Below are 49,299 nucleotides of genomic sequence, written 5' to 3' on the forward strand. Positions count from 1 at the left end.
TGTCTGGGGGACCTGGTGCGTGGCCTGCCGCGTCGAACATCCCGTGCTCAACACGCTGGCCGAGCAGGGCGTGCTGATCTACGGCATCAACTACAAAGATGACAACGTGGCAGCACGGCGCTGGCTGGCCGATTATCACAATCCCTACACGCTGGACATCAACGACAAGGACGGCAGCCTGGGCTTGAACCTGGGTGTGTACGGCGCACCGGAGACCTTCCTTATCGACGCCAGGGGCGTGATTCGCCACAAGTGGGTCGGGGTCATCGACCAGACCGTTTGGCGCGAGCAACTGGCGCCGTTGTACCAGGCGCTGCTCGACGAGGCCCGGCCATGAAGCGCTGGCTGATGCTGTTAATACTGCTGTTGAGCCTGTCCGGCGTGGCACGGGCTGCCATCGATACCTATCAGTTCGCCAACGACCAGATGCGCGAGCGCTTTCACCAATTGACCCAGCAACTGCGCTGCCCCAAGTGCCAGAACCAGGACATCGCCGATTCCAATGCGCCCATCGCCAGTGACCTGCGCCGCGAGATCCATCGGCTGTTGACCGAGGGCAAGGATGACGGGCAGATCATCGACTTCATGGTCGATCGCTACGGTGAGTTCGTCCGTTACAAGCCAGCGCTGACCGCGCGTACCGGATTGCTCTGGTTCGGCCCGGCAGTTTTGTTGGTGGTCGGCGTGGGCGTGATCGCGCTGACCTTGCGACGTCGGCGCAGGCAACCCGCCACCAGCCCGCGGGATCTCGACCCCGCCGAACGCGCCCGTTTGGCCACGTTGCTCGCTCAAAAACCGTTGGATGAAGACCGCCCATGATCGATTTCTGGCTCGCTGCCGGCCTGTTGCTGCTGCTCGCCCTGGGTTTCCTGCTGATACCGTTGCTGCGTGCCCGTGGCAGCCAGCCCGAGCAGGACCGCACCGCCCTCAACGTGGCGCTGTACCAAGAGCGCCTGGCCGAACTGAATACGCAACAGGCTGCAGGCGTATTGACAGCCGCTCAGTTGGAAAGCGGCCAGGCCGAGGCCGCCCGCGAGTTGCTGGCCGATACCGAGGGCGGGGAAGTGGTCGCTGACACCCGTCTGGGCCGCTCGATACCGCTGGTGGCTGCGGTTCTGGTGCCGGTGCTGGGGCTCGTGTTGTACCTGCACTATGGCGCCAGCGACCAGGTCGAGTTGAGCCGCGAGTTCGCCGTACCGCCGACCTCCATGGCGCAAATGACGGCGCGCCTGGAACAGGCTGTGCAGATGCAGCCGGAAGCTGTGGAGGGGGTGTACATCTTGGGTCGGACCTACATGGCGCAGAACCGGCCGGCGCAGGCAGCCGAATTGTTCGAGCGCGCCGCAAAACTCAGCGGTCGTCAGCCAGAGGTACTGGGGCAGTGGGCGCAAGCGCTGTATTTCGCTGCAGGCAAGAAATGGTCCGAGCAGATCCAGGCACTCACTGACGAAGCCCTGCTGGGTGATCCGAAGGAAGCCACCAGTTTGGGCTTGGTCGGCATTGCCGCGTTCGAAGGGCGCGATTTCGACAAGGCCATCGCTTACTGGGAGCGCCTGCAGGCCACCCTCCCGGACAAGGACCCCGCGCGCACGGCATTGCAGGGCGGAATCGAACGGGCTCGTGGCCAACTGGCCGCCGCTGGCAGGTCACCGGTCTCCCAGCCCGCTTCGGCACGCACCGGATTGAAGGTGCAGGTGGCCCTGGCACCCGCCGTGGCGGCCAGGGTCCAGCCGGGCGACAGCGTGTTCGTCTTTGCCCGCGCGGTGTCCGGGCCGCCCATGCCACTGGCGGTCAAGCGCCTGACGGTCGCCGACCTGCCGGCCCAGGTCGAACTGGCGGACAGCGATGCGATGATGCCGCAGCTGAAACTGTCGAACTTTCCCGAAGTCCAACTGATCGCCCGGATATCCAGGGCCGGCCAGCCCACGCAGGGCGAATGGCTGGCGCGAGGTGCGCCGATCGCCAGCGACAGCGCCGCCGTGCAGCAATTGATGATCGACAGCCCTGACCTGTAGAGAGATGCCATGAACCGTTTAGCTCGAATGGCCGTCATCGGCCTGGCCCTGGGCATGAGTGCCTGCGCCGTGCAGCGCCCGTCCGAACCTGCGCCGCAGCCACCGGTGCAGACCCTGCCACCGACAGGACCGAGCACCGCGCCCACTCCAGCCCCACCTGCGACGCCCACGCCACCCGCGCCCAAGCCGATGCCGCGGACCTCGGCCAGCTTCGCCCCGCCTCCGGGCGGTGCCAGTCATTGGGACCCGAGCCTGGGCGTCTACGTGCTCGAAGACCAGCCTGACACCTACTATCGCCAGCGCACTTACTACCGCTGGAACGACGGCTGGAGCTGGGCCACCAGCCCCAAAGGCCCATGGGAAGCCACCGACACCACCGGCGTGCCGGCTGGCTTGGGGCGCAAGCATCCCTGAGGTTTGAACGCGGCGGTTATTGGCCGGTATAGATCTGGTCGAACACGCCGCCGTCGTTGAAGTGGGTCTTCTGCACGCTGCGCCAGTCGCCGAAGGTTTTCTCCACCGAAAGGAATTCGACTTTCGGGAAGCGATCGGTGAATTTGGCCAGCACCGCTGGATCACGCGGACGCAGGTAGTTGTTGGCGGCGATTTCCTGACCTTCCGGCGACCACAGGTACTTCAGGTATTCGTCGGCCGCGGCACGCGTGCCCTTTCTGTCGACGACCTTGTCGACCACGCTGACGGGTGGCTCGGCCTCGGCTGAAACGCTGGGGTACACCACTTCGAACTGATCGCGGCCGAACTCGCGGGCGATCATTTCGGCTTCGTTCTCGAAGGTGATCAGCACATCGCCGATCTGGTTGGTCATGAACGTGGTGGTCGCGCCGCGTCCACCGGTGTCCAGGACCGGTGCCTGCTTGAACAGCTTGCCGACGAAGTCGCGGGCCTTGTTTTCATCGCCACCGTTCTTGAGCACATAGCCCCAGGCCGACAGGTAGGTGTAGCGCCCGTTGCCGGAGGTCTTGGGATTGGGGACGATGACCTGCACGCCGTCCTTGAGCAGGTCGGGCCAGTCCTTCAGCGCCTTGGGGTTGCCCTTGCGCACGATGAACACGGTCGCCGAGGTGAACGGTGCGCTGTTGTTCGGCAGGCGCGTGACCCAGTCGTCGGGCACCAACTTGCCGTTATCGGCCAAGGCATTGATGTCGGTGGCCATGTTCATGGTGATGACGTCCGCCGGCAGACCGTCGATGACCGAACGCGCCTGCTTGCTCGAACCGCCGAAGGACATCTGCACGGTGATGGCTTCGTTGTGTTCGGCTTGCCAGTGCTTCTGGAACGCACTGTTTGTAGTCCTTGTAGAAGTCGCGCATCACGTCGTACGAGACGTTGAGCAGGCTGGGCGCGGCCTGGGCCAGGCTGGTCAGGCCCAAGCCTGCCGCCAACAGCGAGGCACCGATCAATTTTTTCACTGCAGTTCCCTCTTCGAGCGTTCTTGGAAATAGGCGGCATTATGCCTGCGCCCCGCGGCCAGGCGTTATGGGGGCGATTAGATCAAAAAGGGCGGTGCTTATAGCGCTTTCTTGAACAGCGCGTTGCCACACTGGGAGCAGAACGAGGCAGTCTGTTCGTGGCTGCGTTTGTGGCACACCCCGCACTCGTGCTGCAGGCCTTCGCTGCGCATGGCGTTGGCCAGTTCGGCAGTGAAGATGCCGGTGGGCACGGCGATGATCGAATAACCGGTGATCATCACCATCGCCGAGAGCACCTGGCCGATCGGCGTGATCGGTACGATATCGCCGTACCCTACCGTGGTCAGCGTGACGATGGCCCAGTAGATGCCCGTGGGAATGTTGGCGAAACCGTTCTGTGGGCCCTCGACCACGTACATCAGCGTGCCGAACACCGTGACCAGGGTGCTGACACTGACCAGGAAGACGATGATCTTCTGCCGACTGCCACGCAGGGCCGCCAGCAGGTAGTTGGCCTGCTTCAGGTACGGGCTGAGCTTGAGCACGCGGAAGATCCGCAGCATGCGCACCACGCGCACGATCATCAGGTACTGGGCGTCGCTGTAGTAGATGGCCAGGATGCCGGGGACGATCGCCAGCAGGTCGATCAGGCCGTAGAAGCTGAACGCATAGCGCAGCGGCTTGGGCGAGCAGTACAGGCGCAGCAGGTACTCCACGGCAAAAATGAACGTGAAGCCCCATTCGATCCAGGCGAACAGGTCGGCGTATTGGCTGTGCACCGTCTCGACGCTGTCGATGATCACCACCAGCAGGCTGGCGAGGATGATCAGCAACAAGGTCTTGTCGAAGCGGCGTCCGGCAGGGGTGTCGCTCTGGAAGACGACGACGTACAGGCGATCACGCAGAGTGGTCATGGCAAAGGGGTTCCCAAGAAGGCGCACAGCGTAGGAGCTTTGCCGCGTCGGTGCAAGGCTGTGCGCCGACGTCGTCGCCGGTGTTGCGAGGAGGTTCTATTCCGGCGCGCAGCCCTTGAGCACCAGGCGCGTGATGGTGTCGATGGCTGCTTCGTAATCGCTGTCGTCGAGCTTGGCCTTGCCGGTGATCGAAGCGATCTGCCAGTCGAAGTCGGCGTAGGTCTGCGTCGCGGCCCAGATGCTGAACATCAGATGATGAGGGTCCACTGGGGCAATCTGCCCACGATCGATCCAGGTCTGCAGACACTGGATGTTGTGCAATGCCTGGGCGTTGAGCTGCTCGACCTGATCGGCGCTCAGGTGCGGCGCGCCGTGCATGATTTCGCTGGCGAACACTTTCGAGGCGAAGGGCAGGGCGCGGGAGATGTGGATCTTGGAGCGGATATAGGCGCGCAGCACCGCCTGCGGCTCGCCGGCCGTATCGAACGGCGTGGAGGCCTGCAGGATTGGCGTGATGATGCTTTCCAGCACCTCGCGGTAGAGGTTTTCCTTGGACTTGAAGTAGTAGTAGACGTTGGGCTTGGGCACGCCGGCCTTGCTGGCGATGTCCTGGGTCTTGGCGGCGGCGAAACCCTTGTCGGCGAATTCTTCGCTCGCCGCACGCAGGATGAGGGCCTTGTTGCGCTCGCGAATACTGCTCATGGTGGGCAAAGATCCTTGTTTCTGCGCAGTGGCATCCGGCCGCGCCGGAGGGTCTGCGATGGTAGCACCGGCCTTGCCGAGCGCTCAACAACGGCCCGCCGGGGAACTAAGCCGGGGTCCCATGCGTCAGCCACCTAACTCACCCATAAGGATGCTCCCCGTGGCCGCAGGCAATTTGCTGACGCTTCTCGACGATATCGCGACCCTGCTCGACGACGTTTCCCTGGCCGCGAAGAAAACCGCTGGGGTGCTGGGGGACGATCTGGCGCTCAACGCCCAACAGGTCACCGGGGTCAAGGCGGATCGCGAACTGCCGGTGGTCTGGGCAGTGGCGAAGGGCTCCTTGCTGAACAAGGCGATCCTGGTGCCGGCGGCGCTGTTGATCAGCGCGTTCGCGCCGTGGCTGATCACGCCGCTGTTGATGATCGGCGGTGCCTATCTGTGTTTCGAAGGTTTCGAAAAGGTGGTGCACAAGTTCCTGCACAAGGACTCGGCTGCTGACCTTGAGCAGCGCAAGGCTGCCATGGCCGATGCCAAGGTCGATATGGTCGCGTTCGAGAAGGACAAGATCAAAGGCGCGGTGCGCACCGATTTCATCCTTTCGGCGGAAATCATCGTGCTGGCCTTGGGGGTGGTGTCCACGCGGCCCTTCCTGGACCAGGTCGGCGTGCTGGTGATCACGGCGGTGCTGATTACCGTCGGTGTCTATGGGCTGGTGGCCGGCATCGTCAAGCTGGACGATGTGGGGCTGTACCTCAAGCAGAAAACCGGATCGGCCAGCCAGGCGTTGGGCAATGGTCTGCTGTGGCTGGCGCCGGTGTTGATGAAGGTGTTATCGATTCTGGGCACCATCGCCATGTTTCTGGTGGGTGGCGGCATCATCGCCCACGGCCTGCCATTCGTGCATCACGTCAGCGAAGCAGCGGTGGCATTGGCCGGTGGTGGCGTGATGGGCACGGTGGCCAGCACCTTGGTGGACGCGCTGACCGGTATCCTTACCGGCGCCGTGGTCCTGGCCGTTGTCACCCTTGGCAAGAAGCTCTTCGGCAAATCCTAGCCCCTGTAGCAGCGGAGCAAGCCGCGTCCGGTCACGACGCGGTCCGACAGTTACATCGTATATACCGCCGACGCGGCTCGCGCCGCTGCTACAGGCACTGCAAGCCGCGTCCGGCCACGACGCGGTCCGACTGTTACACCGTATCCACCGCCGACGCGGCTCGCGCCGCTGCTACAGGTGCCGCGTCAGGGTTTGCCTGGTGTTCTGCCGGGTTCAGGGCTTCATGCCCAGCCCTGAGGACAGGTCCGTACCCTGGCTCGCCATGGCAGGCGTGACAGGGGACGGTGCGGCGGACGGTTCGGGTGCCTTGTCGGTCGCCTGCTTCACCGTATCCTTGGCAACCGCATAGGCTTCCTGCCCCTTGGACTTGAGCGTATCGGCCAGGTCATCTCGCGTCTGTCCCATCAACTCATTTTCCTTGCGCGTCGAGGGCAATGCCGCGCCCAACGCCGCTCCCAGAGCAATGCCGATGGCCGCAAGCACCAACGGCTGCTCTTTGAGCAGTTGCTCGAACTGACCTTTCACCTCGCTGGCCTGCTCCTGCACGCGTTGACCGACGTCATGAGCCTTGTCGGTGAGCTGGCTTGCCGTAGCGTCCAGAGAATCAGTGGCCCGGTCAGACAGGTCACCCGCCTTGGAGCGCAGGCTTTGTCCGTGGTCACGCGCCGTATCGGCCGCGCCATTCAGGCGATCACCCGCACCCGAGAACGCCTGGCTGACCTGATCCACCACTTGACTGACCTTCCCGCCCAACCCCGACCCACTCGACATCGAACCGGGCTGAAATGGCTTGTTCTGATTCATCGCCAACCAGGCCAGACCGACCCCGGTGAGCACCGTGGGCACCGGATTGTTCTTCAAGGTCGTGCCCAGGTTCTGGAAGAACTCACCGCCGTTGCCCTTGGTGTACGACAGGGCCTGGTCGAACAACTGGCCCGGCGTGAACCGGCTTTCCAGGGAATCGACCAGATTGCTGATGCTGGCACGCTTGGCGTCGATCTCGCGTTCCAGGTCTTCCGGGCTTTTGTCCAGATCGCTATTCAATGAGCTGCTCATGAGACTTTCCTCTTCAATGCTTCCTTGTCCTGTTGCATGGCGTGCAGGGTCCGGTCCGGCGTGAAGTGCGACGCTTCGAACTGCTTCTTGCCCGACTGCAACATGATGAAACCGACGATCACGGTGATACCGCCCACGATCAGCGCGGCGAGCCACAGTTGCATCACGTTACCCAGGCCATACACGGCCGCCATCAGCAGGATGATGAAACCGGCCAATAGCACGATCGCACCGCCCGCCACGGCGGCGATGCCCGCCTTCAGCGTGGTCAGGCTCTGCTGCATTTCGGCCTTGGCCAGTGCCAGCTCTTTGGTGAACAGCTCCGGCACCTCGCGCGTCAACTGCCGCAGCAGGCCGCCGATGGAGGCATCGTCCTGGCGGACCGAGTCCATACGTTCCTGGGGTGTGTCGAACGGATCGTTGCTCATCACAGAGCCTCCCGTGGCGGCGTGGGCGTCGAGTACAGCGTGGTCCCGCCCAGCGGCGGACTGACGGCGGCCTGGGTGGCCGGTTCCGGGGCGCTGGCCGCGGCAGGATCGGCCGACAATGGCGGCACGGAGGTCTGGTATTGCGGTAGGTCGGAAGGCGCAGGCGAGCTCGAACCTGGCGTGGACGGCGCGCTGGCGCTGGCGCGCAGGAACCGCGACAGCGCGAAGCCTATCGCCACGCTGCCGGCCAGGAACACGGCCGGATTGTCCCGTGCCAACTGCGCGCCCTTGTGCAGAAGCTCTTCGGCGCTCTTGTCGCGAACCTGGTCGGCAAAGGTGCCAAGCCCTGATGCCAGTTGACCTAGGTATTGCGACAAACCCAGGGTGTCCTTGCTCTCCAGCGCAGAAGCAGCCGATTGCGCGCTGTCCACCAGGGAATCGATCTGATCGGTGGCCAGGTCGCGCAGGTGTTCGTACTGTTCGGCGCCCTGCTGCTTGGCGTCGCTCAATGCAGCGCCAGCCTCGTCGGCCAGCACCTGCAGGTGCTCTTGCGGCGTGCTGCCTGCGGACGTATTGGCGTCAGCCTCGTCGCTGGCAGGTCGTTGCGTCGTATCCATTGCTTTTCTCCCATCATTGGAATGAGCACAGGGCACAAAGCACAGCTTGCCGAGCACAGGTTTACCGCGACACTCAAGCGGATGACGTCCGCTACTTCTCAATAGTTCACGCCGGTGGATGAATGCCTGATTTAAAGGGTTCGATAAATACGTGTGCGCCTGGCTGAATAACTATCATTGCGCACTTATTGAAACGATAAACCCATGCTAATGTGCCAGCAGTCATTCTTTTATAAATAACCTTTCGTCCGGCTGGCCAATATAAATGGCATTAACTCGGCGAACTATCTTCCTACTTAGGACGGCGTTGTTTCAGTGGCTCTCGTTTATCGGGAGTTGCCGTGTGCCGATCCATGACCCGATAGCATAATTAGATAGCCTGAGGATTTGACAATGTTCTTGCACAACAAGCGTTTGCAATACACCGTGCGCGTTGCCGCACCCAATCCCGGACTGGCTAACCTGTTGCTGGAACAATTCGGTGGCGCACAGGGCGAACTGGCTGCTGCGGCGCGCTACTTCACCCAGGCTCTGGCCGAGGATGATCCGGGCCGCAAGGACCTGCTGATGTCCATCGCCACCGAAGAACTGAGCCACCTGGAAATCGTCGGTTCGATCATCGTCATGCTCAACAAGGGCGCCAAAGGCCAACTGGCCGAAGGCGTGCAGGAAGAGGGCGAGTTGTACCGTGCCATTAACGGTGCTGGCAATGACTCTCATATCACCAGCCTGCTTTATGGTGCCGGTGCGCCCTTGGTCAACTCGGCCGGTGTGCCGTGGACGGCCGCCTATATCGATACCATTGGTGAACCCACTGCCGATATGCGCTCCAATATCGCCGCCGAGTCGCGGGCGAAGATTGTCTACGAGCGGTTGATGAATGTGACCGATGATCCAGGCGTGAAAGAAGCGCTGGGCTTTTTGATGACGCGTGAAATAGCGCATCAATTGTCATTCGAGAAAGCCTTGCACTCCATTCAGCCCAACTTTCCCCAGGGCAAGTTGCCGGGCATGCCGGAATTCACCAACAAGTATTTCAATATGTCGGGTGAGCCGAACGTACGTGGGCCGTGGAATCAGGGTGAAGAGTGGGAGTTCGTCGAATCACCCGAGCCTGCGGTCGACGGCGGTGATGGCAGCGCTTCGGTAACCTTGTCTGCAGACGATGCGGATGTACTGGAAGCCATGAAGCTGCGCACCGAGTCCGATCCGGATGCGGACCCAGTCACCGGGGCCGATCTGGGCTCGGGCAAGGCGTAAGGCACTATGCTCTGAGCGCTGTACGGATCAGGCGCAAAAAAAGCCCCCCGCAGCCAGGCTGCAGGGGGCTTTTTCGTGCTGCACTATCTGCGCATACCCCAGCTGTCGCCGACGCGGCCCGCGCCGCTGCTACAGCGTTCAAGGAATCAGGCGTTCGCTGCGCAGCTTCTCGAACACGTCGAAGAACGCCTGATCGCTGGCCTGAAATTCCGTGAAGCCCAGTCGACGGCTCTTGGACACATCAGTGACCACCTCGATCGGACGGCCCAGATCGGCATCGGTGTGCCAAGGTGAAACCAGCCGATCGATATCCGCTTCGCGCAGGCCATGCTTCTGGGCCAACTGTTGCCATACTTCGGCGTCGTCGGTCATTTGCTCTGCCAGGGGCGTGATCTGCTGCGGATAGGGCGCTGCCTCGACACCGAACCAGTCGGCGATCTGCTGCCACATCCAGCTCCAACGGAATACGTCACCGTTGGTCACGTTGAAAGCCTGATTGGCCGCCGCGGGAGTCGTACTGGCCCAGAGCAACTGTTTGGCCAGCAAACGGGCGTCGGTCATGTCGGTCAGGCTGTCCCACTGCACGCGCGAGCCGGGGAACACGAACGGGCGGCCGGTGGCTTTGCAGATGGCGGCATACACCGCCAAGGTGGTCGCCATGTTCATGGCGTTGCCTACAGCCACACCGGTAATGGTGTGAGGGCGATGCACGCTCCAGGTGAAACCATCGCGCTCGGCGGCGGCGAACACTTCATCTTCCTGGGCGTAATAGAAGTTCTCGACGTCCAGGCGACCCTGCTCCTCACGAAACGGGGTCTGCGGCAGGCTGCCCTTGCCGTAGTTTTCGAACGGGCCCAGGTAGTGCTTGAGACCGGTAACCAGGGCCACGTGCTTGACGCTTCCAGCCGCGCGCAAGGCGTCGAGCACATTGCGCACCATGGCGGCGTTGACGCGGATGTTCTCCGCTTCGGTGTCCTGGCGGGCCCAGGTGGTCAAAAAGACGTGGGTGGGCTTGAGCCCGGCCAGCGCCGTGGCCAGTGAAGCCGGGTCCATCAGGTCAGCCTGGACAGGGGTGACACCCTCGGCCACGGCTGGCTTGCGCGCCAATCCGGCAACCTGCCAACCCTGGTCGAGCAGCAGCCGCGAAGTCGCGCTGCCAACGATGCCGCTGGCGCCTACCACCAATGCAGAATGAGTCATGTTGTCTCCCGTTTTGAATGGATGCTGTGGCGTTGGACCGCAACATCCCGCAGGGGACTGCATCGAATTACGTGTGGTGGGACGTCGCAGCGCGGCTGCGCAGAGCGCCTAGCGCTCGTCGAGGGCGAAGCGGGTCAGGCAGAAGGTACCGACTCCGGCGTCCCGAAGACGCTGCGAGCCTTGCAGTTCGGGCAGGTCGATGATGGCCGCCGCCTCGAACACCTCCGCGCCCATCCGCCGAACCAGATTGGCCGCCGCGATCAGTGTGCCGCCGGTAGCGATCAGGTCATCGAACAGCACCAGCGAGTCCCCTTCGCAGAGGCTGTCGGCGTGCACTTCCAGAAACGCTTCGCCGTATTCGGTCTGATAACCCTCGCACAGCACGTCCGCCGGCAGCTTGCCTTGCTTGCGGAACAGGATCAGCGGCTTGTTCAGCTCATGGGCGACGATGGAGCCGATCAGAAAACCACGCGCATCCATCGCGCCGATGTGGCTGAACTGAGCGTCGATGTAGCGGTGCACGAAACTGTCGATTACCAGGCGCAGGGCCTTGGGTGATTGAAACAACGGGGTGATGTCGCGAAACACCACGCCGGGCTTGGGGAAATCCGGTACGGGGCGGATCAGGGACTTGAAGCTGTGTTCGTCGAAAACCATCGGTCTTAGCTCTGGAAGGGCAGGGATGGCGCAGTATAACCTTCACCGCTGGCCAGTACTGCCCCGCCGGCTGCGGTCATTTGACTAGGCTGTGTGTGAAAAGCCTTGATACTCGGTGATGCTGCGTTGAAAACAGCCTCGGAATGCTCATTTACAACCCGTAAACTCCGCTTCCTCGGCTGTTTTCGCCTTGCCTGACCTTCGTCTCAAGACTTTTCACACAGACCCTAGGGTGCCACCGGCCACCGCGCATAGTTGCTGCGCATCCAGGATGCGCACTTCCTTTCCGTGGGCTTCAAGCAGGCCGTTCTGCTGGAAACGGGTGAACACCCGCGACACTGTTTCCACCGCCAGGCCGAGAAAGTTGCCGATTTCGTTGCGCGACATGCTCAGGCGAAACTGCACGGCCGAGTAGCCGCGGGCGGTATGCCGAGCCGACAGGTTGACCAGAAAGGTGGCGATGCGCTCGTCGGCGGTCTTCTTCGACAGCAGCAGCATCATCTGTTGGTCGTCGCGGATCTCGCGGCTCATCACCCGCATCAGTTGGCGACGCAACTGCGGCAGTTGCACCGACAGCTCGTCCAGACGCTCGAAGGGAATCTCGCACACCGAAGTGGTTTCCTGGGCCTGCGCGGTCACCGGGTACGTCTGGCTGTCCACCCCGGACAGTCCCAGCAGTTCGCTGGGCAGATGAAAACCGGTGATCTGCTCTTCACCGTTGTCACTCAGGCTGAACGTCTTCAACGCACCTGAACGCACCGCGTACACGGCATCGAAGGCTTCGCCCTGGCGAAACAGGAACTCGCCTTTCTTCAGCGGGCGGCCGCGCTTGACGATATCGTCCAGCGCATCCATGTCGGCCAGTTCCAGCGACAGGGGCAGGCACAGGGGCGCCAGGCTGCAGTCCTTGCAATGGGTCTGATGAGTGGCGCGGTTTTTCGCCGGCTCGGACATTGTTCGATCCTTGTGGAAACATCTTGATAAGTACGTGTGACGGGACAAGGGTAACCCAGCCAGCCGCTCTCAGGCCAACAACCGCCATCGGGCTTGGGGAACTACGGATGAGCCACGGGCTCAGCTACAACAGGAAAGCCACCGCGTCACAGCCAAAGGTAGATACCCATGAACACGCTTTTTCGTGCCCTGAAATACAGCGGGGTGATCGGCATGCTCTTGTCGGCCTCATGCGGCGTCGGTGCCGCAACCGGGCTCAGCGCCTCGAGTCCTGCGTCGGGTGGCGGGGGCGGTTCGACCGTGAATACGGCCCCGGCAGCCAACACTGCGCAGCCCCAGGCCAATACCACACGCAACCCGTCCAGCAGCATGAATCGCGCCCCGGCCACCCGAAGTTCGAGTACGATCCAAGAGCCCACGTCCTCCTCACCGTCGGACACGACCGACACCTTGCAACAGCAGCGCCAGCAGAGCGGTGCGCAGATGATCGAAGAACGCAAGGGGCGGGCGGCGGACAGCAACTGACCCCAAACCAGAGGAACAAGCATGTCGAAGAGAATAGCGTTGGTGACGGGCGCCGGCAGCGGCATCGGCCGGGCGACCGCCCTGGGGCTGGCAGCCGATGGTTTCTGTGTGGTGCTGGCGGGCAGACGCCTGGACGCCGTGCAGGCGGTGGCGCAGCAGATCGCAGAGCAGGGCGGTGAAGCCCTGGCAGTGGCGGCAGACGTCCGCGACAGCGGCAGCGTCGACGCTCTGTTCGCCAAGGTCGAGCAGACGTACGGGCGCCTCGATGTGATTTTCAACAATGCGGGCATTGGCGCCCCTGCGGTGCCGATCGACGAGCTGGACGTGGTCAAGTGGGCCGACGTTCTGCAGACCAATGTCACCGGCGTGTTTCTATGCTGCCGCGCCGCGTTCGGGCTGATGCGCCGCCAGCAACCGCAAGGCGGACGGATCATCAACAACGGTTCGATTTCGGCGCACACGCCACGCAGTTTCAGCATGCCCTATACCGCCAGCAAGCACGCCGTGCTCGGCATCACCAAAAGCCTGGCGCTCGATGGCCGCGAGTTCAACATCGCCTGCAGCCAGATCGATATCGGCAATGCCCTGACCGAACTGTCGGCACGCATGACCAAGGGTGTACGCCAGGCCAATGGCGACATCGCCGTCGAACCCATGGTCGACATGGAGCATGTGGTCGATGCAGTTCGTTACATCGCCAAGCTGCCGCTGTCGGCGAACGTGTTGAACATGACCGTGATGGCCACCAATATGCCGTTCGTGGGGCGAGGCTGAAACGCCTCCTCGCGATTCGGGCGGTCTCGCTGCGCTGTCGATCGGCGCGGATCAGGGTTTATCATGGCGCTCTTTCACTTGCGAGCATCCTGCCGGAGCCCTGCCACCGATGTCACTGATCCACCATTCCCGTTCCGCGCCGTCCGAGGACATCAAAAGTCAGCTGCTGCAGATGGTCGTCGACTATCTCACCGACATCAGCAGTCTGGGCATCACCCCGAGCAATCCGCTCTATCAGCTCTACCAGTACGGTGTCGGCTACGAAGTGCATCAGTATCTGGAGGCGATGTCGGGCGGTCGTGAGGCGCGACCGGAACTGGTCCTGGCATTCGACGAAGCGCAGCCGGAAACGCTGGACGGGTTCGCCTTGTTCCTGCGCGCCGAGCACGACCCTTCGGTGTGTACCGTGGCCTACATGGCAGTACGCGCATCGAAACGTCGCAGGGGCGTGGCGAGGGCCTTGCTCGATGTGATCAAGCAGCGTCATGCCCATGTGGAATTGGCCTGCGTGGTGAGCAAGGTGTCGTGGTTCGAAAACATGGGGTTTCAGGTGATCGGCGCGCAAGGACCGCAGGTCAAGCTGAGCAGTGACGGTGAAACGACCGATCAGCCCATTGCGGTACTGGACGTGGCGCCCATCTATGCGTCACTGGAAGTACGGCAGATTCACGCCTATCTGCTCAATCAGCACGGCCGCAAGGCCATGCTCGAAGCCGAAAAAAAGCGTGACCGGCAACTCGACCACATGACCCGCCAGGCCGCCACATTCGCCAGGGACTCACAAATCTGACCGGTTGCCCCATCCCCCTGTAGCAGCGGCGCAAGCCGCGTCATCAACCCCCGCGGTGCCACTGATCGGTCACCGTTTCGAATCCAAGACGCTCGCGCACCGCTCACATCAATGAATATGCAGCGATTTGTTGACCTTGTTCAGCAACCGCTCGCTCGTCCAGGGCTTGGGCAAGAACTCGACGTTCGGCCCCAACACCAGGTCGCGACCGGAGAAACCGGAAGTGAGCAGGATCGGCAGGGCAGGCCAGCGCTCGGCGGCCAACATGCTCAGATCGTAGCCGTCCATTTTTCCGGGCATGCGAATGTCGCTGACCACCATGTTGACCTCGCCTGGATGGGTTTCCAGAAAGTCGCAACCTTGGTCGGCCGTCTGAAATGCCGTGACCTTGAAGCCTGCATCTTCAAGTACCGTCGTCAGCAGATCACGGATAAGATCTTCGTCTTCGAGGACCAGAATGGAGGCGGTGGGCATGGGGCGTACCTTCAAAGATGCATAAGCGGCTACACAGTCGACTGATACAACTTGAAAGGGTTCTGTGCCAAGAAAAAAAGACTGACGAAAGGGCATAAACTGTTGCGTACAAGTAACGGATATGCAAAGAGATTCAGCCCAAATCGACGATGTCGAATAAAGTCACCGGCGGTATCCTTTGCCTTCGCAGCGCTCACCTCGCTGGCTGGCTGATCACCAAGCGCAGGTGCTAACCTCATGCCGAGCGCGCCACTGTCTTGCGCCAGAGCCCCGTTGGCTCGGCACCCTTTCGAACGAGTCTGATCATGAACAAAGCAACAGGCATCCTCGCTGGCATCATAGTCGTGGCCGCAGCCGCCACCGTGGGTGGGGCCTGGTACACCGGCACTCAGCTGGAGCCGGTCCTGAGCACTGCCATCACGCAAGCCAACCGGGAATTGGCGGCGTCCTTCAACGTCGACGGCCAACCCGGCATGCAGATCGAACTGCTGTCGCTGGACCGACGTTTCTTCACCAGCACGGCGCACTACCGCATCAGACTCAACAACCTGCAGGGCGACAGTGGACCTGAAAGCCGCGAGCTGTTGCTGGTCGATCACATCGAACACGGGCCACTGCCATGGTCGCACCTCAAGGCCTTCAGGCTCATGCCGGTGATGGCGGCCAGCAACTTCGAGCTCGAGCGTAACGCCGATACCCAGGCCTGGTTCGCCATGAGCCGGAATCAGTCGCCGTTGCGCGGTCAGGTCAGCCTTGGCTACGACGGTGCCAGCGATACCCGCCTGCAACTGTTGCCGCTCGACGCCCGCGAAGGCAATGACACCGTCCGGTTTTCCGGCTTGAATGCACACCTGACGCTGAACGCCGACGCCAGCCGCTACAGCCTGACCGGTCAGAGCGATGAACTGCTCGCCGATATCGAAGGCCAGGCCGGACGCCTCCAGGCGCAGTTCAAAGGCCTGAGTTTCGACACCGGTGGCACCCTGGGCGCCTCCGGCCTGTACCTGGGGCACTCCGATCTCAAGCTGGCTCAGGCCAGCCTGCAAGGCGCCGATGTTGCGCCCGTACGCGTGGAAAATCTTTCCGCTTCCGGCCTGATGCAGGAAGTCGAAGGCAACCTGGATGTCCAGGCCAGCTACAGCGTCGGCGCCTTGAACTATGCCAGCCGCCCGGTCGGCGCGCTGCAGATGAGCGTCAAGCTGGCCAACCTCGACATCGCCGCCAGCCGCGAATTCGGCGATCTGTACCAAACCGTCATCGCCCCGCAGTGGCAGACACCTCTGTCTGATGGCACCTTACCGCCCCTGCGCTTGACCCAGGTACAGCGCCAACAACTGGACGCGGTCATCGGCAGGCTGCTCGATGCCAAGCCCCGCTTGCAACTGGAGCGGTTGAGCCTGACCACCGAACACGGTGAGAGCCATTTGAGCATGACGGCGCAACTGGCCAATCCGGCGCCGACGCAACCAGGCTCTCCTGCCTATTGGCCTGCGCTGATCGCCAGTCTGCAGGCCGATCTGCAAGTGTCCAAGCCGATGCTGGCCGACGTGGGCAGTCTGCAAGCCAGCTTGCAAGGGCAGAGCGACCCGGCACGGGTGGCCCAGGCCGGACGTGATCTGACTGCAACCATTGCCGGCTTGGGGCAGATGCTGGGCCTGGTCAAGGATGAAGGCGAACACTTGCGCGCTACCCTGCGCTACAGCGATGCCGTGGTGGATTTCAACGGTCAGAAGATGCCGCTGCAGCAATTCGCCCAGATGCTCGGCCAGGTCGGCGTCATGGGGCAGCGCTGAGGGCAGGGGTGCCGCAAGCGTCAGTCGCGCTGCGGCGGCAGCATGCGTTCGAGCATGCCGTCGCGCCGCACCGCCACGTGCCATACCGTGGCGGCCACGTGCATGACGATCAGGCCGTACACCGCAAACTGGCCCCACACATGGACGGTGTTGGCCAGTTTGCCCAGGTCCTCGTTCTTGGCGAATCCAGGCAACGATACCAGGCCGAAGAACGGCACGTCCTGGCCATTACCCGCCATCAGGTAGCCAGTCACCGGCATGGCCAGCAGTACGGCGTACAACAGGCCATGGTTCAAGTGGGCGAGCATCCTGGTGCACGCGCCGATGTCCGAACGATAGGCCGGAGCTGGGTGCCGCCAGCGCCAGGTCAGCCGGATCAGCACCAACAGGCCGACGCTGATGCCCATGGATTCATGGGCCAGGTACCAGAGCACCCGCACCGGGCCGGGTGGGAAGTTCTCCGCGACCCAGACACAGGGCAGTACCAGGCACAGCGCGGCGACCGTCAGCCAGTGCAATGCCTGGGCGAAGCCGTTGTAGCGTTCGATCACCATCCTCTCACTTCCTCAAGCGCCGCACCTGGCGGACGTATCTCGACGTCGGCGTGCCGACCGGCTGCACCCACTGGGTCATAGTATGTCCGTTAATACCGTGGTGCGAACGGCGTACCGGTCAGGCGGGCATTGTCCGATGACCCTATAACCGCCAGTCGGAAAAGATGAATCGATTTACGTTTCTGTTTCATTTCATTCAATAGCGGCAAGTCGGTGCCGATAGCCCCTGCAACTACACAGCGGACCTATCGGCCATGCACAAAACCCTGAAATTCAGCCACAAGATTCTCCTGGCCGCCTCGCTCATCGTGACTGCAGCCTTCGCGCTATTCACCTTGTACAACGATTATCTGCAGCGCAACGCCATTCGCGACGACTTGGAAAGCTACCTGCACGAAATGGGCAGCGCCACGTCCACCAACATCCAGCACTGGCTCTCGGGTCGTATTCTGCTGGCCGAAACCCTGGCCGAGAGCGTTGCCCTCAACCCCACTGCCGAGGCCGTGGGTGCGTTGCTCAAGCAGAAAACCCTGCTGGCCAACTTTGATTTCGCCTACCTGGGCGACGTCTCCGGCAACTACTTTCTGGAGCCACCGGACACCATGCCCGAAGGCTACGATGCGCGCACGCGGCCCTGGTACACCGATGCCATGAGTGCGCGTCGGACCGTTCTCACCGAGCCCTACATCGATGCCGCCAACGGCAAGACCATCCTCACCATCGCTACCCCCGCCATGAGCAGCAACGGCCAGCCGGTCGGCGTCGTGGGTGGCGACTTGAGCCTGGACACCCTGGTCAAGACCATCAACTCGCTGGATTTCGACGGCGGTGGCTACGCCTTTCTGGTCAGCGGCGATGGCAAGATCCTGGTTCATCCCGACAGCCAGCTGGTCATGAAATCTCTCAAGGACGTGTACCCGCAGCACACCCCGCGCATCGGCGATGACGTGACCGAGGTCGAACGCGATGGCCGCGTCTCCATCGTCACCTTCGCCAAGGTCGAGGGCCTGCCTTCGGTGGACTGGTACATCGGTCTGAGCATGGACAAGGCCAAAGCCTACGCCATGCTCAGCCAGTTCCGCAGCTCGGCGGTGATCGCCACGATCGTCGCCGTGGTCCTGATCATCGCCTTGCTGGGCATGCTGATTCGCCTGCTGATGCAGCCGCTTCATACCATGGGCCGGGCCATGCACGACATCGCCGAGGGCGAGGGTGATCTGACCCGTCGCCTGAGCATCCACAGCGCCGATGAATTCGGCACCCTGGCCCTGTCCTTCAACCGTTTCGTGGAGCGTATCCACGACTCGATCCGCGAAGTGTCCTCGGCCACCGGCCAGGTCAACGAAGTGGCCCAGCGGGTGGTCAGCGCCTCGAACTCTTCGATGCTCAACTCCGATCAGCAGGCCAATCGCACCAGCAGCGTGGCGGCGGCCATCAACGAACTGGGCGCCGCCGCGCAGGAAATCGCCCAGAACGCCGCCCTGGCTTCGCAGCACTCCAGTGCCGCGCGCAATCTGGCCGCCGATGGCCAGGCCGTGGTCGGCCAGACCATCAGCGCCATGAATCTGCTGTCGCAGAAAATCAGCGGCTCGTGCGGCAACATCGAAAGCCTCAATGCCAGCACGGTGAACATCGGTCAGATCCTGGAAGTGATCACCAGCATTTCCCAGCAGACCAACCTGCTCGCGCTCAATGCCGCCATCGAAGCAGCGCGGGCTGGCGAAGCAGGGCGCGGCTTCGCCGTGGTCGCCGACGAAGTGCGCAATCTGGCGCACCGTACCCAGGAATCGGCCCAGCAGGTGCAGGGCATGATCGAGCAGTTGCAGGTGGGAGCGCGCCAGGCCGTCATCCTGATGAACGAAAGCCAGGGCCAGAGCGAATCCAGTGTCACCATCGCCAACCAGGCCGGCGAACGTCTGGTCAGCGTGACCCAGCGCATCGGCGAGATCGACGGCATGAACCAGTCGGTGGCCGCAGCCACCGAAGAGCAGACCTCGGTGGTGGAATCGATCAACGTCGATATCACCGAGATCAACACCCTCAATCAGGAGGGTGTCGAGAACCTGCAATCCACTCTGCGCGCGTGCGCCGACCTCGAGCAGCAGGCGTTGCGCCTCAAGCAGCTGGTCGGCAGTTTCCGCATCTGACCACCCGGCCAGCGCCGGCACGACGGCTTCCAGGGAAGGAGCCGCGTCAGGCTACAGATCCATCGCCACGCTGAAGGTCAGATTGCGCGGTTCGCCCGGCATCGCCCAGTAGTTGCTGTAGGAACGCTCGAAGTACTTCTCGTCGAACAGGTTGTTCAGGTTGACGCCCAGGGTGACCTTGTCGCTGGCCTTGTAGTGCGCCAGCAGATCGACCGTGTGGTAGGCGGGCAGCTCGAAATTGCCCCCCGACTCCCCGGACCGGTCGCCCACGTAGGTGAACGCTGCACCGATATCGGAACCGCGCAGCCGGCCATCCTGAAACTCATAGACGCCCAGCAGGCTGGCGCTGTTGCGTGCCACACCGAGCAGGCGGCTGCCCTTGGGCACGCTGGCGTCGCCCTCGGTCACCTCGGCATCGATCCAGGCGTAGGCGCCGATAACACGCAGCGCGTCGCTCAGCTGGCCGCTGAACTGCAGGTCGACGCCCTGGCTACGGGCTTTGCCGATGGCCCGGTTGAGGTTGCTCGTCGGGTCCAGCGCCAGCACGTTCTCCTTGTCGATGTGGAAGGCTGCCAAGGTGGCGCTCAGGCGTTCGTCGAACAGTTCGGCCTTGAAACCGGCTTCGTAGCCGATGCCTTCTTCCGGGTCGAATGACCTGCCACTGGCATCCAGGCCGTTGTTGGGCTTGAACGAGGTGGACGCATTGGCGAACACACCCCATTGCGGCGTGAGCTGGTAGAGCAGGCCGGCACGCTGGGTGAAGGCGTCCTGGCGCTGGGTACTGCGGTTGCCAGTGGTGTAGTCGGCGATGCGCTGGTCGAAATGCTCGTAGCGAACCCCGAGCATGCCGCGCAGCTTTTCGCTGAAGACCAGTTGATCCTGCAGGTTCAGCGCGTGGCTGCGCACATGCTCGCGGAAGTCGGTGCCCGAACGCGCGCCGGTGGGTTTGGCCTGACCATACACCGGATTGAAGATGTCGATGGGATAGGCACCGGCTGTGTTGGTCACCCGTTCGTTCTTGCGGTAATCCTCGTACTCGGTGCCGATCAACAGTTCATGCTGCACGCTGGCGGTGTCGAGAAAGCCGCGCAGCTCGACCTGGCTGATGCTGTCGTGCCAATCCATGTCGCGCTCGCGATAGCGGCGGTTGACGGTGCGTCCGTCGGCGTTGAGCGCGCGGGCCTCGCTGGCATCGCCGCTCAGCTCGCCCTGTTTGTAGTGGCTGGCCACGCGCAGTTGCCAGTCGTCGCTGAGGCGGTGCTCCAGCGTGGCCTGGATACGGTTGTTGTCGTTGTCGATGAAACCGTCATTGGGCTCGCCGAGAAAGGTCCGCCGCGAGCCGCCACCCCAGCCGTTGCCAGGTGCCACCACACCGCGGTCGAACACCGACTGATGCCGCACCAGTTCGGTCTCCACCAGCAATGAAGTGTCCGGATCCAGTTGCCAGCTCAACGACGGCGCCACGTACAACCGCTTGCTCTGCACATGGTCACGAAAGCTGTGGTTGTCCTCCACCGCCAGGTTGACGCGGCTGAGCACCTGACCTTCGTCATCGAGCGGGGTGTTCAGGTCCAGGCTGGTGCGGTAGCGATCCCATGAGCCGGCACTGCCGTACAGGCGAGCGAAGGAGTCGGCCTGCGGTTTCTTGCTGACGATGTTGACCGTCCCACCGGGGTCGCCCCGCCCGTACAGGCTGGCGGCCGGCCCCTTGAGCACCTCGATGCGCTCGATGCTAGACACGTCCGGTGTAGCGGGGTAGCCACGGTTGGCGCTGAAACCGTCGCGGTAGAACTCCGAGGTGGTGAAGCCGCGCACGCTGTATTCGTACAGGGTCAGCCCGCCGAAGTTGTTCTGCTGGGACACCCCACCTGCGTATTGCAGGGCCCGCTCCACGTTGGTGCTGCCCAGGTCCTGAAGAACCTGTACCGGGACTACGCTCACGGCCTGGGGGATGTCCTTGATCGCAGCGTCGGTCTTGGTCGCGCTGCCCGAGCGCGTGGCGCGGTAGCCTGTGACCGGGCTATTGGCCGTCTCCATCTCGCCGCCAGCGGTCACGCTGATGGCTTCCAGTTCAAGGGTCTCGGGCGGGGTTTCGGCATAGGCGGGCAAGCCCAGCACGCTGAAGGCGAAGCCGGCCAGGGGGGCGAAGCGAGGTGAGCGCATGTGCAGCAGTCCATTGATGATTATAGTTATATTATAACGTCATGAATTGCGCCACTGCCTAGCTCTTTTCAACATCCTCTGGAAGCGGTGTTCCTTCCTGAGCCAACCGATGTGGCGCTTGGTCGCAGCTTGGCGCTCGAGAATCATTGATCTGGATCAATGGCCGTCTGGCGGTGCGGGCAGAAAATCCGCCCACCTACCGACCCGCCCGACACCGAGTGCCACCCATGTCCGGACACTTCGACTTCCTCAAGAAACCGCTCGCCCGGGAAATCGCCGTGATTGTGCTGATCAAGCTGGTCCTGCTGCTGGGCATTCGCAGCCTGTGGTTCGACGCGGGCGTAGACGTCAAGGATGACGGCACCACCGTCGGCCAGCATGTGCTCGGCTCCGCTTCCCCACCTCTCGAGAAGAACTTGAAATGATCTCCGAATCAGTCGTCGACCTCTCTCGGCTGCAGTTCGCCATGACCGCGCTCTATCACTTTCTGTTCGTGCCCCTGACCATCGGCATGGCGTTCCTGCTCGCCATCATGGAATCGGTCTACGTCATGACCGGCAAGCAGGTGTACAAGGACATGACCCAGTTCTGGGGCAAGCTGTTCGGCATCAACTTTGCCCTGGGCGTGACCACCGGGCTGACCATGGAATTCCAGTTCGGCACCAACTGGGCCTATTACAGCCACTACGTGGGCGATATCTTCGGTGCGCCGCTGGCCATCGAAGGGCTGATGGCGTTCTTCCTCGAATCGACCTTCATCGGCTTGTTCTTCTTCGGCTGGGACCGCCTCTCACGCAAGCAGCACTTGGCGGTGACCTGGCTGGTGGCGCTGGGCTCGAACCTTTCCGCGTTGTGGATCCTGATCGCCAACGGCTGGATGCAGAACCCGGTGGGCGCCGAGTTCAACTTCGTCACCATGCGCATGGAGCTGACCAGCTTCAGCGACCTGCTGTTCAACCCGGTGGCCCAGGTCAAGTTCGTCCACACCGTGGCCGCCGGCTACGTCACCGGCGCGGTCTTCATCCTGGCGATCTCCAGCTGGTACCTGCTCAAGGGCCGCGACATCGCTTTCGCCCGGCGCTCGTTCGCCATCGCCGCCGCGTTCGGCATGGCGTCGATCCTCTCGGTGATCGTGCTGGGCGATGAGTCCGGCTACGAGATCGGCGACGTGCAGAAAACCAAACTGGCCGCCATCGAAGCCGAATGGGAAACCGAACCGGCGCCAGCCGCCTTTACCTTGTTCGGCCTGCCCAACCAGGCTGAACAACGCACCGACTACGCGGTGAAGATCCCCTACGTCATGGGCATCATCGCCACCCGCTCGGTGGACAAGCAGGTCACCGGCATCAAGGACCTGGTGATCGAGCACCAGGCACGCATCCGCAATGGCATGCAGGCCTACGCACTGCTGGGGCAACTGCGTGGCGGCGACCTCAGCGAACAGACCCTGAGCGCCTTCAATCAGGTCAAGAAAGACCTGGGCTATGGCCTGCTGCTGAAGAAGTACACCGACACCGTGGTCGACGCCAGCGACGCGCAGATCGAGGCCGCCGCGCTGGACTCGATCCCCGGTGTGGCGTCGATCTTCTGGACCTTCCGCCTCATGGTGCTCAGCGGCGTGCTGATGCTGGGGCTGTTCATCTGCGCCTTCTGGGCCTCGATCCGCCGCGACGAAACACGCAAACCCTGGCTGCTCAAGTGGGCGCTGTTCAGCCTGCCGTTGCCGTGGGTCGCGACCCAGACCGGCTGGTACGTCGCCGAACACGGCCGCCAGCCCTGGTCGATCGGTGAAGTGCTGCCCACCCACCTGTCGGCGTCGAGTCTTTCCACGGGTGACGTCTGGGGATCGCTTCTGGCCCTGGCCGCGTTCTACACCGTGCTGCTGGTGATCGAGATGTACCTGATGATCAAGTTCACCCGGCAGGGCCCGAGCAGCCTGCACACCGGTCGCTATCACTTCGAACGCGGGGCGGCGTTGCCCCACGGTCCGCTACAGGGAGCCATCTGATGTTCGATTACGAGAATCTCAAGTTGATCTGGTGGGTGTTGGTCGGCGTGCTGCTGATCGGCTTTGCCCTGACCGACGGGTTCGACCTGGGTGCCGCTGTGCTGATGCCCTTCGTCGGCCGCAATGACAACGAGCGCCGTGTGGTGATCAACACCATCGCACCGCACTGGGATGGCAATCAGGTCTGGCTGATCACGGCCGGTGGCGCCTTGTTCGCAGCCTGGCCACTGGTCTACGCCGCAGCCTTCTCCGGCCTTTACTGGGCCTTGCTGCTGGTGCTGTTCGCCCTGTTCGTGCGTCCGGTGGGCTTCGATTACCGCAGCAAGCTGGCCAACACGCGCTGGCGGCAGAGCTGGGATTGGGGCCTGTTCGTGGGCGGCGTGGTACCGGCGCTGGTGTTCGGCGTCGCCTTCGGCAACCTGCTGCTGGGCCTGCCGTTCCGCTTCGACGACACCTTGCGTTCCAGCTACCACGGCTCGTTCTGGCAACTGCTCAGCCCCTTCGGCGTGCTCGCCGGCGTGGTCAGCCTGAGCCTGCTGAGCCTGCACGGCGGAACCTGGCTGATGATGCGCACCGAAGGCGCGATCGCCGGACGCGCCCGGCAGGCTGCCGTGGCCATGGCGGTACTGTTCGTGCTGGCCTTCGGCGGCGCCGGTGCCTGGTTGGCGAGCGGTCATGTGCAAGGCCTGGTGATCAGTTCGAATCTGGACCCGCAACTGGCGCTCAACCCCTTGGCCAAGACGGTCGTCAGCGGCAACCCAGGCTGGATGGGCAATTACGTGCGCCATCCGCTGACGGCCATCGCGCCGGTGCTGGGCATGCTTGGCGGTGTGCTGGCGCTGTTGGCCGCCGCAGGCCGGCGTGCCTCGCTGGCCTTCGCCGGCAGCAGCCTGGCGATCGTCGGCACGCTATGCACCGCAGGCTTTGCGCTGTTCCCGTTCGTCATGCCCTCCAGCCTGGATCCGGCGTCGAGCCTGACCGTGTGGGACGCGGTGTCCAGCCACAAGACCCTGCTGATCATGCTGGTCGCCGCAGGCATCTTCGTGCCCTTGATCCTTTGCTACACGCTGTGGTGCTACCGCCGCATGTGGGGCCGGGTCACCACCGCTCAGATCGAGCAGAACGCGCACAGCCTTTACTGAAGGAGCCTGACTATGTGGTATTTCGCCTGGATTCTGGGAGTGCTGCTGGCGTGCAGCCTGGGCATCATCAACGCCCTGTGGCTGGAAGCCTCCAACGCCCTGGACGAGGACCCTGCGGATGAACGCTGAAGCGGCGCCCGCGCTCCGCACGCCCGGCTGGCGCTGGCTGTCATTGCTGCTCGCCGGACCGATCAGCCTGGTGTTGCTGTTGCACCCGGTGGCCTTGCTCGATGCCCAGGGACATTACAGCCATGGCCTGCTGAGCCTGATGATGTGGGGCATTGCCGCCGGATACGTGCACGGGGTCGGCTTCGATCCGCGTGCCTGGGCCTGGCGCCTGATCTTTCACCCCTTGCTGGGGTGGGCCTTGATGGCCCTGGGTTACTGGGTACTGTTGCGTAACCTCTGAACCCACCCACAACGGGTATTCAGGCCGCGCGACGCAGCGAGATGAACATGGCGTCGTCGGCCAGGATGGCGGCGATCATCGCGCCAGTTTCGGCCAGGCGCCGGGCCAGGTCCTCGTCCGGAATGTGCAGGTCCCAGCGCGTCGAGTTGTCTTCCAGCATCGGCATATCGTCGACTTCGCGCAGCGCGGCAAGGAACGCGGCGGGCTGTGGCAGGTAAGTGGTGAAGCCGTCGCCCTTGAGCGCAGCGGTATGAATGCCCAACTGCGCGCAGACCTGCGCCTTGGCAGCGATGTCGTCACGGTCGGCCTGGCGCGATTGTTCAATCAGCGCCGCCAGCGGCGCGTCCACCAACTGCCCGCCGGCGATCAGCGCAGGGCCCGTGGCCCAGGCTTCGCTGGGGCAGTCCTTCATGTCCGGACGCAGCGGGATGTGCGGATTGATCTCCATCGGATAGATGCGACACACCAGCGGCCGCTCGGCATAGATACCGCAGCGGTTGTCGGCGTTCAGATTCCGGCAGGGGCCCAGGTTGTAGGCTGCGAAGGTGATCGAGACGTAGGCGGGCGCGCTGCCGCACAGCACCGGGAGCGAGCGACGGCGGGCATGTTCCTGCTGGGCGTGGCTGAGGTTGAGGCTGTGCAGGCCGGGGCCGTTTTCCAGGAAGGCTTCGAGCAACACGATCAGTTGACCGCCATCCTCCGCCCAGCGCCGCGCCTCGGCCAGGGTCAGCGGTACGTGGTGGTCGCTGCAGCATTTGCCGCACCCGGTGCAAGAAAAACGTGTGTCCATGCAAACCCCGTCTGAACTAGATGAATGACGAAAACGTGGCGCTTCGTCATCAGTGAGAGGGGAGAGAGCAGATTCCGTGCCAGCCTGACTTCAGCCACCGAGCAGGTCATGGGCGTCCAGCAGCCTGTAAGCCACTTGAGGGTTCTTTTCCAGGCCGCGACGGATGGCCGCCGGAATCGACTGCCGCGTCTTGCGACACAGTCCCGGCAACGCCTCGATGTGAATGGCAATGCCGCGCATGCTGCGCACGGTGCTCGCGCCTGGCGTGACTTCCACGCGCAGCCCGAGCTGCTCGAAGATGCGTTGTTGCAGGCGCCGCAGCTCCTCCAGGCTTTCCACGTTCTCCAGGCGTTCGAGCAGGCGTTTCTCTTCCTCGCGAGTCAGGCGCAGGATGCGCAAGTCGGCGTCGGGTAACGCGTGCAGCCGTTCGCGCTCGCAGATGCAAGCGCCGGGTGGGCAGGGTTGGCGAGCGACAGGGGCCATGTTCATGACCCGCAGCATAGCCATGGTGCAGGTGATTTGCACAGGGGCTGTCGACAGGCCGGGTGCTCGTCCATACTGGCGCGAATTCATCCGTTCCCAAGGCCTTACATGTCCAGAAGTCGGCTCGTCGTGCGCCATGGCGCACCGAGCATCCTCCTTGTACTGCTCGCCGCCTGTTCCACCCAGCGCGCCGGCCAACCCCCGGCGCCTTCGTCCGAGCAGGTGCGCGCCAAGCTCGTGCAGCTGTTGCCCGGCAAGGTCACCGACCGTGAGGGCTGGGCCGCCGATATCGAAACCGCCCTGAAGGTGCAGGACATCGCCGGCACCGACGACAACCTCTGCGCAATACTGGCGGTAGCTGAGCAGGAATCCACCTTTCAGGTCGACCCCAGCGTACCGGGCCTGGGCAAGATCGCCCGCCAGGAAATCGACCGCCGCGCAGGGCGCGTGCATGTGCCCGGTTTTCTCGTCGACACTGCCCTGGGCATCCGCTCGGGCGACGGTAAAACCTATGCGCAGCGGCTGGAAGCCGCGCGCTCGGAGAAACAGCTCAGCGAAATCTTCGATGACTTCACCGGCATGGTGCCCCTGGGCCGACAGCTGTTCGGCACCTTCAACCCGGTGCGTACCGGCGGGCCGATGCAGGTCAGCATCGACTTCGCCGAGAAACACCGGGCGGGCTACCCCTACACGGTGGACGGCTCGATACGCCGCGAAGTGTTCACCCGGCGCGGCGGCATGTACTTCGGCATTGCCCATCTGCTCGGCTACCCGGCCAGCTATGAACGACCGCTGTATCGCTTCGCCGACTTCAACGCCGGCTGGTACGCCAGCCGCAACGCCGCGTTCCAGAACGCCGTGAACCAGCTGTCCGCCAGCCGCCTGGCGCTCGACGGTGACCTGATCCGCTACGACTCCAGCGCCGCGAGCAATACCGAGCTGGCCGTGCGGGGGCTGGGCAACCGCTTGAACATGAGCGACCGCGACATTCGCCGTGCTCTGGAAGAGGGGGAGACCGTGGATTTCGAGAAGACCACGCTTTACCAGCGTACCTTTGCCCTGGCCGACAAGGCCGCTGGCAAACCGATACCACGCGCGATCCTGCCCGGCATCAAGCTGCAGAGTCCGAAGATCACCCGCAACCTGACCACCGCCTGGTTCGCCCAGCGCGTCGACGAGCGCTACACCCGCTGCATGGCCCGCGCACGCTGAGCCTGATCGGCATGCTCAATCCGCGCGCAGTACCAGGGGTTCGGCCAGGCTGTAGCCGAAACCGCGCAGGGTCTGCAACGCCTGCGGGCAGTCCAGCTGTGCGAGCTTGCGGCGCAGGTTGCACACGTGGCGCTCGATCAGTGCGGTCCTGGGCTCGAGGCCCGTGCCCCATAGCTGCTGCTCGATGGACTCCCGGCTGACCGCGCCGGGGGTGCTCGCCAGCATGGCTAGCAAGCGATGCTCGCTCACCGTCAGGCTCTGTTGACGTTTACCTCGCCCAACCATCAGCCGCGAAGGTGACAGCCACAGACGCGATGGCGGTAGCGCCGCCGCCCGGGGACGCGGCCGAGCCAAGGCCTGCAGGCGCGCCAGCACCTCGGCGGGGGCCACCGGCTGCGCCAGGCACGCATCGGCACCGGCGCGCAGCGCAGCGATGCGCGCCAGCCGGTCGTCGTCGGCCAGCAGTACCATCACCGCAGCATCGCCCCGGTTCGCCAGGCAATGTTGCAGCAGGCCATCGCCGGATCGTTCCAGCGCCAGGACGATGAAGCCGTACCGTTCCTGCGCCAGTGCCTGCGCTGCGGCGGCCGTGCCGACCGTGCTCAGGGCCGTAGGGTGTTCCGCCAACCCCTGTTGCAGGGTCGGATCGGGCTTATCGCTGATATAGAGCAGGTTCATGGTCACACCAATGCCTTGCTTTGTCGGCACCACAGGGTCATCCGCGTGCCACCTTGTTCGCTGCTGCCCACCTCAAGGGTGAATCCGTGCAGCTTCACCACTGCCGCGACGATCGACAGCCCCAGCCCGAAACCGCTGTGCTGGCCATCGCCCTCGCAGCGATAGAAACGTTGAAAGATCGCCTCACGTTCCTCGGGCGCGATGCCCGGCCCGCTGTCGCTGATCTCCAGCCGCGTGGCGCCGTTCTCTGCCGTGGCGCGCAGCACCACCAGGCCATCGGCCGGGGTGAACTTGATGGCGTTGCTGAGCAGGTTGCCCACGGCCTCGAACAGCAGCGCGCGGTCACCATGCAGCATTGGCAGCGTGTTCGGCACGTCCAGGCGCAGATTGATGCCCTCGTCTTCGGCCAGGGGCAGATAGAAGTCGTGCAGCTCGTGCAGCAGGGGTTGCGGGTCGAAGGAAATGAAGCCCGAACGTCGGCGGTGGTCCTCGATTTCGGAGATACGCAACAAGCCACGGAATCGCGCCATCAGCGTGTCGGTTTCAGCGATCACCTCATCCAGTTGCAACGCCTGGCGCGAATCCGCCGGCGCCTCCTGCTGGATACGGTAAAGCTGCGCACGCAGGCGGGTCAGGGGCGTGCGCAAGTCATGGGCAATGTTGTCGCAGACACCCTTGACCTCGATCATCAGTTGCTCGATACGTTCGAGCATCGCGTTGACGATGGCCGCCAGCATGTCCAGTTCGTCGCGCCGGTCCGACAGCGGCAGGCGGGTAGTCAGATCACCGGCCACGATTGCATCGGCGCTCGCTTCGATGGCGCGGATGCGCCGCAACGGCCTGCGCCGTAACAGGTGCCAGCCGGCAATGCCGGGAATGATCGTCAGGGAAATGCCCCACAGCAGCGCTCGCAGAATGATGTGAGTGACCGCGAACAACGAGCCGTTGTCGCGTACCAGCACCAGCCAGCGGCCATCCAGGGTGCGCATCGCCACCGCGTCGCAGCTGTTCTGCGGCATTTGCGGATTGTCGCTGTCCACGCAACTGTTCAGGTCATGGATGCGCCCGTCCAGTGGAAGACCTCGCGGCACCTGCAGCAACTGGCCGGACAACGGCCGCAATTGCAGATCGAACAGACCATAGGCGTCGAAGGTACGGTCGTCGAAGGCTTCGCTGGCAGCCAGCGCCTCGTTCAATGCTTCGCCGTGAAAGCGCGAAAACAGATGTTGACGCTGCATCAGCGAATGCCGCGCCAGATCGGCCAGATAGGCCGAGACCTCGAAGTACAGCACGCCCATGAGCAAGCTGCTCCAGGCCACGAACAGAAAGCTGTAGAGCGCCAGCAGCCGACTGCTGGACGAGCGCCAGCCTTTAGACAGGTTCGGCAATGACATAGCCGGAGCCTCGCACGGTCTTGATCAACGGTGCGGTGCCCGGTGGGTCGATCTTCTTGCGCAAGCGGCCGATGTGCACGTCGATCAGGTTGGTGCCCGGGTCGAAGTGATAGCCCCAGACTTCCTCGAAAATCATCATGCGCGTGAGGATCTGGCCGGCATTGCGCATGAGGAATTCCAGCAGCTTGTATTCGGTGGGCAGCAGGTTCAATGCCTGTTCGCCACGGCACGCCTCGCGGGTCATCAGATCCAGCGTCAGGTCGGCCACGCGCAGCGTGTTGTCGGCGGCGGCCACGGCGTTGTTGCGACGCAGCAGCACCTCGACTCGGGCGGCCATCTCGTCCGAGGCGAACGGCTTGGTCAGGTAATCGTCGCCACCGGCACGCAGACCGCGCACTCGCTCGTCGACATCCGACAGCGCGCTGATCATCAGGATCGGCGTGCTCACACCGATGGTGCGCAGGGTGGTCACGATGGCCAGTCCGTCGAGCTCCGGCAGCATCCGGTCCAGGGTGATCACGTCATAGTTGCCGCTCACCGCCTTGACCAGCCCCTCGCGGCCGTTGTCCACCCAGTCGACCTGCAGGCCGTGGCTGCTCAGTTCCGCCACGATTTCCCTGGCGGTCACGGCATCGTCTTCGATGGTCAGTACGCGAGTCATGTTGGTCTCTACCCGATGATTTCTGCTGAGGATGGCGGCATTGTGACAACAATCGGCCCAGGGCTCGTTGAAGTTTTTTTCATCTTGCGCCACCTGACCCCATCGGCGTGAGCCCAGTCGTCCTGCCCGCGCGATTGGCCGACGAATCACAGGCGCATCCTAAAGCCTGGCCGATCGGCGCCGATGTAACGGTCACAGCCTATCGGGACACGATCGCCATGAGCACTTTGAGCACCATCGCCAGCAACCTGAGCATTCGTACCCCAGCGCTCGCCGCAACCACCGCCGCCCCCGCGGCCACTGCCGACAGCGATGCAACGCAGGCCGCTGCCGCACCGGCCGCAACGCCGACGGACGCCCAGGTCGGTGGCCCTGGCGCGGCGGGTGGCAGTCAGAGCAGCAGTAGCAGTGGCAACTCGGACACGATCAAGCAACTGCAGAAGCAGATCGCCGAGCTGCAGAAACAGTTGCAAGAGCAACAACAGGAGATGGCTCGTGTCCAGGCCAGCCAGCAGAGCGAAGAGAGCAAGGCCGCTGCGGTAGCCGCCATCCAGGCCCAGGTCGTCGCCACCTCCGCAGGGTTGCAGACCGCTACCGCCGCCTTGCTTCAAGCCATGCAGGAATCAGGCAGCAGCACCGCCGGCTCCATGGTCAGTACCACCGCCTGATGCCCTGTCAATTCCCGGCCCATACGCTAGGCTAGTGGCAGCAATCAACGAGGAGCTTCCCAATGCTGGCGCCTGCCAAGCCTGCGAATGAACAGGAACGCGTCCACGCCCTGCATGCGCTGAACATTCTCGACACCCAGCCCGAGGAGCGTTTCGACCGTCTCACACGTCTGGCCAAGCGACTCTTCGACGTGCCCATCGCCCTGGTCAGCCTGGTCGACAGCAATCGCCAGTGGTTCAAATCCTGCCAGGGCCTGGCGACCACCGAAACCTCACGCGATGTGTCCTTCTGCGCCCATGCCATTCTCAGCGACCAGATCCTGATGATCCCGGACGCCAGCAGCGACGAGCGCTTCCACGACAATCCACTGGTCACCGGCGAACCCAGGATCCGTTTCTATGCCGGTTGCCCACTGAAGGTCGGCGACGGCAACAACGTCGGAACCCTGTGCCTGCTCGACACCCGGCCACGCGTGCTCGATGCCGAGGAGCGCAGCCTCTTGCGCGATCTGGCCAGCATGGCCGAGCGGGAGATCGCGGCCCTGCAACTGGCCAGCATCGACGAGCTCACCCAACTGTCCAACCGTCGCGGGTTCCAGGCCCTGGCCGAGCACGCCCTGAGCATGTGCAAACGCATGGGCACCCCCGCGTCGCTGCTGTTCTTCGACCTGGATCGCTTCAAGGCCATCAACGACACCTTCGGCCACGCCGAAGGCGACCGGGCGTTGCTCACGTTCGCTCAGGTGCTGCGCAAGGTGCTCAGGGAAATGGACATCATCGGGCGAATGGGCGGGGATGAATTCGTCGCACTGCTGTTGGGTTCCAATGCCGCCGCGAGCGATGCGGTCATCACTCGCCTGGACGAGGCACTGGCGCAGGCCAATGCTCGATTGCAGGGCCGTTACACCATCGATTACAGCGTCGGCCGCATCGAATACGACCCGGCCCACCACGACACCGTCAAGCGTCTGCTTGCCGATGCCGATGGTGCCATGTACGCCCGCAAGCGGGCCGCCCGCCGTGCCTGAAGGACGCGGTCAGTCGGCAGCCTGGCGCATCTGCTTTTTCTGCGCCTTGTAGTCCATCGCCACGGCCGGCGGCGCGCTGCTCTTGCCGGTTTCCACCCATTTGCGCAGACGGCTGGCATCGGCAAAGTGGGTGTACTTGCCGAACGCATCGAGGATCACCATCGCCACAGGTCGGCCACCCATGCGCGTCACCAGCACCAGGCAGTGCCCGGCCATATTGGTGAAACCGGTCTTGGTGATCTTGATGTCCCAGTCATCCTTGTTGATCAGGTGATCGGTATTGTGGAACCCCAGGGTGTAGCTGGGCTTCTTGAACGCCACGGTCTTTTCCCGCGTGGTGCTCAGCTCGCTGAGCAACGGGTACTGCTGCGCCGCGATCAGCAACTTGGCCAGATCACGGGCGGTGGACACGTTGCTGGTCGACAAGCCGGTCGGCTCCACATAGCGGGTATGGGTCATGCCCAGTGCGCGAGCCTTGGCGTTCATCGCCGCGATGAAAGCGCCGTAGCCGCCGGGGTAATGATGGGCGAGGCTCGACGCTGCACGGTTCTCCGACGACATCAGGGTGATGAGCAGCATGTCCCGGCGGTTCAGCTCGCTACCGAGCTTGACCCGGGAAAACACACCCTTCATTTCCTTGTTGTGAGTGATGTCGACCGAGATCACTTCGCTCATGGACTGCTTGGCGTCCAGCACGACCATGCCGGTCATCAACTTGGTCACCGATGCGATAGGCACCACATGGTCGGCGTTGTTCTCGTAGACCACTTTATTGGTCTGCAGATCGATCAGCAGAGCGCTGCCCGAAGCCAGGTGCAACTGCGAGGGATCCCGTGGCACGGCGGCTTTTTCCGCCGCTTCGAGGTTTGGGGTGGCGACGAAAGTGGTCAAAGCCAGCAACAGGCTGAAAAGAGATAGCGGGGTCTTCACGCGGAGCGCTCACTGAAATAGAGGTAGATCGGGCCTGGGGTGAAGCGGATTCGAAGTGACGATTGTCACGTGGCGCGAGTATGGCAAAGCGCCTGTCGATTGTCGCGCCCGGCAAGGCCTGGTGCGTGAAGAAAAGCTCATCCAGCGCGAACACCATGAAAAAGCCCCGCAGAGCGGGGCTTGATCCATTCCATGCAGTGCGCTGGCTAGTGGGGCTGCGCTGCATTGAGCGTGGCAAAGGCTTGTTTGGCGTGGGGCAGGGAGGGCAGGGGCCCACTGACAGGCTCGCCGTCGCGCACCACGTACCAGCACGCCAAAAGGCCCAGATCACGCAACTTTTCCGGGACCGCGCTGCCGACTACCGACATGATTCTTAATACAGGCATGAGACACCTCCGGTGGTTCCTGTCAGCCACCTTACGAGTTCGCCGCGGCCCATAGAAATCACCTTGCTCGATAGTCACCATCGACGATTCCTATCACGCCCTGCCGCGGCGACTCACCACCGTGGTGGACCGTAGTACACCGGTGGCGGCCCATAGTAGCCACGCGGTGGAGGCGGGGCTGCGTACACCGGATAAGGCTGCACATACACAGGCGGCGACTGCACATACACCGGTTGCTGCACATAGGCAGGTTGTTGCACGTACACCGGCGGCGGGCTCTGCACATACACCGGCTGCTGCTCCACATAGACCCGCTGCGGCGCATTGGAAGTGACCACTGCGCCTACCACGGCCGCGCCCAGTACCGCGCCCAATATACCCGGCCCGGCACCGTGCCAGCCGCCGCCGTGCGCCGAGGCCTGACCGGCCATCGCCAGCGCCCCTACCAGCAGAGCCATCTTGGGAAGTTGACGCATCATGATAGATTCCTCGTGTTTCGCGCCCTGGCGTTCGAACCTGCGATAGGGTCAAATCATTTCGCCGGGGACATGACTATGACAAAAAAACCGTCAAAAGCGTCCCCGTCGATGGGTAAATTTTGTGTAAGGGCAGCGCGTCGTCTGCCTGCTTTCTTTCATGCCCCACGCCGCCGGAGGCCAAGAATGTCCATTGCTCCCAACCGCGACACCATCCTGTGCATGTCGCTCGCCGCGCGTCCCGGAACGTTCGGGGTGCGCTTTCACAACCATCTGTACGACCAGTTGGGCCTCGATTACTACTACAAAGCCATGACCACGAGCGATCTGCCGGCGGCCATCGCTGGCATTCGCGCCTTGGGCATCCGTGGCTGCGGCGTGTCGATGCCGTTCAAGGAAGCCTGCATACCCTTGGTGGACGAACTCGATGCATCGGCTTCGGCCATCGAATCGATCAATACCATCGTCAACGACAACGGTTATCTGAAAGCCTACAACACCGACTATCTGGCCATCCGCCAATTGCTGGACACGCACGCCGTCGACCCCGACACCACCTTCGCCCTGCGCGGCAGCGGCGGCATGGCCAAGGCCGTGGCATCGGCGTTTCGCGACGCCGGTCTGCGCAATGGCCTGATCATTGCCCGCAACTACGAAACCGGACGCGCGCTGGCCGATACCTGCGGTTATCCCTGGCAGGCCGAGTTGGGCGACTCGCGCCCACAGCTGCTGGTCAATGTCACGCCAGTCGGCATGACCGGCAGTGACCAGGCCGAGGAATTGTCGTTCGACAGGGCCGCCATCGAGGCGGCGCAGCAGGTGTTCGACGTCGTCGCCCTGCCATGGCAGACGCCACTGATCAAAGCCGCTCTTGAGCTAGGCAAACCCGTGATTACCGGCCTCGAGGTCATCGCCATCCAGGCCCTTGAGCAGTTCGTGCTCTACACCGGCGTACGCCCTACCGCCGAGCAGTTACGCCTGGCCACCGAGTACGCCCGCGGCTGACACGGCTGTCATTCCAGCCGCGACAGGCGCTCTTCAAGCGCAGCGATACGTGCTTCCAGCTCGTCCAGGCGGGTATCGTCGTGTTTTGAACCGTTGCGCTCGGGCGGCACGCCCCGGGCGCTCAAGATGGCGTCGATAGCCGCAGGATCGCCCAAGGCATGGCTGTAGCGATCCTCGCGCTGCCCCGCCTGGCGTGGCGCATGTACCGCGAAGCCGCGGCTCGCAAGACGCTCCAACTGATGCAGGATCTGCTCGGCGTCCTCGAAATCGTGGAGGCGGGCACTGCGCGTCAGCAGCTCGCCAACGGTCTGCGGTCCGCGCAGGAACATCAGCCCCATCAGAATGACCTGGGCGGGCACCAGTTCGAGCGCCTTGTCCAGCCGGTGATCCCAGCGATCGGCGCGGCTGCCCATCACCAGACGGGTCATCTGCCGACCTTCGAGCGCGCGCAGGCTCTGCCCGATCTGCCCCTGGGTGTACTGGGTCACCGGTTCGCGACTGGTTTTCTGATTGCACGCCAGCACCAGCGCATTGAGCGTCAATGGGTAGGTCTCAGGATTGCTGGCCTGTTTCTCGATCAGTGCGCCGAGTACGCGAATCTCCACGACATCGAGTCGTACGGGTTCGGAAGCGGTTGTTTCAACATCGGTCATGGCATAAACCCCAGGCAATCGGTAACGGCCAGTATGCTATAAAAACCGCCCAGACGGCTGCCTGCCGCCGCCTGTGGCGCGGTCGCGCCTGCGCCAGCGAGCAGGCCCTCGGCCCCCTGCCAAATTTAGGGTTGCTGCGCATGTAAACCGGCCTTAGACTGCCGCCCCTCTTGACCATATGCCGTGTGGTGCTTGAAGAATTCTGCCTGCGTCGCCGACAGCGTCGCGGGCTTCCTGTTTTGCCCTAGCGCATTATTCGTTTGCAGAGAAATCAATGACAAAGGAAAAGTTGCTGGCCATGCCGGCTGATGACTACATGAACGCTGAGCAACTGGCCTACTTCACCGAGCTGTTGCAGGCCATGAAGATCGAGACCCAGCAGCGCATCGAGCAAAGCCGTGTAGCCATTGAAAGCCTGGACACGCCCGCCGATCCTGCCGACGCTGCCTCTGTGGAAGAGGAGCGTCACTGGCTGGTCAATGTCATCGAGCGCGACCAGCGCCTGCTGCCGCAATTGGAAATGGCCCTGGGCCGCATCAATGACGACAGCTTCGGCTGGTGTGACGACAGTGGCGAGCCGATCGGCCTGAAGCGCCTGTTGATCAGCCCTACCACCAAGTACTGCATCGAGGCGCAAGAGCGCCACGAGCAGATCGACAAGCATCAACGTCAAGCGTGATCAATAGACCGCAGGCGTTTCTCACGCCTGCGGATGCAAGGCCACATTGAGTTCATCGACGATGGGTGCCCACTCCGCATCGCTGTGCAGCTCCTCTTTCAGAAAGCTGCGCTGCTGATCAGTCCAGAAGGGCGCATCGATCAGCTTGGTGTCTTGGTCGAGCTGATGCTCGGCAATGAATTTCTGAATGTCAGCCTCTTCGCTGGCCAGGCCCAGTTGATCGAAAAGGCCAGTAAGGCTTGGGTTCGGCAGATCCATGTTGACTCCTCAGCGGCCGTTTCCAGCCATGATTGAAAGGTTACCCTGTATCTGAGGCGACGGCCTCGCCAGAGTTCGCTCGCAGTACCGTGTTTGTTTGCAATGGACGGCACAGGGCATCGAGCTTTGCCCCGATCCTGTTTTGAACGTGTCCATCCAACAAACTTCTTGACCGCGCCGGGGTTCGATTCGGTACTATTCGCGCCAGATCACCGTCATGCGCTTCGCTGCCCTGCACGTGTTGGTCGCCAGCTTCCCCATGAGGCCGTGGCGCCGCTCTGCCATACACGTCCAGGCTTGCCTTTTTCCTTCGCGGTCTTCGGCAATTTTCCCTGCAGCAGGTCGACGCTGCGCATCCCGGATCAAGGTTCGATCCTTTAGTCTTTCGTTAGCAGGTCGGCGGCAATCATTGCACGTGCTGCCGACCGTTCGGCGCTCCCCGCGTCTTCAGGTTATTACCACGCGAACAGCGTCCGGTAGTCTGTGTTTCGATTTGAGGATTCTTCATTGGCAGTAACTAATCTGGATATGCACGCACTGTTCGTGCTCGGCGATTTGCGTGCGAAGTTGGTCAAACTCTTTCAGTCGCGTTTCGTCTATGTCACCGAGCAAAGCGCGGAAGGCATCTACATGGCCGAACTCGATACCGAGTCCGCGCTGGTGGTCGACGACAAACCTCGACTGGAACTCAAAGTAGGCGATCACTTCCGCGCTGCGGTTTTGCCTAGCCGCGAAGGTGGCAAGTTCGAACTCAAGTTTCGCGATATCAAACTCACTGTCTACGGACTGGGCGAGTATGCGTTCGTCAGCATGGCGCAGGGCGAAGGCATCGTGTTCAAGGAAGGTCAGACCGTGATGCTGGTCTTCGCTGCCCACGAGCGCATCGAGGAAAACCTGGGCAAGACCTTGAAAGCGGCTACCGCCAAGGCAGCCAAATGGCGCAAGGGCGAATTGACCTTCAAACCCAGCGAATAATGCTTCGGGGAACCTGCGCTACAGTAAGGTGACTTACCCAAGTCATCGACTGTTTACCGAGGAACCCCGCATGAAAGGATTACGTGCCTGGCTGGTCGCCTGTGGCGCCGGCCTCTGGCTATCGACCGCAACACTTCCGGCCCACGCGCAAACCACGCCCATCCAGTTCGCCGACCTGAACTGGGAGAGTGGCAGCCTCATTACCGAACTGTTGCGCTATATCGTCGAGAAGGGCTACGGCCTGCCCACCGATACCCAGCCTGGCACGACCATCACCCTGGAAACGGCGTTGGCCAAGAACGACATCCAGGTCATTGCCGAAGAGTGGGCCGGCCGCAGTCCGGTCTGGGTCAAGGCCGAAGCCGAGGGCAAGGTGATCGGCTTGGGTGACACTGTCAAAGGCGCCACCGAAGGCTGGTTCGTCCCTGAATACGTGATCAAGGGTGACGCTGCCAAAGGTATCAAGCCGCTGGCGCCGGATCTGCGCAGCGTCGCCGATCTGCCTCGCTACAAGGACGTCTTCAAGGATCCGGAAAGCCCAGACAAAGGCCGCTTCCTCAACAGCCCGATCGGCTGGACATCCGAAGTCGTCAACGCGCAGAAACTCAAGGCCTACAAGCTGACCGACGACTACGTCAATTTCCGTTCGGGCTCTGGCGCCGCACTGGACGCCGAGATCGCCTCGTCCATCCGGCGCGGCAAGCCCGTGCTCTTCTACTACTGGTCACCGACCCCGCTGTTGGGCCGCTACAAGCTGATCCAGCTCGAAGAACCCCCTTTCGATGCCAAGGCCTGGGCCACCCTGACCGATGCTGACAATCCCGCGCCGCTGCCTACCCGTTCGCTGCCATCGAAGCTGTCGATCGGGGTGTCCAAGGCATTCCAGCAGGAGTATCCGCAACTGGTCGAGTTCTTCGCCAAGGTCGATCTTCCTATCGATCCCCTGAACAAGGCCCTGGCCAACATGAGCGAAGCCCGCACTTCGCCTCGCCAGGCTGGCGAGGCGTTTCTGAAGGATCATCCCGAAGTTTGGAAGACCTGGCTGCCTGATGACGTAGCCAGCAAAGTGAGCGCCAGTCTGAAATGAGTCAGTGACCGCTGTCGCTGCGGTGGCTGCTGACCTCGGCAGGCACCGCTTCTCCAGCCGTGCGTTTGCGAAACAGCGCTGCGCGGGCCAACAGCAGCGTGGTCACTGGCACGGTGATCGATAGCAGGATGGGGATGAGCCAGGCATGCACCACCGGCCCATGCTTGAGCCAAGAAAAGTACAGGATGGACGCCAGCGCCACACACCAGGCGCCCAGCGTGGACGCCAGCGCCGGCGGATGCATGCGCTGAAAGTAATCCTTGAAGCGCAGCAGCCCCAAGGCACCCGTGAACGCGAACAGACTGCTGGCTAGCAACAATAGGGCCGTAGCCACCTCTACCCAGAAGGGTAAAACCTGGAGTGAATTCATTCGATCACTTCTCCACGCAGCAGGAACTTGGCCAGCGCGAACGAGCCGACGAAGCCGAACAGGGCAATCAGCAAAGCCGCTTCGAAATAGGTGTCGCTGGCGTACCGTATGCCCAGCACCAGCATGACCAGCATCGCCAGAATGTACAGGTAGTCCAGAGCCAATACCCGGTCCTGGGCCGACGGTCCTCTGAACAGCCGGATCAGCGTAAGCAACATTGCCAGGGCGAATATGAACAGGCTCGCGACAATGGCGTTTGACAGCAATGCGCTCATTGAAAGATCTCCATCAGCGGGCGTTCGTAGGTGTCTTTGAATTCCTCGATGAATTGCGCCTCGTCATCCAGATCCAGAACATGCATCAGCAAAACGCTGCGATCCAGCGCCAGCTCGGACCATACGGTGCCTGGAATGACGGTGGCGACTGCCGCCAAGGCAGCCAGCCCGTTGGCATTGTGCAACTGCAACGGAATCTCCACGAACGCCGAGCGTGGCGGACGAGCGTCCATGCTCCAGACCTGCCAGAACACCTGCAGGTTCGACACCAGTACACCGCCGCCTACGCGCAGCAGCAGCCGCAGTATCACCATGGGCCTACGGATACGCACGGCCTGAGGCCGCAGCGGCGACATCAACAGCGGCGCCAGCCATCCCAGCAGCACGGCGAGCAAAAGGTTGCCGGCACTCATGGAGACGTTGAGCAGCAACCACAGGACGGTGAGGGCGATCGACAGCAACGGAGCAGGGAACAGGCGACTCATGGTTCACCCTCAAGGCTTGTTGTAGTCGGACCAGGTACCGGCTGGGCACCCAGCACGGTCATCACGTATTGCTTGGGATCATCGAGCATGGCCGCCGTATCGGCCGTGTACCGCAGTAGAGGTTCTGCGCGCATCGCCAACAACACACACAATCCCAGCAGGACCATGATCGGTACACACTCGTTGAGCCGCAGCAACGGTGAAGGCCGCTCGTGCGGCGTCCAGAAGCGCTGCATGCCCACACGCGCCAGAGCGATCAGCGAAGCCAGTCCGGAAAGGATCAACAACGCCAGATAGACCCAGGCGCTTGCGCTCGGGGTTTGCTCGGTGGCCACCCCGAGTCCCTGTGGATTGAACAACGCGGCGATCAGGTTGAGTTTGCCGATGAACCCGGACAACGGCGGCATGCCGATGATCAGCAGTGCGCAGGCAATGAAACTCAGGCCCAGGAAGGCCATGGTCCAGGGAATCACCTGGCCTACCACGGCCTTCTGCTCGTCATCGAGGTTGATACCCTTGGGCGGATGCAATGCCTCGACCGCAGCTGGCAGCGGGTCGGCATCGTACTCCAGCGGAATCTCGTTGGCAGACCGCGAACGCTCGACCAATTCGGCGAGCAGGAACAGCGCACTGAGTGCCAAGGTCGAGCTGACCAGATAGAACAGCGCGGCAGCGATCAACCCGCTCTGCCCGAAACCGATCGCCGCCAGCAGGATGCCGGCTGAAATCAGGATGCTCAGGCTCGCCATGCGCTCCAGTCGTTGCGCGGCAAGAATGCAGACGGCAGCCACGGCGATGGTCGCCAGGCCCCCGTAGATCAGCCACTGGCCGCCGAAATGCGCCGATGCACCGGCCTGTCCGGAAAACATCAGGGTCCACAGCCGCAGCAGGGTATAGAAGCCCACCTTGGTCATGATCGCAAACAGCGCAGCAACCGGGGCGCTGGCGGACGAGTACGCCGGAACCAGCCAGAAATTCAACGGCCACATGCCGGCCTTGGCCAGGAAGGCTGTTGCGAGAATGGCAGCACCGGCGTGCAGCAGGCCGCGATCTGCCTCGGGCACCAGCGGAATCTTCAGGGCCAGGTCAGCCATGTTCAGGGTTCCCGTGACCCCGTAGATCATGGCCGCACCGATCAGGAACAACGACGAGGCCAGCAGGTTGATCGCGATGTAATGCAGCCCGGCCGATACCCGGGCCTTGCCCGAACCATGCAGCATCAGGCCATAGGAAGCGGCCAGGAGCACCTCGAAGAACACGAACACGAACAGGTTGAACAGATCGGCGGTCAGGAAGGCACCGTAAAGGCCCATCAACTGGATCTGGAACAAGGCGTGGAAGCTCGCACCGGCCCGATCCCAGCGGGCCATGGCGAACAGCAGGGCGCAGACGCCGACGATGCCTGTCAGCACCAGCATCAAGGCTGACAACCTGTCCACCACCAGCACGATACCGAATGGCACCTGCCAGTTGCCGGGCAGGTACACGCCAATCGAACCGGCCTGGCCTTGATCCTGGACCCACCACATCAGGTAACAGGCAATCGCCAGTCCCAGCAGGCTGGAGATGATGTTGATCTGCGCTTTCAGCGAGCGGTGTTTCTCTCCGAGCAGCATCATCAACGCCGCCGTGAACAGCGGCAGTATGATGGGCGCAGCGATCAGATGGGGCATCCAGCTCATTCCTTGGGCTCCCGGCCGTCTACGTGGTCAGTGCCGGTCAGGCCCCGTGAAGCCAACAGAACCACCAGAAACAGCGCAGTCATCGCAAAGCTGATCACGATCGCAGTCAGTACCAGTGCCTGGGGCAGGGGGTCTGTGTAATTGAGCAGGTCCTGCGGCACACCTTCCTTGATGATCGGCTCCTTGCCGATGAACAGGCTGCCCATGCTGAAGATGAACAGGTTGACCCCGTAAGACAGCAGGCAGAGGCCCATGACCACCTGGAACGTTCGTGGACGCAAGATCAGCCAAACGCCCGATGCAGCCAGTACGCCGATGGCAATCGCTATCACTTCTTCCATCAGACGGCTCCTTTTGGGGCAATGCCTTTGGGCAGGCTCGAGGGACGGTGAGCACGCACCGACTGGTGACCCAGCGCGGTGAGCATCAGCAGAGTGGATCCCACCACCACGGTGAACACACCGATGTCGAAGAACAGGGCACTGGCGACATGAAAGTCACCCAGGACCGGCAAATGAACATGCGCAGTGTGTGTGGTGAGGAATGGATAACCCAAGGCAATGGCGCCGATCCCGGTTACAGTGGCACAAAGCAGTCCGGTACCCATCCAGCGCAGCGGTCGCAGGCGCATCTGCGCCTCAACCCACTGGGTACCCGCCACCATGTATTGCAGGATGAACGCTACCGACAGCACCAAGCCGGCAACGAATCCACCGCCAGGCTGGTTATGCCCGCGCATGAACAGATACATCGACACCACCACCGCCACTGGCAGCAACAGACGAACCAGAACGGCCGGAACCATCATGAAGCCCAGCGCAGTATCGTCCGCGCCGCGCGGGTTGATGAGATCGGTGACCACGTCGGGTGCCAGCGATCGTTGCTGCGCCGGCAGCTGCATGCTTTCCTTGGGTGGGCGGAAGCGCCGCAGCAGGGCAAACACGGTCAGGGCCACGGCGGCAAGCACGGTAATCTCGCCCAGGGTATCGAAGCCGCGGAAGTCCACCAGCATGACGTTGACCACGTTGGTCCCGCCGCCTTGGGGCAGGGCACGGCTCAGGTAGAACTCGGAAATGAAGTTGGGCGTGGCGCGGGTGAGCATCGAATAGGACAACAGCGCCATGCCGCCGCCGACCACCACCGCCAGCACCAGATCGCGCAGACGGCGCAATTTGGCACGGTCCAGCGTCGCCCTGGAGGGTGCGACATCCTCGATCCGCCGAGGCAGCCAGCGCAGCCCGAGCAATATCAACACCGTGGTCACCACCTCGACCACCAGTTGAGTCAGCGCCAGATCCGGCGCCGAGAACCAGACGAAGGTGACGCAGGTCATCAACCCGCACACGCTGACCATGGTCAGCGCCGCCAGTCGATGGTACTTCGCCTGCCAGGCAGCCCCCAATGCGCAGGCAATGGCGATCAACCAGAGAATCACGAAGACGCCCGATCCCGGGATCTTCGGTCGATCCCCCCAGCTCAGTCCGCTATAAAGCATCGGCGCCAGGCCTGCGAGCACCGCAACCAGCACCAGCATGAACAGTTGGGCCTGCAGGCGTCTGGTGGTAAGCAGTCTCTCCACTCTGCGCGCCAGCCGCATCATGACCACCTGCGAGCGCTCGAACAGCCGCTTGCCGTTGAAGCGCTCGATCACCGGTGGATAGCGCAGCCGACCGTGACGGAACTGATTGCGCAGCAATACATATAGAAGCACCCCGGCGCCCATCGCAATCAGGCTCATGACCATGGGGGCATTCCAGCCATGCCATATGGCCAGGCTGTACTCCGGAAGATCGCCCCCTACAACGGGTATCGCCGCCGCCGCCAGGAAGGGCGCCACCGACTGTGCCGGGAAGATGCCGACCACCAGGCAGGTCAGCACCAGCAGCTCCACGGGCGCACGCATCCAGCGCGGCGGCTCGTGGGGGATGTGGGGCAGGTCGGTGGCTTTGGGGCCCAGGAACACGTCAACCGTAAAGCGCAGTGAATAGGCGACGCTGAAGATACCGGCCAGCGTCGCGACCACCGGCAGGGCGATCTCGACCCAGGCGGTGGAGCTGATGAAAACTGTTTCGGCGAAGAACATCTCCTTGGACAGAAAGCCGTTCATCAGTGGCACCCCTGCCATGGCCGCGCTGGCAACCATGGCCAGCGTCGCCGTATAGGGAATGAGGCGGAACAGTCCGCTCAGGCGGCGTATGTCGCGTGTTCCACTTTCGTGGTCGATAATGCCGGCAGCCATGAACAGCGACGCCTTGAACGTTGCGTGATTGAGAATGTGGAACACCGCAGCCACCGCTGCCAGCGGGCTGTTGAGCCCCAACAGCAGCGTGATCAGGCCCAGGTGGCTGATCGTCGAGTAGGCCAGCAGGCCTTTGAGATCGTTCTGGAACATCGCCGCGTAAGCGCCGAGCATGAGCGTGCAGGCGCCTGCGCCGCTGACGATCCAGAACCATTGTTCGCTGCCCGACAGGGAAGGCCATAGCCGGGCCAGCAGGAATACCCCGGCCTTGACCATCGTTGCCGAGTGCAGATACGCCGAAACCGGCGTCGGCGCCGCCATGGCGTGCGGCAACCAGAAATGAAACGGAAACTGGGCGCTCTTGGTCAGTGCGCCGAGCAGGACCAGGGTCAGCATGACCGGATACAGGCCATGCGCACGGATGGCGTCGCCCGCAACCAGCACCTTGTCCAGGTCGTAGCTGCCCACGATATGGCCCAGCAGCAACACGCCAGCCAGCAGGCACAGACCACCGGCACCGGTCACCATGAGCGCCATGTAGGCACCACGGCGAGCATCGGCGCGATGATGCCAGTAGCCGATGAGAAGGAAAGAGAAGAGGCTGGTCAGTTCCCAGAAAAACACCATCTGGATCAAGTTGCCCGAGATCACCAGGCCCAGCATCGCACCCATGAACGCCAGGAAAAACGCGAAGAAGCGAGGTACGGGATCCTGCGGCGACATGTAGTAGCGCGCATAGAGCGCGACCAGCGCACCAATGCCCAGCACCAGCAGGGAAAATAGCCACGCGAAGCCGTCCAGACGCAGCACCAGGTTGAGGCCGAGGCTGGGCAGCCAGAGGAATTCCTCGCGTATCACGCCACCGTTGGCAATTTGCGGATACAGCATGGCTACCTGTACCGTGCCGACCAAGGCAACCAGTCCGGCCAGAAGCGATTCTGCGTTGCGTGCGTTGTGCGGCAAAATAGCCGCCACGCAGCTGCCTACGAAGGGCAGAAGCAATAGTACTATCAAGGACATAGGCTTCTAATCTGCAGGAATATTGAAAGGGATCATACGGTGTCACTGGGTGATCACCAACCCGCAAGCTGTGCCAGAATCGTACAGGCGCGCCATAACGACTTGTTTTTTTATGACAATTTTTTACCATCGATAGCTCCGCCGCGATTGTATCGATCAGCAGGACTATCCCCAGCGAGCACAGATCCCCTTGGTCAAAGACCCCACTTCCAGAGCCTCGGTTCTCCAGCACGTCAGTCATAACGTGCGCCGCCTGCGTCAGGTTGCCGGGCTTTCGCAGAGCGCCCTGGCAGAGTGCTCCGGGGTCAGCCGCCGCATGCTGGTGGCTATCGAAGCCGGTGACAACAACGTCAGCCTGACGACCCTGGACCGGATTGCCGAAGCGCTCGATGTCGCTTTCAGTGATCTCATCCAGCCCGGCGAGAATCGCGATCCCAGTCGCATCAACGAGCTGGCCTGGGTCGGTACGCTGCCAGGCAGCAAGGCCGTGCTGTTGGCCAGCACAGTGGCCAGCAAGGAAGTCGAACTATGGGAATGGCTGCTGCAGCCCGGCGAAGCCTACGCATCGGAGCCCGATGCCGAAGGCTGGAGCGAACAGATCTACGTCTGTGAAGGACGACTGACCATCCTGCTGGACGGCCGCTCCCATGAGCTGGCAGCCGGCGAGTTCTTCGTCTATCCCAGCAATCAGCCCTATGCCTATCGCAACGACAGCGAAACATTGGTGCGCTTCGTGCGCAACGTCGTTATCTAAGGTAGCTGCCGACCGAGGCCTGCACCCGCCTGGCGTCCCCATGCACCTCCCTGCCAAGGTTGCCCCGCGCGCCCGCATTCGCCATGATCGGTCCACAATAGCAATCCACACGATTCAGCATCCGAACCGGAGCCCGAATGAGCCTGACACCTTCTGCCCACTTCCCCGTTTCCGAGCGTCTGCGCCAGACGCGCGCGATCATGCAGCGCGAGGGCATCGACGCTTTGCTGGTGCCTTCGGCGGACCCGCATCTGTCCGAATACCTGCCTGAACACTGGCAGGCACGCCAATGGTTGTCCGGTTTTCATGGATCGGTTGGTACCTTGATCGTGACCGCCGATTTCGCCGGACTCTGGGCCGACAGCCGCTACTGGGAACAAGCTCAGGTCGAACTCGCCGGAAGCGGCATCGAACTGGTCAAGCTGATGGCGGGGCAGCCGGGTCCTCTGGATTGGCTGGGCTTGCACATGCCCGCTGGCGCTACGGTCGCGGTCGACGGCGCAGTCATGGCAGTGGCTGCCGCCCGCCAGTTGCGCGAAAAGCTGCAACACACGGGGGCGTCGCTGCGTACCGACCTCGACCTCTTTGCAGAGGTCTGGCTCGATCGTCCCGCTTTGCCTGAGCAAGCTGTCTATGCGCATTTGCCGCCGTACGCTGCTCGCGAACGCGCCGAAAAGCTGAAAGCGCTGCGCGACCAGATTCGATCCCAGGGCGCTCAGTGGCATTTGCTGGCAACCCTCGACGATATCGCCTGGCTGTTCGATCTGCGCGGTTCGGACGTCCCCTACAATCCGGTCTTCGTCGCCTTCGCGTTGATCGGCGAGGGCACGGCAACCTTGTTCACAGCACTGTCCCGAGTCGATCCCACACTGCGCGATGGCTTGTCTCAGGAAGGCGTGGACGTCCGGGATTACACCGAGATCGGCGCTGCCCTGGCTGCGATACCGGCGGGTGAAAAGCTCCTGATCGATCCTGCCCGCGTCACCGTGGGCATCATCGAAAACCTCGACACCGGTGTCAGCCTGATAGAAGCGCTGAACCCGACAACCCTGAGCAAGTCACGCAAGACCGCAAAAGAGGCAGAGCACATTCGCCAGGCCATGGAGCAGGACGGCGCGGCGTTGTGCGAGTTCTTCGCGTGGCTGGAGGGTGCCTGGGCAGGCGAGCGCATAACCGAATTGACCATCGACGAGCAGCTCACGGCCGCACGCGCACGTCGGCCCAATTTCGTCTCCCTGAGCTTTTCGACCATTGCCGCGTTCAACGCCAACGGTGCCATGCCTCATTACCGCGCCACTGAGAAAGCCCACGCCGTCATTCACGGCAACGGTCTGTTGTTGATCGACTCGGGTGGCCAATACCTGGGCGGCACTACCGACATAACCCGCATGGTCCCAGTCGGTACGCCTACGGCAGATCAGAAAGCGGATTGCACTCGAGTGCTGAAAGGCATGATCGCCCTGTCACGGGCTACGTTTCCAAAAGGGATTCTTTCGCCCTTGCTCGATGCCATTGCGCGTGCACCCATCTGGGCCGACCAGGTCGACTATGGGCATGGCACAGGCCACGGTGTGGGTTACTTCATGAACGTTCACGAGGGGCCGCAGGTCATTGCCTACCAGGCCCCCACCACGCCCCAGACAGCCATGCTGCCGGGGATGATCACTTCCATTGAACCGGGGACCTATCGACCCGGGAACTGGGGAGTGCGTATCGAGAACCTGGTGCTCACCCGCGAAGCGGGGCAGAGCGACTTCGGCCAGTTTCTGAATTTCGAAACGTTGACCCTGTGCCCGATCGACACTCGATGCATCGACATAGCCCAGCTGTCGACGGCAGAGCGCCAATGGCTCAACGACTACCACGCTGAAGTTGCCATGAGAGTGGCGCCGCTGCTTGAGGGTGCGCCTTTGCAATGGCTGCGCGACCGCACGCAGCCGATCTGACTCGGGGGATCAGTCGGCCGCCACAGCCGGGGCGTGTTCGGCGCGGATGGTCAACGTTGCCCCGACCGAGGCCATGATGATCGCGCCGATCGCGAGCCATTGTGTTGGGCTCAGCACTTCATGCAGGAACACTAGCCCCGACAGTGCGCCTATGGCGGGTTCCATACTCATCAAAGTGCCGAAGGTGCGCGCCGGCAGGCGCGTCAGCGCGACCATCTCAAGGCTATAGGGCAGTGCTGTAGACAGTATCGCAACGGCAATGGCCGTCGGAATCAGCGCCAGATCGAGCAAAGCGGTCCCGGCGTGCACGATGCCTACAGGTGCGATGAACACAGCAGCGATCATCACCCCGAGTGCGGCTGTCTGCACACCATTGTCGGCACCAGCTTTCTGCCCATAAAGAATGTACAGCGCCCAGCACACCCCCGCACCCAGCGCATAGCAGACCCCCACGGGATCGATACCTGCCTGGGCATCGCCAAGGGGTATCAACAGCAGCAAGCCAAAGACCGCAAGTGCTACCCAGACAAAATCCATCGCTTTGCGCGAAGCCAGAATCGCCACCGCCAGCGGCCCTGTGAACTCCAGGGCAACGGCGATCCCCAGAGGGACGGTACGCAGGGACATGTAGAAGAGCAGATTCATGCAGCCCAGGGCTATGCCGTAGATCATGACGGTCTGCAACGTTTTCCACGTCAGGCGGGCCCGCCATGGGCGTAGCAGTATCAACATGAACACACTGGCGAATATCAGGCGCAGGGCGGTCGTACCTTGCGCACCTATCAGCGGAAACATGCCCTTGGCCAACGAGGCGCCCGTCTGGATGGATGCCATGGCTATAAGAAGAAGAGCGATAGGGTAGAGCTTGGAGGTGAGCGAAGGCGGGGTCATGAGGTGGCTACTTGGCAGAGGTTAGGTATGCATTGATCGTATGATGGCTAAGCTGCAGGAAATGAGCAATATATTGCCCATTTAAATTTATTGAACTTTCAACAGCCTCGACTATTGACGTGCTTCGTAATGTCTCTATAATTCGCCCCACTTCCGGCGCAGCCGAAACGACAAACGCCTTGTTAATCAATGAGTTAGTCGTTCAGGTGGTGAGGAAGTGCTTCGATCTTCAAATTCGGAAGCGGTGAAAAAGGCAGTTGACAGCGGTTTTAAACGCTGTAGAATTCGCCTCCCGCTGACGAGTGATCGAAGCGAGTCAAGTGTTTGAAGTTGTTCAGTTTTCTGGAAAAATACTTCGAAATAAACGCTTGACAGAATATGAGGCCAGCGTAGAATGCGCGCCTCGGTTGAGACGAAAGAATCAACCCACCGCTCTTTAACAATTGAATCAAGCAATTCGTGTGGGTGCTTGTGAGTTAAGACTGTTAGTCAACAAGATTATCAGCATCACAATGACTCCACGAGAAATCAAAGAGTTACCTCGATCCTTCGGGTTCGAGTTTGCGATTGCTGAGCCAAGTTTATAGGGTTTTCTCAAAACCCGATTGCAGTATTGAACTGAAGAGTTTGATCATGGCTCAGATTGAACGCTGGCGGCAGGCCTAACACATGCAAGTCGAGCGGTTGAGGGAAGCTTGCTTCCTGATTCAGCGGCGGACGGGTGAGTAATGCCTAGGAATCTGCCTGGTAGTGGGGGACAACGTTTCGAAAGGAACGCTAATACCGCATACGTCCTACGGGAGAAAGCAGGGGACCTTCGGGCCTTGCGCTATCAGATGAGCCTAGGTCGGATTAGCTAGTTGGTGAGGTAATGGCTCACCAAGGCGACGATCCGTAACTGGTCTGAGAGGATGATCAGTCACACTGGAACTGAGACACGGTCCAGACTCCTACGGGAGGCAGCAGTGGGGAATATTGGACAATGGGCGAAAGCCTGATCCAGCCATGCCGCGTGTGTGAAGAAGGTCTTCGGATTGTAAAGCACTTTAAGTTGGGAGGAAGGGCAGTCAGCGAATACCTTGCTGTCTTGACGTTACCGACAGAATAAGCACCGGCTAACTCTGTGCCAGCAGCCGCGGTAATACAGAGGGTGCAAGCGTTAATCGGAATTACTGGGCGTAAAGCGCGCGTAGGTGGTTTGTTAA

The 49,299-nt window shown here is 62.2% G+C and carries 53 protein-coding genes, 1 rRNA gene and 1 pseudogene (2 of these 55 cut by a window edge); 26 read left to right on the forward strand and 29 right to left on the reverse strand.

The genetic code is table 11. The features are described from left to right. The 4 genes in view from ABMD26_RS19655 to ABMD26_RS19670 are tightly spaced (at most 9 nt apart) and all read left to right on the forward strand, a layout consistent with a single transcriptional unit that may run on beyond the window. A protein-coding gene (locus ABMD26_RS19655) for a DsbE family thiol:disulfide interchange protein (protein ID WP_192068002.1) crosses the window boundary here: on the forward strand, positions 1 to 337 show its 3' portion. 200 nt of this gene lie to the left of the window's left edge; 337 of the gene's 537 nt are visible here — the last part of the coding sequence; the start codon falls outside the window, past its left edge; its stop codon occupies positions 335 to 337. Next, complete coding sequence (locus ABMD26_RS19660; protein WP_354311312.1) at positions 334 to 819, forward strand: cytochrome c-type biogenesis protein; 486 nt, start codon at positions 334 to 336, stop codon at positions 817 to 819. Before ABMD26_RS19655 ends, ABMD26_RS19660 begins: the two co-directional genes overlap by 4 nt. Further along, positions 816 to 2,015 carry a c-type cytochrome biogenesis protein CcmI gene (gene ccmI, locus ABMD26_RS19665; protein WP_354311315.1) on the forward strand — a complete coding sequence of 400 codons (1,200 nt, stop codon included), beginning with the start codon at positions 816 to 818 and terminating at the stop codon, positions 2,013 to 2,015. The genes ABMD26_RS19660 and ccmI overlap by 4 nt, the downstream gene beginning before the upstream one ends. Positions 2,016 to 2,024: 9 nt before the next feature. After that, positions 2,025 to 2,429: a hypothetical protein gene (locus tag ABMD26_RS19670; protein ID WP_049858760.1), complete on the forward strand. Its 405-nt coding sequence runs from the start codon at positions 2,025 to 2,027 to the stop codon at positions 2,427 to 2,429. Between the two features lie 16 nt (positions 2,430 to 2,445). Here ABMD26_RS19670 and ABMD26_RS19675 read toward each other — a convergent pair. From ABMD26_RS19675 to ABMD26_RS19685, 3 genes and pseudogenes are all read right to left on the reverse strand, one after another. After that, positions 2,446 to 3,445, reverse strand: a pseudogene (locus tag ABMD26_RS19675) (sulfate ABC transporter substrate-binding protein). 98 nt (positions 3,446 to 3,543) lie between these two features. Beyond that, positions 3,544 to 4,359 (reverse strand): ion transporter, encoded by an 816-nt coding sequence (locus ABMD26_RS19680; protein ID WP_354311317.1) that lies wholly within the window; start codon positions 4,357 to 4,359, stop codon positions 3,544 to 3,546. 96 nt (positions 4,360 to 4,455) lie between these two features. Next, positions 4,456 to 5,061: a TetR/AcrR family transcriptional regulator gene (locus ABMD26_RS19685; protein WP_049858757.1), complete on the reverse strand. Its 606-nt coding sequence runs from the start codon at positions 5,059 to 5,061 to the stop codon at positions 4,456 to 4,458. Between the two features lie 160 nt (positions 5,062 to 5,221). On the opposite strand from ABMD26_RS19685, the gene ABMD26_RS19690 reads away from it, so the two are divergent. After that, entirely contained in the window at positions 5,222 to 6,118 is an 897-nt protein-coding gene (locus ABMD26_RS19690) for a DUF808 domain-containing protein (RefSeq protein WP_167649341.1), read from the forward strand. A 213-nt stretch (positions 6,119 to 6,331) separates the two neighbouring features. On the opposite strand, the gene ABMD26_RS19695 is transcribed toward ABMD26_RS19690, so the two are convergent. The 3 genes from ABMD26_RS19695 to ABMD26_RS19705 are packed head-to-tail and all read right to left on the reverse strand — an operon-like array spanning position 6,332 to position 8,219. Beyond that, positions 6,332 to 7,174 carry a DUF3618 domain-containing protein gene (locus ABMD26_RS19695; protein ID WP_354311320.1) on the reverse strand — a complete coding sequence of 281 codons (843 nt, stop codon included), beginning with the start codon at positions 7,172 to 7,174 and terminating at the stop codon, positions 6,332 to 6,334. Beyond that, positions 7,171 to 7,566, reverse strand: a complete 396-nt coding sequence (locus ABMD26_RS19700) for a phage holin family protein (protein WP_167649354.1) — start codon at positions 7,564 to 7,566, stop codon at positions 7,171 to 7,173. The genes ABMD26_RS19695 and ABMD26_RS19700 overlap by 4 nt, the downstream gene beginning before the upstream one ends. A gap of 35 nt (positions 7,567 to 7,601) precedes the next feature. Continuing rightward, on the reverse strand, positions 7,602 to 8,219 hold the full coding sequence (locus ABMD26_RS19705; protein ID WP_354311322.1) for a hypothetical protein: 618 nt from the start codon (positions 8,217 to 8,219) through the stop codon (positions 7,602 to 7,604). A 393-nt stretch (positions 8,220 to 8,612) separates the two neighbouring features. On the opposite strand from ABMD26_RS19705, the gene ABMD26_RS19710 reads away from it, so the two are divergent. Then, positions 8,613 to 9,479 carry a manganese catalase family protein gene (locus ABMD26_RS19710; RefSeq protein ID WP_049858752.1) on the forward strand — a complete coding sequence of 289 codons (867 nt, stop codon included), beginning with the start codon at positions 8,613 to 8,615 and terminating at the stop codon, positions 9,477 to 9,479. A gap of 138 nt (positions 9,480 to 9,617) precedes the next feature. Here ABMD26_RS19710 and ABMD26_RS19715 read toward each other — a convergent pair whose 3' ends face one another. The 3 genes from ABMD26_RS19715 to fnr form a co-directional block, all read right to left on the reverse strand. After that, positions 9,618 to 10,679, reverse strand: a complete 1,062-nt coding sequence (locus ABMD26_RS19715) for an SDR family oxidoreductase (RefSeq protein WP_354311325.1) — start codon at positions 10,677 to 10,679, stop codon at positions 9,618 to 9,620. 108 nt (positions 10,680 to 10,787) lie between these two features. Continuing rightward, the gene (locus tag ABMD26_RS19720) at positions 10,788 to 11,336 is read right to left on the reverse strand and encodes an adenine phosphoribosyltransferase (protein WP_056843515.1); all 549 of its coding nucleotides are present in this window, start codon (positions 11,334 to 11,336) and stop codon (positions 10,788 to 10,790) included. Positions 11,337 to 11,552: 216 nt separating this feature from the next. Further along, positions 11,553 to 12,290 (reverse strand): fumarate/nitrate reduction transcriptional regulator Fnr, encoded by a 738-nt coding sequence (gene fnr / locus ABMD26_RS19725; RefSeq protein WP_134723144.1) that lies wholly within the window; start codon positions 12,288 to 12,290, stop codon positions 11,553 to 11,555. Between the two features lie 168 nt (positions 12,291 to 12,458). Between fnr and ABMD26_RS19730 the strand changes: the two genes are divergently transcribed. The 3 genes from ABMD26_RS19730 to ABMD26_RS19740 all read left to right on the forward strand — a co-directional run bounded on the left by ABMD26_RS19730 (position 12,459) and on the right by ABMD26_RS19740 (position 14,379). Next, positions 12,459 to 12,815 carry a hypothetical protein gene (locus tag ABMD26_RS19730; RefSeq protein ID WP_134723142.1) on the forward strand — a complete coding sequence of 119 codons (357 nt, stop codon included), beginning with the start codon at positions 12,459 to 12,461 and terminating at the stop codon, positions 12,813 to 12,815. A 21-nt stretch (positions 12,816 to 12,836) separates the two neighbouring features. Next, complete coding sequence (locus ABMD26_RS19735; RefSeq protein ID WP_354311329.1) at positions 12,837 to 13,589, forward strand: SDR family oxidoreductase; 753 nt, start codon at positions 12,837 to 12,839, stop codon at positions 13,587 to 13,589. Between the two features lie 109 nt (positions 13,590 to 13,698). Continuing rightward, positions 13,699 to 14,379, forward strand: a complete 681-nt coding sequence (locus ABMD26_RS19740; protein ID WP_354311331.1) for a GNAT family N-acetyltransferase — start codon at positions 13,699 to 13,701, stop codon at positions 14,377 to 14,379. 108 nt (positions 14,380 to 14,487) lie between these two features. Here the strand turns inward: ABMD26_RS19740 and ABMD26_RS19745 are convergent, their stop codons facing one another. Next, on the reverse strand, positions 14,488 to 14,853 hold the full coding sequence (locus ABMD26_RS19745; RefSeq protein ID WP_049858745.1) for a response regulator: 366 nt from the start codon (positions 14,851 to 14,853) through the stop codon (positions 14,488 to 14,490). 305 nt (positions 14,854 to 15,158) lie between these two features. Between ABMD26_RS19745 and ABMD26_RS19750 the strand changes: the two genes are divergently transcribed. Then, positions 15,159 to 16,646, forward strand: a complete 1,488-nt coding sequence (locus ABMD26_RS19750) for a YdgA family protein (RefSeq protein WP_354311333.1) — start codon at positions 15,159 to 15,161, stop codon at positions 16,644 to 16,646. A 20-nt stretch (positions 16,647 to 16,666) separates the two neighbouring features. Here the strand turns inward: ABMD26_RS19750 and ABMD26_RS19755 are convergent, their stop codons facing one another. Beyond that, positions 16,667 to 17,200, reverse strand: coding sequence for a cytochrome b (locus ABMD26_RS19755; protein ID WP_134723135.1), 534 nt, complete (start codon positions 17,198 to 17,200; stop codon positions 16,667 to 16,669). 254 nt (positions 17,201 to 17,454) lie between these two features. Between ABMD26_RS19755 and ABMD26_RS19760 the strand changes: the two genes are divergently transcribed. Beyond that, on the forward strand, positions 17,455 to 19,347 hold the full coding sequence (locus ABMD26_RS19760) for a methyl-accepting chemotaxis protein (RefSeq protein ID WP_354311336.1): 1,893 nt from the start codon (positions 17,455 to 17,457) through the stop codon (positions 19,345 to 19,347). Positions 19,348 to 19,398: 51 nt separating this feature from the next. Here the strand turns inward: ABMD26_RS19760 and ABMD26_RS19765 are convergent, their stop codons facing one another. Continuing rightward, positions 19,399 to 21,510 carry a TonB-dependent siderophore receptor gene (locus ABMD26_RS19765; protein ID WP_354311338.1) on the reverse strand — a complete coding sequence of 704 codons (2,112 nt, stop codon included), beginning with the start codon at positions 21,508 to 21,510 and terminating at the stop codon, positions 19,399 to 19,401. Between the two features lie 227 nt (positions 21,511 to 21,737). Between ABMD26_RS19765 and cydP the strand changes: the two genes are divergently transcribed. The 5 genes from cydP to ABMD26_RS19790 are packed head-to-tail and all read left to right on the forward strand — an operon-like array spanning position 21,738 to position 25,069. Next, a complete protein-coding gene (cydP, locus tag ABMD26_RS19770) occupies positions 21,738 to 21,935 on the forward strand; it encodes a cytochrome oxidase putative small subunit CydP (RefSeq protein ID WP_134723132.1) in 198 nt (65 codons plus the stop codon). Further along, entirely contained in the window at positions 21,932 to 23,518 is a 1,587-nt protein-coding gene (locus ABMD26_RS19775) for a cytochrome ubiquinol oxidase subunit I (RefSeq protein ID WP_354311340.1), read from the forward strand. The genes cydP and ABMD26_RS19775 overlap by 4 nt, the downstream gene beginning before the upstream one ends. Then, positions 23,518 to 24,660, forward strand: a complete 1,143-nt coding sequence (cydB, locus tag ABMD26_RS19780; RefSeq protein WP_134723129.1) for a cytochrome d ubiquinol oxidase subunit II — start codon at positions 23,518 to 23,520, stop codon at positions 24,658 to 24,660. The genes ABMD26_RS19775 and cydB overlap by 1 nt, the downstream gene beginning before the upstream one ends. A 12-nt stretch (positions 24,661 to 24,672) precedes the next feature. Beyond that, a complete protein-coding gene (gene cydX, locus ABMD26_RS19785) occupies positions 24,673 to 24,789 on the forward strand; it encodes a cytochrome bd-I oxidase subunit CydX (RefSeq protein ID WP_056843503.1) in 117 nt (38 codons plus the stop codon). After that, entirely contained in the window at positions 24,779 to 25,069 is a 291-nt protein-coding gene (locus ABMD26_RS19790; RefSeq protein ID WP_354311343.1) for a cyd operon YbgE family protein, read from the forward strand. Before cydX ends, ABMD26_RS19790 begins: the two co-directional genes overlap by 11 nt. Before the next feature lie 19 nt (positions 25,070 to 25,088). On the opposite strand, the gene ABMD26_RS19795 is transcribed toward ABMD26_RS19790, so the two are convergent. Next, the gene (locus ABMD26_RS19795) at positions 25,089 to 25,859 is read right to left on the reverse strand and encodes a YkgJ family cysteine cluster protein (RefSeq protein ID WP_049858736.1); all 771 of its coding nucleotides are present in this window, start codon (positions 25,857 to 25,859) and stop codon (positions 25,089 to 25,091) included. Between the two features lie 90 nt (positions 25,860 to 25,949). Continuing rightward, on the reverse strand, positions 25,950 to 26,348 hold the full coding sequence (locus ABMD26_RS19800; protein ID WP_056843927.1) for a hypothetical protein: 399 nt from the start codon (positions 26,346 to 26,348) through the stop codon (positions 25,950 to 25,952). 102 nt (positions 26,349 to 26,450) lie between these two features. Between ABMD26_RS19800 and ABMD26_RS19805 the strand changes: the two genes are divergently transcribed. Further along, complete coding sequence (locus tag ABMD26_RS19805) at positions 26,451 to 27,554, forward strand: DUF1615 domain-containing protein (protein ID WP_354311346.1); 1,104 nt, start codon at positions 26,451 to 26,453, stop codon at positions 27,552 to 27,554. 15 nt (positions 27,555 to 27,569) lie between these two features. Here ABMD26_RS19805 and ABMD26_RS19810 read toward each other — a convergent pair whose 3' ends face one another. Genes ABMD26_RS19810 through ABMD26_RS19820 form a run of 3 tightly spaced genes read right to left on the reverse strand, consistent with a single transcriptional unit; the run spans position 27,570 to position 30,287 of the window. Next, a complete protein-coding gene (locus tag ABMD26_RS19810) occupies positions 27,570 to 28,232 on the reverse strand; it encodes a response regulator transcription factor (RefSeq protein WP_354311348.1) in 663 nt (220 codons plus the stop codon). Between the two features lie 2 nt (positions 28,233 to 28,234). Next, positions 28,235 to 29,626, reverse strand: a complete 1,392-nt coding sequence (locus tag ABMD26_RS19815; RefSeq protein WP_122743450.1) for a sensor histidine kinase — start codon at positions 29,624 to 29,626, stop codon at positions 28,235 to 28,237. Continuing rightward, a complete protein-coding gene (locus ABMD26_RS19820) occupies positions 29,604 to 30,287 on the reverse strand; it encodes a response regulator transcription factor (RefSeq protein ID WP_049858732.1) in 684 nt (227 codons plus the stop codon). The genes ABMD26_RS19815 and ABMD26_RS19820 overlap by 23 nt, the downstream gene beginning before the upstream one ends. 218 nt (positions 30,288 to 30,505) lie before the next feature. Between ABMD26_RS19820 and ABMD26_RS19825 the strand changes: the two genes are divergently transcribed. After that, positions 30,506 to 30,955 carry a hypothetical protein gene (locus tag ABMD26_RS19825; RefSeq protein WP_354311351.1) on the forward strand — a complete coding sequence of 150 codons (450 nt, stop codon included), beginning with the start codon at positions 30,506 to 30,508 and terminating at the stop codon, positions 30,953 to 30,955. A gap of 62 nt (positions 30,956 to 31,017) precedes the next feature. Beyond that, complete coding sequence (locus tag ABMD26_RS19830; protein ID WP_354311353.1) at positions 31,018 to 31,983, forward strand: sensor domain-containing diguanylate cyclase; 966 nt, start codon at positions 31,018 to 31,020, stop codon at positions 31,981 to 31,983. Positions 31,984 to 31,992: 9 nt separating this feature from the next. Here the strand turns inward: ABMD26_RS19830 and pbpG are convergent, their stop codons facing one another. The 3 genes from pbpG to ABMD26_RS19845 all read right to left on the reverse strand — a co-directional run bounded on the left by pbpG (position 31,993) and on the right by ABMD26_RS19845 (position 33,778). Further along, on the reverse strand, positions 31,993 to 32,913 hold the full coding sequence (gene pbpG, locus ABMD26_RS19835) for a D-alanyl-D-alanine endopeptidase (RefSeq protein ID WP_049858730.1): 921 nt from the start codon (positions 32,911 to 32,913) through the stop codon (positions 31,993 to 31,995). Between the two features lie 206 nt (positions 32,914 to 33,119). Continuing rightward, complete coding sequence (locus ABMD26_RS19840; RefSeq protein WP_049858967.1) at positions 33,120 to 33,299, reverse strand: hypothetical protein; 180 nt, start codon at positions 33,297 to 33,299, stop codon at positions 33,120 to 33,122. Between the two features lie 113 nt (positions 33,300 to 33,412). Beyond that, complete coding sequence (locus ABMD26_RS19845; protein ID WP_090359094.1) at positions 33,413 to 33,778, reverse strand: hypothetical protein; 366 nt, start codon at positions 33,776 to 33,778, stop codon at positions 33,413 to 33,415. A 183-nt stretch (positions 33,779 to 33,961) separates the two neighbouring features. Between ABMD26_RS19845 and ABMD26_RS19850 the strand changes: the two genes are divergently transcribed. Continuing rightward, positions 33,962 to 34,780 (forward strand): shikimate 5-dehydrogenase, encoded by an 819-nt coding sequence (locus ABMD26_RS19850; RefSeq protein WP_122743448.1) that lies wholly within the window; start codon positions 33,962 to 33,964, stop codon positions 34,778 to 34,780. Positions 34,781 to 34,788: 8 nt separating this feature from the next. Here the strand turns inward: ABMD26_RS19850 and ABMD26_RS19855 are convergent, their stop codons facing one another. Continuing rightward, positions 34,789 to 35,433, reverse strand: a complete 645-nt coding sequence (locus tag ABMD26_RS19855) for a YceH family protein (protein ID WP_354311357.1) — start codon at positions 35,431 to 35,433, stop codon at positions 34,789 to 34,791. A 274-nt stretch (positions 35,434 to 35,707) separates the two neighbouring features. Between ABMD26_RS19855 and ABMD26_RS19860 the strand changes: the two genes are divergently transcribed. Then, positions 35,708 to 36,112: a TraR/DksA family transcriptional regulator gene (locus tag ABMD26_RS19860; protein ID WP_049858726.1), complete on the forward strand. Its 405-nt coding sequence runs from the start codon at positions 35,708 to 35,710 to the stop codon at positions 36,110 to 36,112. 21 nt (positions 36,113 to 36,133) lie between these two features. Here ABMD26_RS19860 and ABMD26_RS19865 read toward each other — a convergent pair whose 3' ends face one another. Continuing rightward, positions 36,134 to 36,370, reverse strand: a complete 237-nt coding sequence (locus tag ABMD26_RS19865) for a DUF2789 domain-containing protein (RefSeq protein ID WP_049858725.1) — start codon at positions 36,368 to 36,370, stop codon at positions 36,134 to 36,136. 507 nt (positions 36,371 to 36,877) lie between these two features. On the opposite strand from ABMD26_RS19865, the gene ABMD26_RS19870 reads away from it, so the two are divergent. Next, entirely contained in the window at positions 36,878 to 37,345 is a 468-nt protein-coding gene (locus tag ABMD26_RS19870; protein ID WP_082223526.1) for a hypothetical protein, read from the forward strand. Between the two features lie 70 nt (positions 37,346 to 37,415). Continuing rightward, positions 37,416 to 38,432, forward strand: a complete 1,017-nt coding sequence (locus ABMD26_RS19875; RefSeq protein WP_122743446.1) for an ABC transporter substrate-binding protein — start codon at positions 37,416 to 37,418, stop codon at positions 38,430 to 38,432. Position 38,433: 1 nt separating this feature from the next. Here ABMD26_RS19875 and ABMD26_RS19880 read toward each other — a convergent pair whose 3' ends face one another. From ABMD26_RS19880 to ABMD26_RS19905, 6 genes are read right to left on the reverse strand one after another with little or no spacing between them, the layout of a single operon-like run. Then, positions 38,434 to 38,802 carry a Na+/H+ antiporter subunit G gene (locus ABMD26_RS19880; RefSeq protein WP_122743445.1) on the reverse strand — a complete coding sequence of 123 codons (369 nt, stop codon included), beginning with the start codon at positions 38,800 to 38,802 and terminating at the stop codon, positions 38,434 to 38,436. Then, a complete protein-coding gene (locus tag ABMD26_RS19885; RefSeq protein ID WP_049858721.1) occupies positions 38,799 to 39,077 on the reverse strand; it encodes a K+/H+ antiporter subunit F in 279 nt (92 codons plus the stop codon). Before ABMD26_RS19885 ends, ABMD26_RS19880 begins: the two co-directional genes overlap by 4 nt. Then, entirely contained in the window at positions 39,074 to 39,562 is a 489-nt protein-coding gene (locus ABMD26_RS19890) for a Na+/H+ antiporter subunit E (protein WP_354311361.1), read from the reverse strand. The genes ABMD26_RS19885 and ABMD26_RS19890 overlap by 4 nt, the downstream gene beginning before the upstream one ends. Then, entirely contained in the window at positions 39,559 to 41,244 is a 1,686-nt protein-coding gene (locus tag ABMD26_RS19895; protein WP_354311363.1) for a monovalent cation/H+ antiporter subunit D, read from the reverse strand. The genes ABMD26_RS19890 and ABMD26_RS19895 overlap by 4 nt, the downstream gene beginning before the upstream one ends. Beyond that, entirely contained in the window at positions 41,241 to 41,585 is a 345-nt protein-coding gene (locus ABMD26_RS19900) for a Na+/H+ antiporter subunit C (RefSeq protein WP_043186251.1), read from the reverse strand. Before ABMD26_RS19900 ends, ABMD26_RS19895 begins: the two co-directional genes overlap by 4 nt. Continuing rightward, on the reverse strand, positions 41,585 to 44,503 hold the full coding sequence (locus ABMD26_RS19905) for a monovalent cation/H+ antiporter subunit A (RefSeq protein ID WP_122743442.1): 2,919 nt from the start codon (positions 44,501 to 44,503) through the stop codon (positions 41,585 to 41,587). Before ABMD26_RS19905 ends, ABMD26_RS19900 begins: the two co-directional genes overlap by 1 nt. A gap of 190 nt (positions 44,504 to 44,693) precedes the next feature. Between ABMD26_RS19905 and ABMD26_RS19910 the strand changes: the two genes are divergently transcribed. Continuing rightward, positions 44,694 to 45,257 (forward strand): helix-turn-helix domain-containing protein, encoded by a 564-nt coding sequence (locus tag ABMD26_RS19910; RefSeq protein ID WP_122743441.1) that lies wholly within the window; start codon positions 44,694 to 44,696, stop codon positions 45,255 to 45,257. A gap of 137 nt (positions 45,258 to 45,394) precedes the next feature. Next, entirely contained in the window at positions 45,395 to 47,203 is a 1,809-nt protein-coding gene (locus ABMD26_RS19915; RefSeq protein WP_354311366.1) for an aminopeptidase P family protein, read from the forward strand. Between the two features lie 9 nt (positions 47,204 to 47,212). On the opposite strand, the gene rhtA is transcribed toward ABMD26_RS19915, so the two are convergent. Continuing rightward, a complete protein-coding gene (gene rhtA, locus ABMD26_RS19920; protein ID WP_134723113.1) occupies positions 47,213 to 48,094 on the reverse strand; it encodes a threonine/homoserine exporter RhtA in 882 nt (293 codons plus the stop codon). A gap of 615 nt (positions 48,095 to 48,709) precedes the next feature. Between rhtA and ABMD26_RS19925 the strand changes: the two genes are divergently transcribed. Continuing rightward, positions 48,710 to 49,299 (forward strand): 16S ribosomal RNA (locus tag ABMD26_RS19925) (it continues 947 nt past the right edge of the window).

The sequence above is a fragment of the Pseudomonas sp. PvP001 genome (assembly GCF_040546375.1).
Classification (GTDB): Bacteria; Pseudomonadota; Gammaproteobacteria; order Pseudomonadales; family Pseudomonadaceae; genus Aquipseudomonas; species Aquipseudomonas coleopterorum.

Bases quoted from the DNA above. Each gene is read 5' to 3' on its own strand.
- ABMD26_RS19735 (WP_354311329.1), top strand. From the start codon at position 12,837: ATGTCGAAGAGAATAGCGTTGGTGACGGGCGCCGGCAGCGGCATCGGC.
- ABMD26_RS19750 (WP_354311333.1), top strand. From the start codon at position 15,159: ATGAACAAAGCAACAGGCATCCTCGCTGGCATCATAGTCGTGGCCGCA.
- ABMD26_RS19700 (WP_167649354.1), bottom strand. From the start codon at position 7,566: ATGGACTCGGTCCGCCAGGACGATGCCTCCATCGGCGGCCTGCTGCGG.
- cydX (WP_056843503.1), top strand. From the start codon at position 24,673: ATGTGGTATTTCGCCTGGATTCTGGGAGTGCTGCTGGCGTGCAGCCTG.
- ABMD26_RS19765 (WP_354311338.1), bottom strand. From the start codon at position 21,510: ATGCGCTCACCTCGCTTCGCCCCCCTGGCCGGCTTCGCCTTCAGCGTG.
- ABMD26_RS19730 (WP_134723142.1), top strand. From the start codon at position 12,459: ATGAACACGCTTTTTCGTGCCCTGAAATACAGCGGGGTGATCGGCATG.
- ABMD26_RS19800 (WP_056843927.1), bottom strand. From the start codon at position 26,348: ATGAACATGGCCCCTGTCGCTCGCCAACCCTGCCCACCCGGCGCTTGC.
- ABMD26_RS19900 (WP_043186251.1), bottom strand. From the start codon at position 41,585: ATGGAAGAAGTGATAGCGATTGCCATCGGCGTACTGGCTGCATCGGGC.
- ABMD26_RS19875 (WP_122743446.1), top strand. From the start codon at position 37,416: ATGAAAGGATTACGTGCCTGGCTGGTCGCCTGTGGCGCCGGCCTCTGG.
- ABMD26_RS19660 (WP_354311312.1), top strand. From the start codon at position 334: ATGAAGCGCTGGCTGATGCTGTTAATACTGCTGTTGAGCCTGTCCGGC.
- ABMD26_RS19720 (WP_056843515.1), bottom strand. From the start codon at position 11,336: ATGGTTTTCGACGAACACAGCTTCAAGTCCCTGATCCGCCCCGTACCG.
- ABMD26_RS19705 (WP_354311322.1), bottom strand. From the start codon at position 8,219: ATGGATACGACGCAACGACCTGCCAGCGACGAGGCTGACGCCAATACG.
- ABMD26_RS19915 (WP_354311366.1), top strand. From the start codon at position 45,395: ATGAGCCTGACACCTTCTGCCCACTTCCCCGTTTCCGAGCGTCTGCGC.
- ABMD26_RS19760 (WP_354311336.1), top strand. From the start codon at position 17,455: ATGCACAAAACCCTGAAATTCAGCCACAAGATTCTCCTGGCCGCCTCG.
- ABMD26_RS19670 (WP_049858760.1), top strand. From the start codon at position 2,025: ATGAACCGTTTAGCTCGAATGGCCGTCATCGGCCTGGCCCTGGGCATG.
- ABMD26_RS19850 (WP_122743448.1), top strand. From the start codon at position 33,962: ATGTCCATTGCTCCCAACCGCGACACCATCCTGTGCATGTCGCTCGCC.
- ABMD26_RS19715 (WP_354311325.1), bottom strand. From the start codon at position 10,679: ATGACTCATTCTGCATTGGTGGTAGGCGCCAGCGGCATCGTTGGCAGC.
- ABMD26_RS19795 (WP_049858736.1), bottom strand. From the start codon at position 25,859: ATGGACACACGTTTTTCTTGCACCGGGTGCGGCAAATGCTGCAGCGAC.
- ABMD26_RS19855 (WP_354311357.1), bottom strand. From the start codon at position 35,433: ATGACCGATGTTGAAACAACCGCTTCCGAACCCGTACGACTCGATGTC.
- ABMD26_RS19685 (WP_049858757.1), bottom strand. From the start codon at position 5,061: ATGAGCAGTATTCGCGAGCGCAACAAGGCCCTCATCCTGCGTGCGGCG.
- ABMD26_RS19695 (WP_354311320.1), bottom strand. From the start codon at position 7,174: ATGAGCAGCTCATTGAATAGCGATCTGGACAAAAGCCCGGAAGACCTG.
- ABMD26_RS19880 (WP_122743445.1), bottom strand. From the start codon at position 38,802: ATGAATTCACTCCAGGTTTTACCCTTCTGGGTAGAGGTGGCTACGGCC.
- ABMD26_RS19790 (WP_354311343.1), top strand. From the start codon at position 24,779: ATGAACGCTGAAGCGGCGCCCGCGCTCCGCACGCCCGGCTGGCGCTGG.
- ABMD26_RS19890 (WP_354311361.1), bottom strand. From the start codon at position 39,562: ATGAGTCGCCTGTTCCCTGCTCCGTTGCTGTCGATCGCCCTCACCGTC.
- ABMD26_RS19895 (WP_354311363.1), bottom strand. From the start codon at position 41,244: ATGAGCTGGATGCCCCATCTGATCGCTGCGCCCATCATACTGCCGCTG.
- ABMD26_RS19825 (WP_354311351.1), top strand. From the start codon at position 30,506: ATGAGCACTTTGAGCACCATCGCCAGCAACCTGAGCATTCGTACCCCA.
- ABMD26_RS19865 (WP_049858725.1), bottom strand. From the start codon at position 36,370: ATGGATCTGCCGAACCCAAGCCTTACTGGCCTTTTCGATCAACTGGGC.
- ABMD26_RS19820 (WP_049858732.1), bottom strand. From the start codon at position 30,287: ATGACTCGCGTACTGACCATCGAAGACGATGCCGTGACCGCCAGGGAA.
- ABMD26_RS19860 (WP_049858726.1), top strand. From the start codon at position 35,708: ATGACAAAGGAAAAGTTGCTGGCCATGCCGGCTGATGACTACATGAAC.
- ABMD26_RS19885 (WP_049858721.1), bottom strand. From the start codon at position 39,077: ATGAGCGCATTGCTGTCAAACGCCATTGTCGCGAGCCTGTTCATATTC.
- ABMD26_RS19745 (WP_049858745.1), bottom strand. From the start codon at position 14,853: ATGCCCACCGCCTCCATTCTGGTCCTCGAAGACGAAGATCTTATCCGT.
- ABMD26_RS19810 (WP_354311348.1), bottom strand. From the start codon at position 28,232: ATGAACCTGCTCTATATCAGCGATAAGCCCGATCCGACCCTGCAACAG.
- rhtA (WP_134723113.1), bottom strand. From the start codon at position 48,094: ATGACCCCGCCTTCGCTCACCTCCAAGCTCTACCCTATCGCTCTTCTT.
- ABMD26_RS19740 (WP_354311331.1), top strand. From the start codon at position 13,699: ATGTCACTGATCCACCATTCCCGTTCCGCGCCGTCCGAGGACATCAAA.
- ABMD26_RS19815 (WP_122743450.1), bottom strand. From the start codon at position 29,626: ATGTCATTGCCGAACCTGTCTAAAGGCTGGCGCTCGTCCAGCAGTCGG.
- cydB (WP_134723129.1), top strand. From the start codon at position 23,518: ATGTTCGATTACGAGAATCTCAAGTTGATCTGGTGGGTGTTGGTCGGC.
- ABMD26_RS19905 (WP_122743442.1), bottom strand. From the start codon at position 44,503: ATGTCCTTGATAGTACTATTGCTTCTGCCCTTCGTAGGCAGCTGCGTG.
- ABMD26_RS19830 (WP_354311353.1), top strand. From the start codon at position 31,018: ATGCTGGCGCCTGCCAAGCCTGCGAATGAACAGGAACGCGTCCACGCC.
- ABMD26_RS19710 (WP_049858752.1), top strand. From the start codon at position 8,613: ATGTTCTTGCACAACAAGCGTTTGCAATACACCGTGCGCGTTGCCGCA.
- ABMD26_RS19755 (WP_134723135.1), bottom strand. From the start codon at position 17,200: ATGGTGATCGAACGCTACAACGGCTTCGCCCAGGCATTGCACTGGCTG.
- ABMD26_RS19805 (WP_354311346.1), top strand. From the start codon at position 26,451: ATGTCCAGAAGTCGGCTCGTCGTGCGCCATGGCGCACCGAGCATCCTC.
- ABMD26_RS19845 (WP_090359094.1), bottom strand. From the start codon at position 33,778: ATGATGCGTCAACTTCCCAAGATGGCTCTGCTGGTAGGGGCGCTGGCG.
- cydP (WP_134723132.1), top strand. From the start codon at position 21,738: ATGTCCGGACACTTCGACTTCCTCAAGAAACCGCTCGCCCGGGAAATC.
- ABMD26_RS19775 (WP_354311340.1), top strand. From the start codon at position 21,932: ATGATCTCCGAATCAGTCGTCGACCTCTCTCGGCTGCAGTTCGCCATG.
- fnr (WP_134723144.1), bottom strand. From the start codon at position 12,290: ATGTCCGAGCCGGCGAAAAACCGCGCCACTCATCAGACCCATTGCAAG.
- ABMD26_RS19840 (WP_049858967.1), bottom strand. From the start codon at position 33,299: ATGCCTGTATTAAGAATCATGTCGGTAGTCGGCAGCGCGGTCCCGGAA.
- ABMD26_RS19680 (WP_354311317.1), bottom strand. From the start codon at position 4,359: ATGACCACTCTGCGTGATCGCCTGTACGTCGTCGTCTTCCAGAGCGAC.
- ccmI (WP_354311315.1), top strand. From the start codon at position 816: ATGATCGATTTCTGGCTCGCTGCCGGCCTGTTGCTGCTGCTCGCCCTG.